This is a genomic window from Agrococcus versicolor, assembly GCF_039531815.1.
In the GTDB taxonomy this organism is placed as follows: domain Bacteria; phylum Actinomycetota; class Actinomycetes; order Actinomycetales; family Microbacteriaceae; genus Agrococcus; species Agrococcus versicolor.
Genome location: NZ_BAAAQT010000006.1, coordinates 202,317 through 244,348, shown reverse-complemented (window position 1 = coordinate 244,348; position 42,032 = coordinate 202,317). Strand labels below are relative to the sequence as shown.

Annotated in this window: 46 protein-coding genes and 1 tRNA gene (1 of these 47 only partly in view); 17 read left to right on the top strand and 30 right to left on the bottom strand. The window is 72.6% G+C overall.

The window, feature by feature from the left end; genetic code table 11:
• Positions 1-11: 11 nt before the first annotated feature.
• The 3 genes from ABD249_RS09485 to ABD249_RS09475 form a co-directional block, all read right to left on the bottom strand.
• A complete protein-coding gene (locus ABD249_RS09485; RefSeq protein ID WP_344342914.1) occupies positions 12-800 on the bottom strand; it encodes an NlpC/P60 family protein in 789 nt (262 codons plus the stop codon).
• A gap of 119 nt (positions 801-919) precedes the next feature.
• Positions 920-1,720, bottom strand: a complete 801-nt coding sequence (locus ABD249_RS09480; protein WP_344342913.1) for a C40 family peptidase — start codon at positions 1,718-1,720, stop codon at positions 920-922.
• 174 nt (positions 1,721-1,894) lie between these two features.
• Positions 1,895-2,572: an iron-dependent transcriptional repressor DtxR gene (locus ABD249_RS09475; protein ID WP_344342911.1), complete on the bottom strand. Its 678-nt coding sequence runs from the start codon at positions 2,570-2,572 to the stop codon at positions 1,895-1,897.
• Between the two features lie 90 nt (positions 2,573-2,662).
• Here ABD249_RS09475 and serC point away from each other — a divergent pair, with 90 nt between their 5' ends.
• Positions 2,663-3,760, top strand: a complete 1,098-nt coding sequence (gene serC, locus ABD249_RS09470; RefSeq protein ID WP_344342910.1) for a phosphoserine transaminase — start codon at positions 2,663-2,665, stop codon at positions 3,758-3,760.
• A 52-nt stretch (positions 3,761-3,812) separates the two neighbouring features.
• On the opposite strand, the gene ABD249_RS09465 is transcribed toward serC, so the two are convergent.
• Both ABD249_RS09465 and ABD249_RS09460 read right to left on the bottom strand, forming a co-directional pair.
• Positions 3,813-4,313, bottom strand: a complete 501-nt coding sequence (locus ABD249_RS09465; RefSeq protein WP_344342908.1) for a DUF3027 domain-containing protein — start codon at positions 4,311-4,313, stop codon at positions 3,813-3,815.
• A 25-nt stretch (positions 4,314-4,338) separates the two neighbouring features.
• Complete coding sequence (locus ABD249_RS09460; protein WP_344342907.1) at positions 4,339-4,722, bottom strand: cold-shock protein; 384 nt, start codon at positions 4,720-4,722, stop codon at positions 4,339-4,341.
• 64 nt (positions 4,723-4,786) lie between these two features.
• Between ABD249_RS09460 and ABD249_RS09455 the strand changes: the two genes are divergently transcribed.
• The 6 genes from ABD249_RS09455 (at position 4,787) to ABD249_RS09430 (ending at position 11,086) form a co-directional block, all read left to right on the top strand.
• Positions 4,787-5,062, top strand: a complete 276-nt coding sequence (locus ABD249_RS09455; RefSeq protein ID WP_344342906.1) for a hypothetical protein — start codon at positions 4,787-4,789, stop codon at positions 5,060-5,062.
• A 1-nt stretch (position 5,063) separates the two neighbouring features.
• A complete protein-coding gene (locus ABD249_RS09450) occupies positions 5,064-6,692 on the top strand; it encodes a helicase-associated domain-containing protein (RefSeq protein WP_344342904.1) in 1,629 nt (542 codons plus the stop codon).
• A 31-nt stretch (positions 6,693-6,723) separates the two neighbouring features.
• Positions 6,724-8,352, top strand: a complete 1,629-nt coding sequence (locus ABD249_RS09445; protein ID WP_344342903.1) for a DNA repair helicase XPB — start codon at positions 6,724-6,726, stop codon at positions 8,350-8,352.
• A 71-nt stretch (positions 8,353-8,423) separates the two neighbouring features.
• Positions 8,424-9,122: a response regulator transcription factor gene (locus ABD249_RS09440; RefSeq protein ID WP_344342901.1), complete on the top strand. Its 699-nt coding sequence runs from the start codon at positions 8,424-8,426 to the stop codon at positions 9,120-9,122.
• A gap of 4 nt (positions 9,123-9,126) precedes the next feature.
• The gene (locus ABD249_RS09435) at positions 9,127-10,752 is read left to right on the top strand and encodes a sensor histidine kinase (RefSeq protein WP_344342900.1); all 1,626 of its coding nucleotides are present in this window, start codon (positions 9,127-9,129) and stop codon (positions 10,750-10,752) included.
• Positions 10,753-10,795: 43 nt separating this feature from the next.
• Entirely contained in the window at positions 10,796-11,086 is a 291-nt protein-coding gene (locus ABD249_RS09430; RefSeq protein ID WP_344342899.1) for a WXG100 family type VII secretion target, read from the top strand.
• Positions 11,087-11,151: 65 nt separating this feature from the next.
• Here ABD249_RS09430 and groL read toward each other — a convergent pair whose 3' ends face one another.
• The 5 genes from groL to ABD249_RS09405 form a co-directional block, all read right to left on the bottom strand.
• Positions 11,152-12,771 carry a chaperonin GroEL gene (gene groL, locus ABD249_RS09425; RefSeq protein ID WP_344342897.1) on the bottom strand — a complete coding sequence of 540 codons (1,620 nt, stop codon included), beginning with the start codon at positions 12,769-12,771 and terminating at the stop codon, positions 11,152-11,154.
• Positions 12,772-12,915: 144 nt separating this feature from the next.
• Positions 12,916-13,962 carry a DUF3048 domain-containing protein gene (locus ABD249_RS09420; RefSeq protein ID WP_344342896.1) on the bottom strand — a complete coding sequence of 349 codons (1,047 nt, stop codon included), beginning with the start codon at positions 13,960-13,962 and terminating at the stop codon, positions 12,916-12,918.
• 30 nt (positions 13,963-13,992) lie between these two features.
• Complete coding sequence (locus ABD249_RS09415; RefSeq protein WP_344342894.1) at positions 13,993-14,205, bottom strand: cold-shock protein; 213 nt, start codon at positions 14,203-14,205, stop codon at positions 13,993-13,995.
• An 88-nt stretch (positions 14,206-14,293) separates the two neighbouring features.
• Positions 14,294-14,806 (bottom strand): LytR C-terminal domain-containing protein, encoded by a 513-nt coding sequence (locus ABD249_RS09410; protein WP_344342892.1) that lies wholly within the window; start codon positions 14,804-14,806, stop codon positions 14,294-14,296.
• Positions 14,803-15,045, bottom strand: a complete 243-nt coding sequence (locus ABD249_RS09405; protein WP_344342891.1) for a DUF3263 domain-containing protein — start codon at positions 15,043-15,045, stop codon at positions 14,803-14,805. The genes ABD249_RS09410 and ABD249_RS09405 overlap by 4 nt, the downstream gene beginning before the upstream one ends.
• A 105-nt stretch (positions 15,046-15,150) precedes the next feature.
• On the opposite strand from ABD249_RS09405, the gene msrB reads away from it, so the two are divergent.
• A complete protein-coding gene (msrB, locus tag ABD249_RS09400; RefSeq protein ID WP_344342889.1) occupies positions 15,151-15,549 on the top strand; it encodes a peptide-methionine (R)-S-oxide reductase MsrB in 399 nt (132 codons plus the stop codon).
• A gap of 1 nt (position 15,550) precedes the next feature.
• Here msrB and ABD249_RS09395 read toward each other — a convergent pair whose 3' ends face one another.
• Positions 15,551-16,480 (bottom strand): DMT family transporter, encoded by a 930-nt coding sequence (locus ABD249_RS09395; RefSeq protein ID WP_344342888.1) that lies wholly within the window; start codon positions 16,478-16,480, stop codon positions 15,551-15,553.
• 34 nt (positions 16,481-16,514) lie between these two features.
• Here ABD249_RS09395 and ABD249_RS09390 point away from each other — a divergent pair.
• Positions 16,515-16,587, top strand: a tRNA-Thr gene (locus ABD249_RS09390).
• 1 nt (position 16,588) lies between these two features.
• Here the strand turns inward: ABD249_RS09390 and ABD249_RS09385 are convergent.
• Positions 16,589-17,554, bottom strand: a complete 966-nt coding sequence (locus ABD249_RS09385; RefSeq protein WP_344342886.1) for a DsbA family protein — start codon at positions 17,552-17,554, stop codon at positions 16,589-16,591.
• Positions 17,554-18,468 (bottom strand): DsbA family protein, encoded by a 915-nt coding sequence (locus ABD249_RS09380; protein WP_344342885.1) that lies wholly within the window; start codon positions 18,466-18,468, stop codon positions 17,554-17,556. The genes ABD249_RS09385 and ABD249_RS09380 overlap by 1 nt, the downstream gene beginning before the upstream one ends.
• A 160-nt stretch (positions 18,469-18,628) precedes the next feature.
• On the opposite strand from ABD249_RS09380, the gene ABD249_RS09375 reads away from it, so the two are divergent.
• Positions 18,629-19,747, top strand: a complete 1,119-nt coding sequence (locus ABD249_RS09375) for an ABC transporter ATP-binding protein (protein WP_344342883.1) — start codon at positions 18,629-18,631, stop codon at positions 19,745-19,747.
• Positions 19,748-19,829: 82 nt separating this feature from the next.
• On the opposite strand, the gene ABD249_RS09370 is transcribed toward ABD249_RS09375, so the two are convergent.
• A complete protein-coding gene (locus ABD249_RS09370) occupies positions 19,830-20,588 on the bottom strand; it encodes a DsbA family protein (RefSeq protein WP_344342881.1) in 759 nt (252 codons plus the stop codon).
• Positions 20,589-20,640: 52 nt separating this feature from the next.
• On the opposite strand from ABD249_RS09370, the gene ABD249_RS09365 reads away from it, so the two are divergent.
• Positions 20,641-21,960, top strand: coding sequence for a DUF4032 domain-containing protein (locus ABD249_RS09365; RefSeq protein ID WP_344342879.1), 1,320 nt, complete (start codon positions 20,641-20,643; stop codon positions 21,958-21,960).
• A gap of 11 nt (positions 21,961-21,971) precedes the next feature.
• On the opposite strand, the gene rlmB is transcribed toward ABD249_RS09365, so the two are convergent.
• Together rlmB and cysS are read right to left on the bottom strand one after the other, a co-directional pair.
• On the bottom strand, positions 21,972-22,961 hold the full coding sequence (rlmB, locus tag ABD249_RS09360) for a 23S rRNA (guanosine(2251)-2'-O)-methyltransferase RlmB (RefSeq protein WP_344342877.1): 990 nt from the start codon (positions 22,959-22,961) through the stop codon (positions 21,972-21,974).
• Entirely contained in the window at positions 22,958-24,373 is a 1,416-nt protein-coding gene (gene cysS / locus ABD249_RS09355; protein ID WP_344342875.1) for a cysteine--tRNA ligase, read from the bottom strand. Before cysS ends, rlmB begins: the two co-directional genes overlap by 4 nt.
• A gap of 121 nt (positions 24,374-24,494) precedes the next feature.
• Between cysS and ABD249_RS09350 the strand changes: the two genes are divergently transcribed.
• Positions 24,495-25,409, top strand: coding sequence for a sugar-binding transcriptional regulator (locus ABD249_RS09350; protein WP_344342873.1), 915 nt, complete (start codon positions 24,495-24,497; stop codon positions 25,407-25,409).
• A gap of 25 nt (positions 25,410-25,434) precedes the next feature.
• On the opposite strand, the gene ABD249_RS09345 is transcribed toward ABD249_RS09350, so the two are convergent.
• Positions 25,435-25,893, bottom strand: a complete 459-nt coding sequence (locus tag ABD249_RS09345) for a PTS sugar transporter subunit IIA (RefSeq protein WP_344342871.1) — start codon at positions 25,891-25,893, stop codon at positions 25,435-25,437.
• 132 nt (positions 25,894-26,025) lie between these two features.
• Between ABD249_RS09345 and ABD249_RS09340 the strand changes: the two genes are divergently transcribed.
• Both ABD249_RS09340 and ABD249_RS09335 read left to right on the top strand, forming a co-directional pair.
• Positions 26,026-26,307, top strand: coding sequence for a PTS sugar transporter subunit IIB (locus ABD249_RS09340; RefSeq protein WP_344342869.1), 282 nt, complete (start codon positions 26,026-26,028; stop codon positions 26,305-26,307).
• A gap of 63 nt (positions 26,308-26,370) precedes the next feature.
• A complete protein-coding gene (locus ABD249_RS09335) occupies positions 26,371-27,828 on the top strand; it encodes a PTS galactitol transporter subunit IIC (RefSeq protein ID WP_344342867.1) in 1,458 nt (485 codons plus the stop codon).
• Between the two features lie 215 nt (positions 27,829-28,043).
• Here ABD249_RS09335 and ABD249_RS09330 read toward each other — a convergent pair whose 3' ends face one another.
• The 10 genes from ABD249_RS09330 to ABD249_RS09285 form a co-directional block, all read right to left on the bottom strand.
• Entirely contained in the window at positions 28,044-29,339 is a 1,296-nt protein-coding gene (locus ABD249_RS09330; protein ID WP_344342865.1) for a dihydrolipoamide acetyltransferase family protein, read from the bottom strand.
• A gap of 1 nt (position 29,340) precedes the next feature.
• Positions 29,341-30,405: an alpha-ketoacid dehydrogenase subunit beta gene (locus tag ABD249_RS09325; RefSeq protein WP_344342863.1), complete on the bottom strand. Its 1,065-nt coding sequence runs from the start codon at positions 30,403-30,405 to the stop codon at positions 29,341-29,343.
• On the bottom strand, positions 30,402-31,394 hold the full coding sequence (locus tag ABD249_RS09320) for a thiamine pyrophosphate-dependent dehydrogenase E1 component subunit alpha (RefSeq protein WP_344342861.1): 993 nt from the start codon (positions 31,392-31,394) through the stop codon (positions 30,402-30,404). The genes ABD249_RS09325 and ABD249_RS09320 overlap by 4 nt, the downstream gene beginning before the upstream one ends.
• Positions 31,394-32,737: an NAD(P)H-dependent oxidoreductase gene (locus tag ABD249_RS09315; RefSeq protein ID WP_344342859.1), complete on the bottom strand. Its 1,344-nt coding sequence runs from the start codon at positions 32,735-32,737 to the stop codon at positions 31,394-31,396. Before ABD249_RS09315 ends, ABD249_RS09320 begins: the two co-directional genes overlap by 1 nt.
• A gap of 141 nt (positions 32,738-32,878) precedes the next feature.
• Positions 32,879-33,265, bottom strand: coding sequence for a transcriptional regulator GutM (locus tag ABD249_RS09310; RefSeq protein WP_344342857.1), 387 nt, complete (start codon positions 33,263-33,265; stop codon positions 32,879-32,881).
• Between the two features lie 2 nt (positions 33,266-33,267).
• Positions 33,268-33,642 carry a PTS glucitol/sorbitol transporter subunit IIA gene (locus ABD249_RS09305; RefSeq protein WP_344342855.1) on the bottom strand — a complete coding sequence of 125 codons (375 nt, stop codon included), beginning with the start codon at positions 33,640-33,642 and terminating at the stop codon, positions 33,268-33,270.
• A gap of 38 nt (positions 33,643-33,680) precedes the next feature.
• Positions 33,681-34,736, bottom strand: a complete 1,056-nt coding sequence (srlE, locus tag ABD249_RS09300) for a PTS glucitol/sorbitol transporter subunit IIB (protein WP_344342853.1) — start codon at positions 34,734-34,736, stop codon at positions 33,681-33,683.
• A gap of 2 nt (positions 34,737-34,738) precedes the next feature.
• Positions 34,739-35,335 carry a PTS glucitol/sorbitol transporter subunit IIC gene (gene srlA / locus ABD249_RS09295; protein WP_344343916.1) on the bottom strand — a complete coding sequence of 199 codons (597 nt, stop codon included), beginning with the start codon at positions 35,333-35,335 and terminating at the stop codon, positions 34,739-34,741.
• A 266-nt stretch (positions 35,336-35,601) separates the two neighbouring features.
• Positions 35,602-36,816, bottom strand: coding sequence for a 2-C-methyl-D-erythritol 4-phosphate cytidylyltransferase (gene ispD, locus ABD249_RS09290; RefSeq protein ID WP_344342851.1), 1,215 nt, complete (start codon positions 36,814-36,816; stop codon positions 35,602-35,604).
• Between the two features lie 105 nt (positions 36,817-36,921).
• Positions 36,922-37,404: a CarD family transcriptional regulator gene (locus ABD249_RS09285; RefSeq protein WP_344342849.1), complete on the bottom strand. Its 483-nt coding sequence runs from the start codon at positions 37,402-37,404 to the stop codon at positions 36,922-36,924.
• A 152-nt stretch (positions 37,405-37,556) separates the two neighbouring features.
• Here ABD249_RS09285 and ABD249_RS09280 point away from each other — a divergent pair, with 152 nt between their 5' ends.
• Entirely contained in the window at positions 37,557-38,048 is a 492-nt protein-coding gene (locus ABD249_RS09280) for a hypothetical protein (protein ID WP_344342847.1), read from the top strand.
• 82 nt (positions 38,049-38,130) lie between these two features.
• Here ABD249_RS09280 and ABD249_RS09275 read toward each other — a convergent pair whose 3' ends face one another.
• Positions 38,131-38,814, bottom strand: coding sequence for a response regulator (locus ABD249_RS09275; RefSeq protein ID WP_344342845.1), 684 nt, complete (start codon positions 38,812-38,814; stop codon positions 38,131-38,133).
• Entirely contained in the window at positions 38,811-39,956 is a 1,146-nt protein-coding gene (locus ABD249_RS09270; RefSeq protein WP_344342843.1) for a sensor histidine kinase, read from the bottom strand. Before ABD249_RS09270 ends, ABD249_RS09275 begins: the two co-directional genes overlap by 4 nt.
• A gap of 134 nt (positions 39,957-40,090) precedes the next feature.
• Here ABD249_RS09270 and phoU point away from each other — a divergent pair, with 134 nt between their 5' ends.
• The gene (phoU, locus tag ABD249_RS09265; protein WP_344342841.1) at positions 40,091-40,762 is read left to right on the top strand and encodes a phosphate signaling complex protein PhoU; all 672 of its coding nucleotides are present in this window, start codon (positions 40,091-40,093) and stop codon (positions 40,760-40,762) included.
• Positions 40,763-40,905: 143 nt separating this feature from the next.
• On the opposite strand, the gene ABD249_RS09260 is transcribed toward phoU, so the two are convergent.
• Complete coding sequence (locus tag ABD249_RS09260; RefSeq protein ID WP_344342839.1) at positions 40,906-41,652, bottom strand: phosphoglyceromutase; 747 nt, start codon at positions 41,650-41,652, stop codon at positions 40,906-40,908.
• Positions 41,653-41,730: 78 nt separating this feature from the next.
• Here ABD249_RS09260 and ABD249_RS09255 point away from each other — a divergent pair, with 78 nt between their 5' ends.
• Positions 41,731-42,032, top strand: the 5' end (the start) of a protein-coding gene (locus ABD249_RS09255; RefSeq protein ID WP_344342837.1) for a class I SAM-dependent methyltransferase. Its footprint extends 535 nt past the window's final position; the window shows 302 of its 837 coding nt (coding positions 1-302); it begins with the start codon at positions 41,731-41,733; the stop codon falls past the right edge of the window.

Sequence of the window (42,032 nt, the reverse complement as noted above, 5' to 3'; positions counted from 1 at the left end):
GCTGCGGAGGGTCAGCCGATGTCGATGAACACCGGGGCCGAGGCACCCGGGATCGAGGCGCCGGCGACGACCGTCTGGTTGCCGTTCCAGCCACCGTGCACGGCCTGGCCGCCACCGATGTAGACGGCGACGTGCGCGGAGCCGAAGCCACCGTTCGAGTAGTAGATGATGTCGCCGGGCGTCGCGGCCGAGGCCGGGATCGTCGGGCCGAGGTTGAAGAGGTTGCCCATGCCCGTGTAGGGGATGCCGACCGCTGCGAGCGAGTCTGCGACGAGCTGCGTGCAGCTCTGGATCTCGCCGACCTGGGCGAGCGCTGCGCTGGCGACGCTGCCGCCGCCGACGCCGACCGATGCCGCCGAGCTCGAGGCTGCTGCGGCTGCCGACGACCCGGAGGTCGTGGTGCCGGACTGCTGCGCGGCGGCCTGCTGGGCGGCCTCCTCCTCGGCTGCCGCCTCCTCGGCGGCGGCCTGCTCGGCGTCGAGCTGCGCCTGCAGGTCGGCCTGGAGCTGCTGGAGCTCGCTGGGCGTCGTCGCGTAGAGGTCCTGGCGCTGCGCCTCCTGCTCGGGCGAGCCGGCCGTCGAGGTCGCGGTGATCGACTGCGTGTCGGCCGCCGTGGCCGCGAAGCCGGGCTCGGGCGTCTCGCCCTGACCCGCGAAGGCGGGCAGCGCGAGCGGCATCACGAGGGCGATGGCGACGCCTGCGACGCCGATGCGGCGGAGGTGGGTGGCGCGGGAGGTGGTCGCCTTGGGCGACTCGTCGGTCATGCCGACGGTCTCGGCGAGCTCGGTGCTTCGGGTCACGAAATCAATCTCCTGTGGTCCTTCGGCATGCGCCGGTACGACAGCATGACCTACCGATGTTACCAATTCGTTACGAAGATGCGCCAGTCGGGCGCGAACATCGGTTCGGATGGGGTGCGTCAGAAGCGCCGGATCTGCGGCGCTCCCATGGCGGCGACCATGCCCGAGTAGCTCGAGTACTTGACGGGCTTGCCCGCCGTGGCCGCGTGGATGATGGTGTCGTCGCCGACGTAGATGGCCGTGTGGCCGTTCCAGATGATGAGGTCGCCCGGCGCCACCTGGGACGCGGGGACGGACGTGCCGTAGCCGAGCTGGCCACGGTCGGAGTGCGGGAGGTAGACGCCCATCTGGCCGTACACCCACTGGGTGAAGCCCGAGCAGTCGAAGCCTGTGGAGGGGCTCGCGCCACCCCACACGTAGGGGACGCCGAGCTGCGACTGCGCGATGCCGACGATCGACCCGCCGCCCGCCGAGGCGACGACGGGGCCCTGGGCCGCCGCGGGCGCTGCCGCGGAGGTGGTCGTGGTGGCGGCGGTCGCGGCGGCGGTGGCGGCCTCCGCTGCGGCAGCCTCCTGCTCGACGCGAGCCTGCTCGGCGGCGGCGGCCTCGGCCTGGGCCTGCGCGAGCTGCTCGGGCGTCGTGGCCGCGAGGCCGTTCGCCGCGATGTCCTCGATGAGGGCCGACTGCTGGACGTCGACCGTCTGCTGCGACTGCGCGAGGATCTCCGCGATCGAGCCGTCGAGCGTCGCCGGCTGGGCCGACGCCGTCTGGAGCGCTGCGGCCGGGAGCGCGACGGTGCCGAAGAGCGCTGCCGCGACGGCGGCGACGCCGATGCGCTTCGCCATCGTCCGACGAGCCCCGGGGGCCGTGCGCTGCGTCGGCTGCGCGACGATCTCGGTGCTGGTCGTGTGCTGCTGCATGCGGTGCGGGTTCCTGCTCGTCGGGCACCCGAGGGTGCGTCGTGCTCCGCCGACCCTACGGCACCGTTGCACGATTGTCATCTTCCGCACGCCGCGCCCTCAGGTTCGGGGTGAAGGCTGGATGGCATCGGTGCGTCCGCTGGCAGCGAACGGCCGCGACCGCCGGCCGACGGCTCAGGCGTCGGCGGCGACGTACACGTGCTGCGCGAGATCCGTCGGCAGCACGACCTCGAGGCCGCCGACCACCGTGAGCGTCCGGACGCGGTCGCCCGCGGCGATCGTCACGCGGGCGCCGGGCAGCAGGCCCGCGTCGCGCAGGCGCTCGAGCACGGCGATCTCGAACTGGATGGGCTCGCCCAGTCGCCGCACGACATGCTCGCCCACGACCTCCGTCGCGCGGCGCACGCCGTCGAGGAAGCCGTCGGCCGGCACCATGCCGAGCTCGCCGAGCCCCGGGATGGGCGTGCCGTACGGCGACTCGGTGGGCCGGTCGAGGATGTCGAGCAGCCTCCGCTCGACCTGCTCGCTCATGACGTGCTCCCACCGGCAGGCCTCGTCGTGCACGAGCGTCCAGTCGAGGCCGATGACGTCGGCGAGGAGGCGCTCGGCGAGACGGTGCTTGCGCAGCACGCGCGTCGCGAGCACGCGCCCCTCCTCCGTGAGCCGCAGGTGCCTGTCCTCGGCGACGACGACGAGCCCGTCGCGCTCCATGCGGGCGACGGTCTGCGACACGGTGGGCCCGGAGTGTCCGATGCGCTCGGAGATGCGCGCGCGCATGGGGACGAAGCCCTCCTCCTCGAGATCGAGGATCGTGCGCAGGTACATCTCGGTCGTGTCGACGAGATCGGTCACGCGCGCACCCCCTCTCCCTCGCGGATGGTCCCCATGCTACTGAGCACGGATGGACGCGGGCGACGTGGCCGACGCTCGTAGACTGACGCGGTGAGCGACCTCCGGATCCCCGCCGACCTCCTGCCCGCCGACGGCCGCTTCGGCTGCGGCCCCGCCAAGATCCGCCCCGCGCAGGTCGAGGCCCTCGCCGCCTCGCGACTGCTCGGCACGAGCCATCGCCAGGCCCCCGTGCGCGGCCTCGTCGGCTCGGTGCGATCGCGCCTGGCCGACCTCCTCGGCGCGCCCGACGGCTACGAGGTCATCCTCGGCAACGGCGGCTCGACCTCCTTCTGGGACGCCGCGGCGTTCGGCCTGATCGAGCGGCGCTCGCACCACCTCGCGTTCGGCGAGTTCGGCGCGAAGTTCGCGAAGGCCGCCGGCGCCCCGTGGCTCGAGGCGCCGAGCGTCGCGAGCGCTCCCGCGGGCTCGCGCCCGCTCCTGGACGACGTCGACGGCGTCGACGTCGTCGCCTACCCGCACAACGAGACGTCGACGGGCGTCATGCACCCCGTGGTGCGCGCCGCGCAGGGCCTCACAGTCGTCGACGCGACGAGCGCGGCGGGCGGGCTGGCCTTCGACGCGAGCGCCTCCGACGTCTACTACCTCGCGCCGCAGAAGAACCTCGGCTCCGACGGCGGCCTGTGGCTCGCGCTCGTCTCCCCCGCCGCCATCGAGCGCATCGAGTCGATCGCGGCGTCCGACCGCTACGTGCCCGAGTCGCTGAGCCTGAAGGCCGCCCTCGACAACTCGCGACTCGAGCAGACGCTCAACACCCCGTCGATCGCGACGCTCGTGCTGCTCGACGAGCAGCTCGGCTGGATGCTCGAGCAGGGCGGCCTCGACGCCATGGCCGCGCGCACGCGGCGATCGTCCGACACGCTCTACGCATGGGCCGAGGCGCGCGACGACGCGCAGCCGTTCGTGAGCGACCCCGAGCACCGCTCGCAGGTGGTCGTGACGATCGACTTCGACGCATCGGTCGACGCGACGGCCGTCACGAAGGCCCTCCGCGCCAACGGCGTGGTCGACACCGAGCCGTACCGCAAGCTCGGCCGCAACCAGATCCGCGTCGCGACCTTCGCGAGCATCGAGCCGTCGGACGTCGAGGCGCTCGTCGCGAGCCTCGACTGGGTGCTCGAGCGCCTCTAGCCCTCGCGGCGCCGAGCGGCGCCCGCATGCACGACCTCGGCGGTCGGACGCGTCAGCGCCTGGCCGCCTCGTCGTCCGCCACGACCGGCTGCCCGTCGACGTCGAGGCCGTCGTCCTCGCCCGCGGCGAGGTCGACCTCGTCGAAGTCGTCGAAGCCGTCGTCCGACTCGTCGGCGTCGTCGTCGTCGTCCGACTCGTCGTCGTCGGAGTCGTCCTCGTCGTCCGAGTCCTCGTCGTCGGCGCCCGCAGCCTCCTTGGCGGCGAGGTAGTCGGCGAGCCGATCGGCCCACGGCACCCACTCGGGCGCCACGAGGGAGTCCGCGCCCGGCAGCAGCGCCACCTCGAGCACCGTGTGGACGCCCGCGTCGTCGGTCGCGAGGGTCACGGTCCACAGCCAGTCGGGATACCCCGGGAGCGTGGAGCGGTGGCGCAGCGCGAGCACGCCCTGCTCGTCGATGGCGTCGACGATCTCCCCGACGGCGCCCGCGGGGGCGATCTCGTCGAGCGCGGCCTCCGCGAGGCGCAGGGCCTCGGCACTCGGCACGGTCGTCATCGCATCCCCTCGGTCGTCATGGTGCTCAGCCCTCCAGGTCGTCGGCCACGCGGCGCAGCACCGTCGCGACCTTGCGGGCCTGCTCGGGGTTCGGCTGGCGGCCGTGGCGCAGGGCCTCGCCCACGCCGTCGAGCAGCTTCACGAGGTCCTCGACGATGACCGCCATGTCCTCGGCCGAGCGTCGGGCCTGCCGCACGGCGGACACCGCAGGCGCCTCCAGCACGCGCAGCGACAGCGCCTGCGCTCCCCGCCGCCCCTCGGCGACGCCGTACTCGACGCGCGCGCCGTTCTTCAGCGTCATGCCCTCGGGCACAGCCGAGGCGTGCACGAAGACCTCGACGCCGTCGTCTCCGGCGATGAAGCCGAAGCCCTTGTCCTCGTCGAAGAACTTGACCTTGCCAGTGGGCACGATGCTCCTTGGTCCGCGTGGGTGATGCAACGTCCAGGCTATCGCCCGCTGCTAGGATCGACGGATGCCCAGCACGCGTGCAGGCGAAGGCCACCCGGATCCGATCGGCGTCGTCGAGCGCGTGCTCGCGACGGCCGCAGCCGTCCTCGTCGGGCTCGCGCTCCTCGGATTCGTCGTCACCCTCGCGCAGATCGGCCTGCGCGAGACCTGGCCCTGGCTCGACGAGGGCCCATGGCCCTACGCGTTCGCCGTGCCCTCGCTCGCGCTGCCGCTCGGCCTCGTGTGCGTCATCGCGCTGCTCGTGATCTCCGCGGTGCGCAAGGGACGCGGACGAGGCTGACGTGCCGAGCACGGTCGACCTCGCGAGCGCGCTGCAGGCTCTGAGCGACGACGCCCTCGACCGCCTGGTCCGGCGCCGCCAGGTGCCGCAGCACGCCGCCTCCTACTTCGACGTCGCCGAGCACCTGCTGCGCGCCGAGTCGATCGCGACGGCCCTCGAGACGCTCGACGTCGACGAGCTCGCCCTCGTCGCGTCCGGCGCGACGACGCAGCGGCTCGACGACCTCGGGCTCGGCGTCGCCGGCACCGCGTTCGACGAGGCCCGCAGGCAGGCCGCGGCTGCGCCGACGCCCGCCGACGAGCCCGCCCCGGCCGACGACGACCCGGACGCCGAGTCCCGCGCGGCCGAGCGCGCCTTCGCGACCGTGCTGCTCGTGGGCGAGATCGTGCGTGCCGCCGCCGTCCAGCCCGTGGGCCTCCTCGCCCGCGGCGCCGTCGCGATGACGGATGCGCGCCGCCTCGCCGAGGCCTTCGCGACCGACGTCGAGTCGGTGCTCCACGCCGTGGCCATCGCGCGCGGCGCGGGCCTCCTCGTCCTCCGCGACGCGACGCTCGTCGCGTCGACGACCGCCGATGCGTGGCTCGCCGCGCCGCTGGCCGAGCGCTGGTCGGCCGCGCGCGACGCCTGGCTCGACGGCCTCGACCGCGCGGAGCGCGCCGCGGCGACGGCGTCGGGCGTGCCGCACGCGCGCCACCCCCTCGCCGGCACGTCCGTGCGCGAGCGCCTCGAGGTCGTGGCGACGCGCGCGACGCTGCTCGGCATCCGCGACGGCGGCGCGACGACGCTCGCCGCACCCGACGGGGCGTCGGTGCTCGCGCGCCACGTGCCCGCGGAGGTCGACCGCGCGTACGTGCAGCCCGACCTCTCGATCGTCGTGCCCGGCCCCCTCGTCCCAGCGCTCGAGCAGCGGCTGCGCGGCGTCGCCGACCTCGAGCAGCGCGGCACCGCCTCGACGTACCGCATGACCCACGCCTCCCTCTCCCGCGGGCTCGCCGCCGGCGAGGACGAGGCGAGCATCCTCGCCCTGCTCGAGTCCCTCTCGCTCACGGGCGTGCCGCAGCCCGTCGCCTACCTCGTGCGCGACGCAGCATCGCGCTTCGGCTCGGTGCGCGTGCTCGAGCTCGCCGAGGGCCCGGAGCGCACGGCCGTCCGAGGCGACGCCGCCGTCGTCGCCGAGCTCGCGGTCGACCACGGCCTCGCCGCGCTGCGGATGCGGCAGGAGGGCCCCGGGCGGCTCATCTCCCGCGCCGAGCCCGCCGCGGTGCTCGGCGCGCTCCGCGCCCGCCGCTACCCTGCGGCCCTCGAGGACGCCGATGGGAGGCTCCTCGCGCCCGTCCGCCATGTCGCCGAGCCGCTCGCCCCCGCTCCGACGCCCCTCGTGCAGCGCCTGCGCGGCTCGGGCTTCGACGTCGGCGGCGAGGAGCGCGCGTGGCTCGAGCGGCGTCTGCAGGTCGCGGCGCGCGAGCGCGTGAGCGTGCAGGTGCGCATCGAGATGGGCGGCGAGGAGCGCGAGCTCGCGCTCCTGCCCCTCGGCGTCGCGAACGGCAGGCTGCGCGCCCGCGACCTCACGAGCGACGTCGAGCGCACGCTGCCCGTCACGGCGATCACCCACCTGACGGGCGTGCCGTGAGCCATGGCCGGCGACGATAGGATCGTCGGTCGTGACTGACGGCCCGCTGATCGTCCAGAGCGACCGCACCGTGCTGCTCGAGGTCGCGCACCCCGCTGCGGCGGATGCGCGGCACGAGCTCGCCGTGTTCGCCGAGCTCGAGCGCGCGCCCGAGCACATCCACACCTACCGCATCACGCGCCTCGGGCTGTGGAACGCCCGGGCCGCCGGCCACTCGGCCGACGAGATGCTCGGCACGCTCGAGCGTCACGCGCGGTTCCCCGTGCCGTCGTCGGTCGCGCTCGACATGCGCGAGACCGTCGGCCGCTACGGCCGGCTCACGATCGACCGGGACGACGAGGGGCTGCGGCTCGTCGGCGACGACCGAGCCGTGCTCGCCGAGGTGCGGCGCTCGCGCCGCATCGCTCCCCTCCTCGCCGAGGACGTGCCCGGCGGCATCCGCGTCGTCGACTGGGCCCGCGGGCAGCTCAAGCAGGAGCTCGTGCGCATCGGCTGGCCCGCCGAGGACCTCGCGGGCTTCACCCCCGGCACGCCGTTCGACATCGACCTCGTCGAGGACGGCTGGGTCATGCGCCCGTACCAGCTCGACGCCGTGCGCCACTTCGTGGACGCGGGCTCCGGCGTCGTCGTCCTGCCGTGCGGCGCGGGCAAGACGCTCGTCGGCGCCGCGGCGATGGCCGCGACCGACACGACGACGCTCATCCTCGTCACGAACACCGTCTCGGCGCGCCAGTGGCGCTCCGAGCTGCTCGCGCGCACGTCGCTCACGGAGGACGACATCGGCGAGTACTCGGGGCAGTCGAAGGAGATCCGCCCCGTCACGATCGCGACCTACCAGATCCTGACGGCCAAGCGCGGGGGCGAGCTCGCCCACCTGCGCGTGCTCGACGCGCTCGACTGGGGCCTCGTCGTGTACGACGAGGTGCACCTGCTGCCCGCGCCCGTCTTCAAGCTGACGGCCGACCTGCAGGCGCGCCGTCGCCTCGGCCTGACGGCGACGCTCGTGCGCGAGGACGGCCGGGAGTCCGACGTCTTCAGCCTGATCGGGCCGAAGCGGTTCGACGTGCCGTGGAAGGAGATCGAGCAGCAGGGCTTCATCGCTCCCGCCGCATGCTTCGAGGTGCGCATCGACCTCACGGAGGACGAGCGCCTCGAGTACGCGGCGAGCGCCGACCGGGAGCGCTACCGCATCGCGGCGTCGAGCCCGGCGAAGGTCACGATCGCCCAGCGCATCCTGCGCAGGCACGCCGGCGAGCAGACGCTCGTCATCGGCCAGTACCTCGACCAGCTCGACGTGCTCGCCGAGGCGCTCGACGCACCCCTCGTCACCGGTCAGACGACGGTCGAGGAGCGCGAGCGCCTCTTCCAGGGCTTCCGCGAGGGCACGATCGGCACGCTCGTCGTGTCGAAGGTCGCGAACTTCTCCGTCGACCTCCCCGACGCCTCGGTCGCGATCCAGGTCTCGGGCTCGTTCGGCTCGCGGCAGGAGGAGGCGCAGCGCCTCGGGCGACTGCTGCGGCCGAAGTCCGGCGGGCGCAGCGCGTCGTTCTACACGCTCGTCGCGCGCGACACGATCGACCAGGACTTCGCCCTCGGCCGACAGCGCTTCCTCGCCGAGCAGGGGTACTCGTACGAGATCCTCGACGCGGCCGACCTCTAGCCCGCCCGACATTCGAACGCTGATCGCATCGCGTCCAGGGATCGATCAGGCTACGGTCAGAGACTGTGAGCATGACTGACGCCGCCCCCAAGATCCTCGTCGTCGACGACGAGCCCCACATCCGCGACCTGCTGACGACGAGCCTGCGCTTCAGCGGCTTCGACGTGCGCTCGGTCGGTGCCGGCGCCGCGGCGATCTCCGCGGTCCTCGAGGACGAGCCCGACCTCATCCTGCTCGACGTCATGCTCCCCGACATCAACGGGTTCGGCGTCACGAAGCGCCTGCGCGCGTCGGGCTTCACCTCCCCCATCCTCTTCCTCACGGCGAAGGACGACACCGACGACAAGGTCACGGGCCTCACGGTCGGCGGCGACGACTACGTGACGAAGCCGTTCTCGCTCGACGAGATCATCGCCCGCATCAAGGCGATCCTCCGCCGCACGCGCGCCGAGGACGACGACGCGACCCTCCGCATCGGCGAGGTCGTCATGAACCAGGACACGCACGAGGTCACGGTCGGCGACGAGGAGATCGAGCTCTCCCCCACCGAGTTCAAGCTCCTGCGCTACCTCATGCTCAACCCCAACCGCGTGCTCTCGAAGACCCAGATCCTCGACCACGTCTGGGAGTACGACTTCAACGGCGACGTGGGCATCGTCGAGTCGTACATCTCGTACCTGCGACGCAAGGTCGACGGCCACACGAGCGAGCCGATGATCATCACCAAGCGCGGATTCGGGTACATGCTCAAGGCCCCGAAGACCGCGTAGTCGCGTGCGGTCGCTGCGCTCGCGCCTCGGCAGCGTCTCGCTCGCAGCCAGGATCACGGTGCTCATCGTCGTCGTGATGACGATCGGCCTGCTCATCGCGGGCGTCGGCACCATGACCGTGGTGCGGCAGTCGTTGCTCGACGGCACCGACCGCGACCTGCAGTACGCGCTCGCCACCTACGACGACCTCGAGCTCGAGGGGCTCCAGGGGCTCGAGTCCGGCGAATGCCAGCTCGACGGCATCCCCGCCACCTACTACCTCGCGGTGCTCGACGCGCGTGGCGAGATCCTCTGCCGCAACAGCCCCGGCGGCGACGGCGCCCCGGGCCTGCCCGACCTCGACGGCATCTCGCTCGCCTTCGTCGCGGGCACGACCGACTCCTTCAGCGTGCCGAGCCACAACGGCGAGAGCACGTGGCGCGTCGACGTGCTGCCGCTCGTGAGCGACGAGCGCGGCGAGCTCTCGACGCTCGTCGTCGCCGTCGGCCTCGATCGCGTCGAGAACACGTGGCGCAGCTTCGTCATCGTCTTCGCGGGCTTCGCGCTGCTCGCCGTGCTGCTCGGCGCGGCCTTCACGCGCGTGCTCGTCGACACGGCGCTGCGGCAGCTGCGCACCGTCGCGCAGGTCGCCGAGCGGTTCGCCGACGGCGACTACGAGACGCGCCTCGCCGGCGGCGACCCGCGCACGGAGGTCGGCAGCCTCCGCCAGTCGCTCAACGGCATGCTCGCGCGCGTGGAGACGGCGCTCGAGGAGCGCGACCGGTCGGTGACCCAGATGCGCCAGTTCGTCGGCGACGCGAGCCACGAGCTGCGCACGCCGCTCGTGTCGGTGCGCGGCTACGCCGAGCTGTACCGCATGGGTGCGATCCAGCGCCCGGAGGACGTGGCGAGCGCCATGGACCGCATCGAGCGCGAGGCGAAGCGCATGGGCTCGCTCGTCGAGGACCTCCTGACCCTCGCCCGACTCGACGAGCGCCGGCCGCTGCAGCTCGGGCCCCTCGACCTCGTGCCGCTCGTGAACGACGCCGTGAGCGACGCGCGCGTCTCGGCGCAGGACCGCACCTTCCAGGCCCTCGCGATCGATCCCGACGCCCAGACGGTCGTCGACGCGCCCTCGGCGCCGGACGAGGTCTTCGCTCCCCCGCCCGTCGCGCCGCCCGCCGTCGTCCTCGCCGACGAGAACTCCATGCGGCAGGTCATCGCCAACCTCGTCGGCAACGCCCTGCGCTACACCGACGAGGGGTCGCCGATCGAGCTCGGCGTCGGCGTCTCGTGGCGCAGGCGCGAGGCGGTCGTGCACGTCGTCGACCACGGCGAGGGCGTGCCGCCGGCGCTGCGTCGCAAGATCTTCCAGCGCTTCTACCGCACCGACACGTCGAGGGCCCGCGAGACGGGCGGGTCGGGCCTCGGGCTCGCGATCGTGCAGGGCATCGTCGCAGCCCACGGCGGTCGCATCGACGTCGTCGAGACCGAGGGCGGCGGCGCGACGTTCCGCATCGCCATCCCGCTCGCGGGCGACGCGGCGCTGCTCGAGCTCACCGAGCGCATCCGTCCCGACCAGCAGGCCACGACGACGAGCGGTCCACAGCGGCTGCGTCGCGACCGCGACCGCACGACGCCCGAGTCCTAGCCTCGCCCCCACCCCGGCTCGACCGGGACAGCGAGGAGGACCGATGAGCAGGTACGTCGTCGACAGCGACGCGATCGATGCGGCACGAGCCGCCGCCCACGCCACGGTGGGGCGCATCCAGACCGACGTGGCGGCGCTGCACGGGCAGCTGCTGGCGCTGCAGGAGAGCTGGAGCGGTGGCGCCTCCGCGGCCTTCCAGACCGCCTCGGGCGACTGGCGGTCGACGCAGCAGCACGTCGAGGAGGGGCTGCGCCAGATCACGCTCGCGCTGCAGACGGCCGGCAGGCAGTACGCCGACGTCGAGATGGCGAACACGCGGCTCTTCGCCGTGTGACGCCCCGAACGAGGAAGGACCCCGAGCCGTGCGGCTCGGGGTCCTTCTCGGTGCTGCCTGGGACTCTAGAAGTCCATGCCACCCGTGGGGTCGCCGGCCGGGGCCGGGTTCCGCTCGGGCTTCTCGGCGACGACGACCTCGGTCGTGAGGAAGAGGCCGGCGATCGACGCGGCGTTCTGCAGCGCGGAGCGCGTGACCTTCACCGGGTCGGCGATGCCGGCGGCGAGCATGTCGACGTACTCGCCGGTCGCGGCGTTGAGGCCGTGACCCGGCTCGAGCGAGCGCACCTTCTCGACCACGACGCCGGGCTCGAGGCCCGCGTTGAGGGCGATCTGCTTGAGCGGCGCGTCGATCGCGACGCGGACGATGTTCGCGCCCGTCGCCTCGTCGCCCGTGAGCTCGAGCTTCGCGAACGCAGCCTTGCCGGCCTGGATGAGCGCGACGCCACCACCGGCGACGATGCCCTCCTCGACGGCGGCCTTCGCGTTGCGGACGGCGTCCTCGATGCGGTGCTTGCGCTCCTTGAGCTCGACCTCGGTCGCGGCACCCGCACGGATGACGGCGACGCCACCGGCGAGCTTCGCGAGGCGCTCCTGCAGCTTCTCGCGGTCGTAGTCCGAGTCGGTCGCCTCGATCTCCGAGCGGATCTGACGGACGCGACCGGCGATGGCCTCGGCCTCGCCGGCACCCTCGACGATCGTGGTCTCGTCCTTCGTGATGACGACCTTGCGCGCACGGCCGAGCTGCGAGAGCTGGACGCCCTCGAGCTTGAGGCCGAGCTCCTCGGAGATGACCTCGCCACCGGTGAGGATGGCGATGTCGGCGAGCTGCGCCTTGCGGCGGTCGCCGAAGCCGGGAGCCTTGACGGCGACCGACTTGAAGATGCCGCGGATCTTGTTCACGACGAGCGTGGCCAGGGCCTCGCCGTCGACGTCCTCGGCGATGATGACGAGCTGCTTGCCCGCCTGGATCACCTGGTCGACGATCGGGAGCAGGTCCTTGATCGCCGAGATCTTCTGGTTGGCGATGAGGACGTAGGCGTCCTCGAACACCGTCTCCTGGCGGTCGGGGTCCGTCACGAAGTACTGCGACAGGAAGCCCTTGTCGAAGCGCATGCCCTCGGTGAGCTCGAGCTCGGTGCCGTAGGTGTTCGACTCCTCGACGGTGACGACGCCCTCCTTGCCGACCTTGTCGATCGCCTCGGCGATGAGCCGGCCGATCTCCGGGTCGGCCGCCGAGATGGACGCCGTGGCGGCGATCTCGTCGGTCGTCTCGATCTCCTTGGCCTGCGCGACGAGCTCTGCGGAGACCGCAGCGGTCGCCTTCTCGATGCCGCGCTTGAGGCTGATGGGGTCGGCGCCGGCCGCGACGTTGCGCAGGCCCTCGCGGACGAGCGCCTGGGCGAGCACCGTCGCGGTGGTCGTGCCGTCTCCGGCGACGTCGTCGGTCTTCTTCGCGACCTCCTTGACCAGCTCCGCGCCGATCTTCTCGAACGGGTCGTCGAGCTCGATCTCCTTCGCGATCGACACACCGTCGTTCGTGATGGTGGGGGCGCCCCACTTCTTCTCGAGCACGACGTTGCGGCCACGGGGACCGAGGGTGACGCGCACGGCGTCGGCGAGCGTGTTGAGACCACGCTCGAGGCCGCGTCGGGCCTCCTCGTCGAATGCGATCATCTTTGCCATTGCTGTCTCGTCCCTCCTGGACACGTCGACACGTCTGCTGGCACTCGACCGTCGCGAGTGCCAGGGTCGAGTCTGGCACTCAGGGCACGAGAGTGCAAGCGAGCGCGACGCCCGCCCGCGGGCGGCGCACGGGTCGCGCGCGGGTCAGGAGACGGTGGCGGAGCCCGTGGTCGGGACGAGCTCGACCCAGCTGTTGCCCTGGGCCAGGACGACGGGCTGGCCCGCGGCGTCGACGACCTGGATGGGGCTCGCGACGTCGGCCTTCGACCACGTCACGGGCACCCAGCTGCAGCCGCTCGCCACGAAGCCGTCGCCCCAGCGACCCTCGAGCATGGTCTGCGGGATGTCGCCGTTCGGCAGCACCTCCACGCGCAGCACCACGACGTTGGCGGCGCTCAGCTGCTGGCCGTTCGCATCGAGGTCGGCGCTGCCCTGCTGGCCGCGCTGCCACCTGCCCGTCGCGGCGTCGCAGCCCCACTGGCGCGACTGCGAGGGCGAGAAGGCCATCGACAGCTGCGCCGCCGGGCCGCCGGCGGCCTGCGACGTCGGCGCGGCCGCGTCGGTGGCGTAGGCGAACTGCGGCTGCGGCGGGGCGATCGAGGCAATGTCCTGCTGCAGCTGCGCCGCCTGCAGCAGCACGTTGTGCGGCGCGGCATGGGCGCCGCCTCGGGAGTAGTAGGCGTCGTGCGTGCCGGCACCGTGGATGACGTTCGCGACGTTCGTCGCCTGCATGGCGGCGACGAAGTGCGGCTGGCCGCCCGAGAACGCGATCATGCCGCCGAACGGCGACGCGATCGCGGGGTCCATCGGGCGGATCGAGCGCACGGGACCGATCTGCTGCGGCATCGTCGAGTGCCAGACGGCGACGTAGCGCGTGAGGCCGCCCTCGACGAGCTCCTCGTAGACGATGTCGGTCGACTCGAGCCCGTACTGCGGACGCGCATCCGGGTGGTTGTCGATCTTCGCCGAGATGCTCGGCAGCTGGATGGGCGCGTCGAGCACGACCCCCGTGAGCGGCGCCGTGACGACCTCGGGCTCGGGCTCGGCCGGGGCCGCGCTCGGCGTGGCGCTCGCGGACGGCGACGGCGAGGGCGTCGCCTCCGGCTCGCCGGCGCACGCCGTCAGCAGGACGCCCGCGACGATGAGGATCGCCGCGCTGCGGGTGGCTCGGGACGCTCGGGATGCACGCATGCGCGCCAGACTAGGCCGTGTCGAGCGGCGCTATCGCCGAGGCTCGCCGGGGACGACCTCACGGGCCTGCGGCCGGTCGCCGTCGCCCACGACGAAGTCGACGCGCTGGCCCTCGGCGAGCACGCGGAAGCCGTCCATCGCGATGTCGCGGTAGTGCACGAAGAGCTCGTCCGCGGTGTCGTCGACGACGACGAACCCGAACCCCTTCTCGCGATCGAACCACTTCACGGTGCCGCTGGGCATCGCGCCCCTCCCTCGTCTCGCCACGTCGTCGTCCCGCGAGACTAGAGGGGCTCCCTGGGGGACGCCCTCAGGACGATGGGGACGCGCCTCAGGGGGAGGCGGAGGGTGCGGGGTCGACGCCCGTGCCGACGATCACCGTGATCGTCGAGCCCGACAGCGGCTGGTCGGTCGCCTCGGCGCCGCCGACGCCGATGGTCTGCGCGACGCCGAGCGCGTACGGCTCGAGCTCGCCTTGGAAGTACACGGTCGTCGTCGCGCGCTGCTCGCTCGCGTCGGCGATCGCCGCGACGGGCCATCCGGCCGCCTGCAGCGCCGCCGCGACCTCGCCGGCCGCCCCGACGCCGGATGCGTCGAGCACCGTGATCGTCGTGCCCTCCGGCAGCGCCGTGGGATCGGTGATCGGCTCGGGGCCGGTCGGCATGCTCGTGTCGACGTCGCTCACGCGCAGCAGCTGCAGGGCGCCGAGCCCGCCGACGACGAGCACGACGCACGCGGCCGCCGCCACGACGACCGTCATCCACCAGCGCCACCAGCCGCGCTCGGGCTCGCGGTGCACGCCGACGCGGCCGAGCCTGGGCGGCTGGTCGAAGCGGTCGGTCACGATGCCTCCCCGCGATCGCGGATGCGCTGGAGCCTGCGGACGAGCAGGGCGTCGTATCGCAGGGCGGCCTCCGTGTCGATGAGCGCGTTGAGCTGCTGGTAGTAGCGGGTCGTGGACCATCCGAATCGCTCGCGGATGGCTCCGGCCTTCGCACCCGCATGCGTGCGCGACGACTGCTCGAAGTCGAGGATCGAGCGCTGCACCGCGGTGAGGGCGTCCGCGTCCTCGGGCTCGGACATGACCCCCGATCATAGCGATCGTCGCTCGCCGCTCGCGCTCGGGCCTTCGCGCACGGCGTACGCGACGACACGTCGCGCAGCCCTGCCGGCGCGTACGATCGAGGCATGAGCGACTTCCAGGCCCCGTCCGACGAGCAGTGGCGCGAGCGCCTGTCTCCGGAGGCGTACCAGGTCCTCCGACAGGCGGGCACCGAGCGTCCGTGGACGGGCGCGCTGCTCGACGAGGAGCGCCACGGCGTCTACTCGTGCGGCGCGTGCGGCCAGGAGCTCTTCAGCGACGAGGTCAAGTTCGACTCCGGATGCGGCTGGCCGAGCTTCTACCAGGCCGACCCGGGCGCCGTGCGCCTCATCGAGGACCGCTCGCTCGGCATGGTGCGCACCGAGGTGCGCTGCTCGAAGTGCGACAGCCACCTGGGCCACCTCTTCGACGACGCGCCCCAGACGCCGACGGGCGACCGCTTCTGCATGAACTCCGTCGCGCTGGACTTCACGCCCAAGGCCTGAGTCAGGCGGCGGCCCTCGGCCGCCTCCGCACGGTCGAGACCGCGACGCCCGCGATCGCGAGCCCCGCCCCGACGTACGAGAGCACCGACACGGGGTGGCCCGCCGTCGGCGCGACGAGGTCGAGCACGAGCGCCATGACGACCTGGCCCGCGATCGACGCGAGCCCGAGGGCGAGCACGCCGATGCGGTGCACGGCGACGGCGGCGATCGCGATGAAGGCGCAGCCGAGCGGACCGCCGAGGTAGAGCCACCACTCGGCGGGCAGCGGCTCGAGCTCGAGGCCGCCGGCGATGCGCACGAGCACCGCGATGCCGAGCGCGAGCGCGCCGACGAGGAAGTTCGACGTCGTCTGCGTGAGCGCCGACCGCGTGTGGTGCTGCACCTGGCCGGCGAACGCCTGCTGCAGCGCGATGAGCATGCCCGCCGCGAACGGCAGCAGCACGAGCAGGGTCGACGATGCGTCGAAGCCGCCGGCGGCGGCGCCGATCGCGACGGCCGCGATCGTCACGAGGGCGCCGAGCACGCGCTGCGCCGTGATGCGCTTCGCCCCGAGCACGCCGACGCCCATGCGGTCGACGAGGATGCCCGAGAGCGTCTGGCCGGCGACGATGCCGACCGTGAAGAGCGCGACGCCGAGCGTCGGCACCGCGAGGCCCTGCGCCGCCACGACGACCGCGCCGAACAGCCCCGTGAGGGCGTACCACCAGCGGAGGCTGCCGTCGCGCAGCGCCGCGACCATCCGGCGCGCACCCGCACGACCCGCGGGGAGCGCGAGCGTGAGCGTGCCGACGAGCGCGAGCCCGACGGAGAACGAGACGAGCGCCGCCGTGACGCCGTCGCCCACGCGCACCGCGAGCTCGCCGTTGATGCGGCTCTGCGCCGCCATCGCCATGCCGCCGAGGAAGGCGGCGACCACCCAGAGGAGACGCACCGACCCAGCCTAGGCGTGGGAGGATGCTGGCTGCGCCTCCTTAGCTCACCAGGTAGAGCATCTCACTTGTAATGAGAAGGCAGCCGGTTCGAGTCCGGCAGGAGGCTCTCAGCCCTCGGCCACGAAGGCGGCGAACGCCGCGGCGTCGCCGACGTCGCCCGCGAAGAGCCGATCGCCGACGTAGATGCTCGGGACGCCGCGCAGCGGCTCGCCGTCCGGCAGCGGATCCTGCAGCGCGCGCTCGGTCGCCTGCCGCGTCCACCACGCGAAGTCACCCTCGGCGACGCAGTCCCCCGCGCCGGCCGACGCCTCGTCGGCGAGCGCGACGACCGCCTCGGCGTCGAGGTCGACGCCCTGCTCGAGCAGCGCCTGGAGCAGCGCCAGGGCCGCGTCGGGATCCGCATCCGCCACGCACGCGACGGCACCGACGCCGAGCGATGCCGCGTAGCCGGACTCGAGGGTGTCGTCGAGCGCGACGGGCCGGTAGACGATCGTCGCGGTGCCGTCCGCCGCCCACGCCGCGAGCTGCTCGCGGTTCGCGGCCTCGAAGCGGCCGCAGTACTCGCACGTGGGGTCGACGACGATCGTGATCGTCGTGCCCTCGGCGGGCACGGGGCCGGGCTCGCCGTCGGCGGCCACCGGGTCCTGCGCCACGACGCCCGTCGCGTCGACGACGAGCGCGTCGGCGAGGTTCGCCGGACCGTCGGCGGGCTCGAGCGCGACGACCTCGCCGCCGAGCGCCGGCTGCAGCTCGACGAGGTCGGGATCCTGCACGAGCCACCTGCCGGAGGCGAGCACCGGCTCGCCGCGCAGCAGCGCCCCCGTGCGCAGCCGCGCCGCCTGCTCGTCGTCCGTCGCCATCGTGAGCACCGTGTCGGTGCCGCACGTCGCGACGGCGGGATCGTCGTCGGTGGCGCGGTACTGCTCGACGAGGTCGTCGCACGCGCCGCCGGCGTCGAGGTACGCGGCCGAGAGCTCGCCGAGCGTCTGCGGCTCAGCCCGCTCGGCCTGCTGCGCGCAGCCCGTCAGGGCGAGCAGCGCCGCGCACCCGGCCACCCAGGTGCGCGCGCGCATCAGCCCTCGCTCGGCGCGGGCGTCGCCTCGCTCGGTGCCGGCGTCTCGGCGGGCTCGCCGGACACCTGGCCGAGCGCAGCCTGCACGAAGGCCGTGAAGGAGGCGCCGTCGCCGGGCTGCCCGCGGTACTGCTCGCCGTCGACGAGGACCGTGGGCGTGCCGGTGATCTCGACGCCGTCCTCGCCCGACGGTCCGGGCTCGAGCTGCGCGTCCTGCGTCGCCCGCTCGACCCATCCCTCGAACTGCACGGACTCGACGCACTCGGTGAACGCCGCGTCGGTCTCGACGCCCGCCTGCTCGGCGAGGTCGACGAGCTCGGCGTCGGTGAGACCCTCGGTGTTCTCGGCCGGCTGGTTCTCGTACATCAGCGTGTTCCACGCGTAGAAGCTGTCGGGCGCCGCCTCCGCGACGCACGCCGCGGCGTTGGCCGAGCGCGTCGAGTACTCCTCGCCGAGCGAGAGGCGGTCGAGGAACGAGACCGGGTGGTACTCGACCGTCGCGACGCCGTCCTCGAGCAGCTGGCCGATGTACTCGCCGTTCGTCGTCTCGAACAGGCCGCAGTACGGGCAGAGGTAGTCCTGGTAGATCACGATCTGCACGACGTCGTCGCGCTCGTCGGTCGCGACCGGTGCGTCGTCGGCGGCGACCGCGGACGACGTCTCGGCGACGAGGCCCTGACCGACGACGATGCCGTCAGAGGCCATGTTCTCCGGGCCGGGCCCGGGCGGGCGGATCGCGTTGACGATCACGAGCGTCACGATGACGACGATCGCCGCGGCACCCAGCAGGATGCCGCCGATCGTCAGGCCCTTCGTGAGCCGTTCGCGGCGCTGTCGCTGCTGCTGCTGGAGGCGCGCGGTCTCGCGCGCCTGCGTGCGGCGCTCGTTCTTGGTGAGTCGTCGATCGTTCGTCATCGGTCCTCGTCGGTGTCGTGAGCCGTGGGACAGGATACGGGGCATTGCTATGAGGAACCGCGCGCCGTGTGCGAGAGTGGCTGGCACACGGGACTGCGAGGTCCCGCTTCCATTCACGAAGGATCGTCCGGCACGTACCTGCCGGTGAAGGAGGACGACGATGGCGTCTGTCACGTTCGACAAGGCAACCCGGCTCTACCCGGGCGGCACCCGCCCCGCGGTCGATGCGATCGACCTGGAGGTGGCCGACGGCGAGTTCCTCGTCCTCGTCGGCCCGTCCGGCTGCGGCAAGTCCACGACGCTGCGCATGCTCGCGGGGCTCGAGGAGGTGAACGACGGTCGCATCCTCATCGGCGACCGCGACGTCACCGACATCCCCCCGAAGGATCGCGACATCGCGATGGTCTTCCAGAACTACGCCCTCTACCCCCACATGACCGTGGCGGAGAACATGGGCTTCGCGCTGAAGATCGCCGGCGTCAACAAGGACGAGCGCGCCGAGCGCGTGCTCGAGGCCGCGAAGCTGCTCGACCTCGAGCCCTACCTCTCGCGCAAGCCGAAGGCCCTCTCGGGTGGTCAGCGCCAGCGCGTCGCCATGGGTCGCGCCATCGTGCGCCAGCCGCAGGTCTTCCTCATGGACGAGCCGCTGTCCAACCTCGACGCGAAGCTGCGCGTGCAGACGCGCACGCAGATCGCGTCGCTGCAGCGCCGCCTGGGCGTCACGACCGTCTACGTCACGCACGACCAGACCGAGGCGCTCACGATGGGCGACCGCATCGCGGTGCTCAAGGACGGCATCCTGCAGCAGGTCGGCACGCCGCGCGACCTGTACGCGAGCCCCGCGAACGTCTTCGTCGCCGGCTTCATCGGCAGCCCCGCCATGAACCTGCTGCAGCTGCCGACGAACGACCAGGGCATCCTGTTCGGCGAGCACGTCGTGCCGATCCCCCGTGAGACGCTCGCGAAGGCGAAGCAGGTCACGGTCGGCATTCGTCCCGAGGACCTCACGATCGCGACGTCGGGCCCCGGCCTGCCGATCCGCGTCGACCTGGTCGAGGAGCTCGGCGCGGACGGCTACCTCTACGGCACGGCGCAGACGGAGACGATCGTCGACGCGTCGGAGCTCGTCGACACCGAGGCCGAGACGCCGACGGAGGGCGTGAGCCTCGTCGCTCGCGTCGACGGCCGCAGCCACCCGCAGATCGGCGACCACATCTTCGTGACGCCGGACCCGGAGCACCTGCACCTGTTCGACGCGGAGACCGGCGAGCGTCTCTGACGCGAGGCACCACGCACGAGGCGGGGCGGGACCACACGGTCCCGCCCCGCCTCGTTCGCGTGCGGCGCTCGGCGCGTCCGGGTCAGCCGCGAGCGGCGTCGACCGCTGCCGCGAACGCCGCCGCGTCGGCCGGGTCGCCGCCGTAGGTCTCGCCGTCGATCAGGATCGTCGGCGTGCCCGTGAGCGGCTCCGACCGGCCGGGCAGCGGCTGCGTCGTGGCCGTCGACGTCGCGACGTCGACGAACCCTCGGTAGGCCACGTCGCGCACGGCGGCGGTCAGGGCATCCGACTGCGCGCCCGCCGACGCGGCGACCGAGAGCAGCTCGTCGTCCGCGAGCCCCGCCGTCTGCTCGGCCGGCTGGTCGGCGAAGAGCGCGCGCAGCACGGCGGGCGTCGCATCGGGGTGCAGGTCGGCGACGGCGGCGACGAGGTTCGCCGCGCGCGTGGAGTACTCGGTGCCGAGCGAGAGCCGGTCGAGGAACGAGATGGGATGCGTCTCGAGCGCGACGTCGCCCGCGGCGACCGCCTCCTCGAGGTAGGCGCCGTTCGCCGCCTCGAACTCGCCGCAGTACGGGCACAGGAGGTCGACGTAGACGACGACGTGGACCCGGTCGCCCACGTCGGCCGTCGGCACGGGTGCGGCCGCGGCCACGGGCGTGAGCAGCACGCCCTCGTCGGTCTCGACGATGCCGTGGCTCGCCATGTTCGCGGGGAAGCCCTCGGTCTGCGCGGCCTCGCCCACGGGGGCGGCGCCGACCGTGGGAGGCGGCGTCGCGACGCAGCCGGCGAGCACGAGGGCTGCGGCGAGGGAGGTGGAGGCGAGGGCGGCGAGACGGCGCATCCGCACCACGATAGGCCACGCATCCCCATGCGCCCTGGCTAGGCTTCGATGCATGAGCGGCAACCTCCGGATCACGTCGGCGCTCATGGACGCGACCCTCCTCGAGATGCCCTGGCACGTCCCCCTCGACGAGTGGCCCGACGACGTCGTCGTGACGCTGCCGAAGGGCATCTCGCGGCACCTCGTGCGCTTCGCGCACCTCTCGGGACGCGTCGTGGCGCTCAAGGAGACAAGCGACGAGATGGCGCGCGGCGAGTACGACATGCTGCGCAGGCTGCAGCGGCTGCAGGTGCCGTGCGTCGAGCCGCTCGCGGTCGTGGCGGGCCGCGTCGACGACGCGGGCGAGCCGCTCGACACCATCCTCGCGACGCGGCACCTGAAGTTCTCGATGCCGTACCGCGCCCTCTACTCCGGCTCGCTCAAGGTCGCGACGGCGCAGCGCCTCGTCGACGCGCTCGCGCTGCTGCTCGTGCGCCTGCACCTCGTGGGCTTCTTCTGGGGCGACGTGTCGCTGTCCAACACCCTCTTCCGGCGCGACGCCGGCGCGTTCGCCGCGTACCTCGTCGACGCGGAGACGGGCAAGCTCTACCCGAGCGGGCTGTCGCGCGGGCAGCGCGAGAACGACCTCGAGATCGCGCGCGTCAACATCGCAGGCGAGCTGCTCGACCTGCAGGCGGGCGGCCGCCTCGACGACGGCCAGGATCCCGTCGACGTCGCGGGGTCGATCGTCGCGCAGTACCGCGAGCTGTGGGCGCAGCTCACCGAGGTCGAGCAGTTCGACCAGGCGGAGCGGTGGCGCATCAACGAGCGCGTCGAGCGGCTCAACGCGCTGGGCTTCGACATCGAGGAGCTGCAGATCCGCACCGACTCCGAGGGCACGAGCGTGCGCATCCAGCCGAAGGTCGTGGACGCCGGCCACCACCACCGGCGCCTGCTGGGCCTCACGGGCCTCGACGCCGAGGAGAACCAGGCGCGTCGCATGCTCAACGACCTCGACCAGTTCGCCGCGTCGCAGCGCCGGCGCGACCCCGACGCCGACGACGAGCAGCTCGCGCACGACTGGCTCGTCACGCGCTTCGAGCCCGTCGTGCAGTCGGTGCCGCGCCACCTGCGCGGCAAGTTCGAGCCGGCGGAGATCTTCCACCAGGTGCTCGAGCACCGCTGGTACGTCGCCGAGCGCGAGTCGCGCAGCGTGCCGCTCGCCGAGGCCGTGCAGTCGTACGTCGTCGACGTGCTCGAGCATCGGCGCGACGAGGCCGCCGTGCTCGGCGTCTCGACGCAGACCATCCCCATCCGCATCGTCGGCCCCGGCGGGCTGCCGATGGGCGACGACGACGACGAGGACGAGGTCGACTGGCGCGACCTCGTCTGACCGCCTGCGCGTCAGGCGGTGCGGCGGCGCGCCACCTCGTAGAGCGTCACCGACGCCGCGATGCCGGCGTTGAGCGACTCGGTCGCCGCCGTGATCGGGATCGAGACGATCGCGTCGCACGTCTCGGCGACGAGGCGCGAGAGGCCCTTGCCCTCGCTGCCGACGACGATCGCGATGGGGCCGTCCGCGAGCTCGAGCTCGTGCAGGCTCATGTCGCCGTCGCCGTCGAGGCCGATGACGAACACGCCCTCGGCCTTGAGGTCCTCGAGCGCGCGCGTGAGGTTCGCCGCGATCGCGACGGGCGTCCGCGCGGCGGCGCCGGCGCTCGTGCGCCACGCGGCGGCCGTGACGCCGACCGAGCGACGCTGCGGCACGATGACGCCGTGCGCCCCGAACGCCGCCGCCGAGCGGATGATGGCGCCGAGGTTGCGCGGGTCGGTCACGCCGTCGAGCGCGACGAGCAGCGCGGGCTGCTTCGCCTTGCGCGCGCGCTCGAGCAGGTCGCTCGGGTGCGCGTACTGGTAGGGCGGCACCTTGATGGCGATGCCCTGGTGCACGGTGTCGGGGCCCGAGAGCCGATCGAGCTCCGGCCGCATGACCTCGAGCACGGGGATGCCGCGCGACGTCGCGAGCTTGAGGATCTCGCGCACGCGCTCGTCGACCTCGATGCGGGCGGCGACGTACAGCGTCGTCGCGGGGATGCGGGTGCGCAGCGCCTCGAGCACGGCGTTGCGACCGGTGACGAGCTCGGAGTCGTCGCTCGCGCTCGTCGGCTTGCGGTGCCGCGGGGGCTGCTGCTGCTGCGTCGGGCGCCCGCTGCGCGCCTGCGCCGCCTCGAGGCGGTCCTTCGCGGCCTTGCGCTGGCCGGCGGGGTGCCAGGCGCGGTCCTCGGCCTTCGGCGTCGGTCCCTTGCCCTCGAGCGAGCGACGGTTCTTGCCGCCGGTGCCCTTCGTGGCGCCCTTCTTGCCTCGGGGGCGCTGCGGCTTGTTGCTGCTGCTCATGCGATGCTCCAGGTGGTGTCGTCCTTGCCGTCCGCGACCGCGATGCCCGACGACGACAGCGCGTCCCGGATGCGGTCGGCGGCGGCGAAGTCTCGTGCGTCGCGCGCGGCGCGACGGTCGGCGATGAGGGTCTCGACGAGTCGGCCGAGCGCGGCCTCCGCCGCACCGCCCTCCGCGACGGCCCATGCGGGGTCGGAGGGGTCGAGGCCCAGGACGCCGAGCATGCCGCGCACCGCGGAGGCGGCGTCGAGCGCCGCCCGCTCGTCGCCGGCGTCGATCGCGGCGTTGCCCGCGCGCACGGCGTCGTGCAGCGCGGCGACGGCCTGCGGCGTCGACAGGTCGTCGTCCATCACGGCCGCGAACGCGGCGGGGACCGCCCCGACGGCGACGTCGCCCAGGCGTCCGGCGCGCTCGAGGAAGCCCTCGATGCGCGCGAACGCGGCCTCGGCCTCCGCGAGCGATCCGTCGGCCAGCACGCCCTCGACCGTGCGGACGTCGATCGCCGAGCGGTAGTGGGGCGTCGCGAGGAAGTAGCGCACGACGATGGGCCGGGCGCTCGCGAGCAGGTCGGCGGCGAAGATCGAGTTGCCGAGCGACTTCGACATCTTCTCGCCGTCGACGTTCACGGTGCCGTTGTGGCTCCACACGCTCGCGAAGGGCAGGCCGGCGGCGCTCGACTGCGCGAGCTCGTTCTCGTGGTGCGGGAAGCGCAGGTCGAGGCCGCCGCCGTGCACGTCGAACGCGTCGCCGAGGTAGCGGCGGGCCATCGCCGAGCACTCGATGTGCCAGCCGGGTCGGCCGGCGCCCCACGGCGACGCCCACGAGGCCGATGCCGGCTCGTCGTCCTTCGACGCCTTCCACAGCGCGAAGTCGCGGCTGTCGCGCTTGCCGCGCGGATCGGCGTCGCCGGCGGGCTCGAGGTCCTCGAGCCGCTGGCGCGTCAGGGCGCCGTACTCGCTCCAGGAGCGCACGTCGAAGTAGACGTCGGCCGAGCCGTCGAGCGCCGGGTAGGCGTGGCCGCGCTCGACGAGCGTCTGGATGAGCTCCTGCATCTGCGGGATCGACGCGGTCGCGCGCGGCTCGTACGTCGGCGGCAGGATGCCGATCGCGCGGTACGCGGCCGTGAACTCGAGCTCGACGCGGTAGGCGAGCGCGAACCACGACTCGTGCCCCGTCGCGTTCGCGAGCACCTTGTCGTCGATGTCGGTGACGTTGCGCACGAGCGTCGTCCGCAGACCGCGGTGCTCGAGCCAGCGACGCCAGACGTCGTAGGCGAGCGCGCTGCGAAGGTGGCCGACGTGGGGGCTCGACTGCACCGTGGGACCGCACACGTAGAACGAGACCTCGCCCTCGCGCACGGGCGCGAGGTCGACGATGCGCTGCGCGCGCGAGTCGTGGATGCGGATGGTCACCGGGAAAGCCTATGCGGCCCGCTGACCGGATGACGCCTGGGTGCTGCGTCGGGACGTAGGATCGGCGGACACCCGACGACGAGGGAGTCCGATGCCGTCCGCCCGCTCGCAGGAGACGCTCGTGCGCGCAGCGACCCTGTACTACGTCGACGGGCTGTCGCAGGCCGAGGTGGCCGAGGCGATCGGCGTCTCGCGATCGAACGTCTCCCGGGTGCTCGCCGAGGCGCGCAAGGCCGGCATCGTCACGATCACGATCACGGATCCCTTCGGTCGCGCCACCGACCTCGAGCAGCTGCTGCAGCAGCGCTTCGGGCTGCGCGAGGTGCGCGTCGCACGCGGAGCCGACGACGAGCTCGGCCGCGTCGGCCTGCTCGGCGCCGAGTGGCTCGAGCGCGAGGCGCCCCACGAGGGCGCCATCGCCCTGTCGTGGGGTGCGAGCGTGCAGGCCGTCGTCGACGCCGTGGAGCCCGGTCGCTCGCGGCCTCGGCTCGAGGTGCTGCCGCTCGTCGGCGGGCTGTCGATCGTCGACTCCGCGCAGGACGGCAACGTGCTCGTGCGCTCGCTCGCGACGCGGCTGGGCGCCGGGCACCGCCGCCTGTACGCCCCCGCCGTCGTCGAGTCCGCGTCGCTGCGCGACGGGCTGCTGCGGGAGTCGACCATCGGATCCGTGCTCGAGGCCGCCGCACGGGCGCAGATCGCGATCGTCGGCATCGGCGTCGTCGGGTCCGGCGCCTCCGCGGCGATCGTCGAGTCGACGAACCTCTCCGACGAGGAGCGCGCCGAGTTCGAGGCGAGCGGCGCCATCGGCGACTGCTGCACGCGCTTCTTCGACGCCTCCGGCACCTACGTCGACTCCCCCGTCGACCGCCGCGTCGTCGCGATCGAGCTCGACGCGCTGCGCGGCATCGAGTCGGTCGTGGCCGTCGCCGTGGGCGCGCAGAAGGCGCGTGCCGTGCGTGCGGCGCTCTCGCGCGACCTCGTCGACGTGCTCATCGTCGACGAGCCGCTCGCGACGGCGCTGCTCGCCGAGGCGTAGGCGGCGGCGGCGTCGCCCGGCTCGGCTAGGCGTCGAGCAGCGCGTCGAACGCCGCGGCGAGCCGCTCGGGGGTCTCCGCCGCCCGCAGCGTCGTCTCCCAGCCGTCGCGCTGCACGATGTCGACGAGGGTCGTCAGCACCTCGACCTGCGCGTGCGCCTCGGTGACGAGCAGCGCGACGACGACGTCGACGTCGATCCGGTCGTCGGCCGTGCCCATGACGCCGAACGAGACCGGCCGAGCCAGCGTCGCGACGGCGAAGCCCGCCTCGCGCACGTGGGTCGGGTCGGCGTGCGGGATCGCGACGGCCACCGCGGTCGGCAGACCGGTCGGGTACGCGAGCTCGCGTCGCACGAGCGCGTCGGGGAACGTCGGCTCCGCGTGGCCCGCCTCGACCGCGAGCGCGGCGATGCGCCGCAGCGCGTCCTCGGCGTCGGCCGCCTCCAGGCGCACGGCGCACGCCGTCGGCAGCGCCTGCATCGTCATGTCACCCATCGGCCGACCTCTCGCTCACGGATGACCCCATCTTGCGGCACAGATGTGCGCGCCGCACGCACGATCGCGAGATCGGTGCCAAGATCATGCCATCCGTCCCGGACGATGCGAAGGAGCATCCCCATGAGCACCAAGCGCATCCTCGTCATCTGCGGCACCGGCGTCGCGACCTCCACCGTGGTCGTGCAGAAGGTCCGAGCATTCTGCGAGTCGGAGGGCATCCAGGCGACGATCTCGCAGGGCGCCGTCGCCGACCTCCTCACCGGCACCCCGAACGCCGACCTCATCGTCGCGACCACCCAGGTGCCCGACAGCGTGCAGATCCCCGTCGTCGCGGGTCTGCCGTTCCTCACCGGCATCGGCGTCGACGGCGTGCACCAGCAGCTGCGCGCCCACCTCGCCTAGCCCGCATCGCCGCGGCCTCGGCCGCACCCCTCCCCTGTCACCGTAGGAGCGAAGGAGCTTCTCATGGACGCGTTCACCGACATCCTCAGCGAGGTGAGCGGCTACCTCAGCACGCTCGGCGCCTCGATCACCCTGCCGTTCCTCATCGCGATCTTCGGCCTCATCCTCGGGCAGAAGGTGCCGCAGGCCATCCGCGCCGGTCTGCTCATCGGCGTCGGCTTCATCGGCATCAACCTCGTCATCGGCCTCATGGGCACGCAGGTCGGACCCGCCGCGACCGGCATCGCCGAGAGCCTCGGCGTCAACCTCACGACGATCGACGTCGGCTGGCCGTCGTCGGCGGCCATCGCCTTCGGCTCGACGGTCGGCGCGATCATCATCCCGCTCGGCCTCGTCGTCAACATCGTGCTGCTCGCCACGGGCCTCACGCGCACGTTCAACATCGACCTGTGGAACTTCTGGCACACCGCGCTCGTGGGCGCGCTCGTGGCAGCGGTGACCGAGTCGTTCTGGCTGGGCATCGCCGCCGCAGCCGTGCACATGACGGTCGTGCTCGCGCTCGCCGACCTCTCGGCCCCGTGGATCCAGAAGTACTTCGGCTTCCCCGACATCTCCTTCCCCCACGGCACCTCGGTGCCGTACATCGCCTTCGCGGCGCCGCTCAACTGGCTCTTCGACCGCATCCCGGGCTTCAACCGCCTGCACGCCGATCCCACGACGATCCAGAAGCGCTTCGGCGTCTTCGGCGAGGCGATGATCCTCGGCTTCGTCCTCGGCATCCTGCTCGGCATCCTCGGCTTCGGCTTCGACGACCCGCGCGGCGACTCGATCGCCATCCTCACGCTCGCCGTGAGCCTCGCGGCCGTCATGGTGCTGCTGCCGCGCATGGTGTCGCTGCTCATGGAGGGCCTCATCCCCATCTCGGAGTCGGCGAAGACCTTCGTCGAGCGCCGCTTCCCGGGGCGCAAGTTCTACATCGGCCTCGACGCCGCCATCGCGGTCGGCCAGCCGGCCGTGCTCGCGACGTCGCTCGTGCTCGTGCCCGTCACGGTCGTCGTCGCCGTCGCCCTCGCGCCGCTCGGCAACACGGTGCTGCCGCTCGTCGACCTCGCGACCATCCCGTTCATCGTCGCGATCATGGTGCCGATCTTCCGCGGCAACATCGTGCGGTCGGTCATCGGCGGCGCGATCGTCATCGGCATCGGCCTGTTCATCGCCACGGCGACGGCGGGCTCGTTCACGCAGATCGCCCAGTCGGCCGGCTTCGAGCTGCCCGACGGCGCGACGCGCATCTCGTCGCTCGTCGACGGCGCCAACCCGCTCACGGGCCTCTTCTTCGGCGCGTCGCAGATGGGCGGCTGGACGATCGGCGTCCTCGCGGTGCTCGCGCTCGGGTTCGCCTTCGCGGTCTCGCGCGTCGAGCGTCGCCGCGACGTCGCGCGCAAGGCCGCGGCCGAGGCGGAGCTGGAGGCGACGCAGCGCGAGCGCGCCTCCGAGCCGCCGCAGCCCGCCGAGGCGTAGCCCGCCGAGGCTGCAGCGCGAGGCGCGAGGCGCTTCGCAGGCGGGGGTGCGAGGGGGATGCTCCCTCCGCACCCCCGGATCGCCTGCGACGCGCCACGCGCGACGCACGACAGACGGCACGACGAAGGGGCCCACCGCTCGGTGGGCCCCTTCGTCGTGCTGCGGGCGTCGTGCTGCGGGCGCCGGCGTCGTGCTGCGTGCGCCGGCGCCGCGCGTCAGCCCAGCAGGGCCGGGTTCGCCGTGAGCTCGCGCATGCGCTGCAGCACGCGTGCCGCATCGGCGCCGTCCGCGACGCGGTGGTCGAGCGTGAGCCCCACGGTGCACTGCAGGCGCGGCCCGAACGAGCCGTCGGGGTGCACGAGCAGGCGCTGCGCGATCGAGCCGGTCGAGAGCGCGGACGACTGCGGCGGGGTCAGGAGCGCGTTGAAGCGCTCGATGCCGAAGCCGCCGAGGTTCGACAGCACGCTCGTGCCGCCCTGCAGGCGGTCGGCGGGAAGGGTGCCCGCACGCGTCTGCTCGACCGTCTCGCCGATGGCCGCCGCGAGTGCCGCGAGCGTGCCGCGGTGCGGGTCGACGAACACGGGCGCGATGAGGCCGTTCGGGCTGTCGACCGCGAGCGCGATGCCCACGTGCACGTTGGCGACGGGACCGTCGTCCGTCCACGTCTGGTTCACGGGCGCCGACTCGGCGAGCGCCTGCGCCTGGATGCGCATGAGGATCGCCGTCCAGCTCGCGCCGCCGAGGTCCGTCTTGCGCACGGCGTCGAGCCTCGACAGGTCGAGGTCGACGTAGGCGGTGAACTGCGGCACGAGCGCCGAGGCGTCCATGACCCGAGCGACCGCCATGCGCGTGCGACGACGGCGCGCCGCCGCGGGGTCGCTCGGCGACCGCGGACGGCTCGGCGCCTGCGCGGCAGGAGCCGCGGCCGGTGCCGGCGCGGATCCGCCGGCAGGGGGTGCTGCCGGCACCGGCGCGACGGGGGGCTGCGGCGGCGCTGTCGCGAACGCCGCCGCAGGCTGGGGCGCCGACGCCTGCTCGACGTCGGCGACGGTGATCGCACCCCAGCGGCCCGTGCCCTGCACGGTGCCGAGGGCGACCCCGGAGGACTGCGCGAGCGTGCGGGCCGCCGGCACGGCGGCGGGCCAGTCGGCCGCACCGCCCGCGGGGGCCTCGGGGGTGCTCGCGGGCTCGGCGACGGCATCCGGCACCGGCGCCGCCTCGACGGCGTCGCCCGAGGGCGCGTCGAAGAGGCCGCCGAGCAGGTCGTCGCTGTCGGAGGCGATGTACGCGATGGGGTCGCCGACGGCGACGACGTCGTCGGGCTCCGCGACGATGCGCGCGAGCACGCCGTCGTAGGGGCTCTCGACCTCCATGTCGACCTTGTCGGTCGTCACCTCCGCCACGGCCTCGCCGCTCTTCACGGCGTCGCCCGGCTGCTTGAGCCAGACGACCATGGTGCCCTCCTCCATGGTCATCGACATCTTGGGCATCGTCAGCGCGAGCTCGGGCATGTCACCACTCCCGCACGAGGGCGGTCGCGGCCGCCACGATGTCGTCGACCTGGGGCACCACGGCGCGCTCGAGCTTCGGCGCGTACGGGATGGGGACGTCGAGGCCCGACAGGCGGCGGATGGGTGCGCGCAGGTGCACGAACGCCTCCGACTCGGCGATGATCGCCGAGACCTCGCTCATGAAGCCGAGCGTCTGCACGGCCTCCTGCACGAGCAGGGCGCGGCCGGTGCGGATGACCTCGGCGAGGATCGTCTCCGAGTCGAGCGGCGTCAGCGTGACCGGGTCGACGACCGTCGCCTCGATGCCCTGCGCCGCGAGCAGCTCGGCGGCCTCGAGCGAGCGCTGCACCTCGACGCCGGTGGCGACGATCGTGACGTCGCCGCCCGTGCGCCGCACGGCGGCCTTGCCGATCGGCGTGCGCACGTCGCCCGTGCGCACCTCGAACGTCTGCTTGTAGAGCAACTTGTGCTCGATGATCATGACGGGGTTCGGGTCGTCGAGCGCGGCGAGCAGCAGGCCCTTCGCGTCGTCGCCCGAGGCGGGCATGACGACCTTGAGGCCCGGGATGTGGGCGAACCACGACTCGAGCGACTGCGAGTGCTGCGCCGCGGCGCCCGTGCCCGAGCCGCCGGGCGCGCGGATGACGAGCGGCACGCTCGCCTCGCCGCCGAGCATGAAGTGGATCTTCGCTGCCTGGTTGGCGATCTGGTCCATCGCCTGCGCCGTGAAGTCCGAGAACTGGATCTCGACGATGGGCTTCATGCCCGTCATGGCGGCGCCGACGCCGAGGCCGACGATGCCGAGCTCCGAGATCGTCGTGTCGCGGATGCGGTCGGTGCCGAGGTCGTCGACGAGCGTGCCCGTGACGCCGAAGGCGCCGCCGTAGCGGCCGACGTCCTCGCCCATCATGAAGACGGACGGGTCGCCCTCGATCGCGATGCGCAGCGCGTCGCGGATCGCCTCGGCGTAGGTCATCTCGGTCGTCTCGGCGCCCGGGCGCGCGCCGAGGCCCACGGGGTGCTCGGTGCCGGCGCCCGCGTCGACGCGCTGGTCCTGCATGGTCATCGCATGGCTCCCTGGGTGGTCGCGAACACGGCGTCGAGGAGTCCCTCGGGCGTCGCGTCGGGCGCGGCGGCGGCACGCTGCACGGCGGCGCGCAGGTCGTCGCGGACCTCGTCGCGCACCCGCTGCACGTCCTCCTCCGTGAGCGTCCCGGCCTCGGTCACCGTGCGCTCGAAGCGCGCGATGGGGTCGTTCGACTCGCGCCACGACTCGATCTCGTCGCGCGTGCGGTAGAGGTTCTTGTCGCTCTTCGAGTGCCCGCGCCAGCGGTACGTCTCGGCGACGATGAACGTGGGGCCCTCGCCGGCGCGCGCGCGAGCGACGGCGGTCTCGACGGCGTCGTGCACCGCCTGGACGTCGTTGCCGTCGACCGTGACGCCCGGGATGCCGTAGCCGTTCGCACGGTCCGACAGCCGCTCGAGCGGGAAGGCCTTCGCCGACGACATCGACATGCCGTAGAGGTTGTTCTCGCAGAGGAAGACGACGGGCAGCTTCCACATCGCGGCGAGGACGACGCCCTCGTGCCAGGCGCCCTCGCCCATCGCGCCGTCGCCGTGGAAGCAGACGGCGACCTGGTCGGTGCCGCGCATCTGGGCGCTGAGGCCCGCACCCGCCGCGATCGGCACGCCGCCGGCGACGATGCCGTTGGCGCCGAGGTTGTTCGTCGCGGCGTCGGCGATGTGCATCGAGCCGCCGCGCCCGCGGCAGTAGCCGGTCTCCTTCGCGAGGAGCTCGGCCATCATGCGCTCGAGGTCGGCGCCCTTGGCGATGCAGTGGCCGTGGCCGCGGTGCGTCGACGTGATGTAGTCGTCGCGACGCAGCGCGAGGCACGCACCCGTGGGCACGGCCTCCTGGCCGATCGACAGGTGCATGGTGCCGTGCATCATGCCGCGGCCGTAGAGGTCCTCGACGGCCTCCTCGAAGCGCCGGATGCGCCACAGCGTGCCGAGCGCCTCGATGGCGAGCTCGCGGTCGTGGACGATGTCGACCATCAGCGGGCTCCGGCGCCGGCGAGCGCGCCGAGGTCGATCGGGGCGGATCCACCGTCGAGCACGCCGGCGGCGAGCAGGGCGTCCTGCAGCTTGCGCAGCAGCACGATCGTGCGGCTCTCGTCGAGCGTGACGTCGTCGTACGTGATCGCGGTGCCCTTCGCGACGTCGCGCACGAGCGTCGCCGCGCTCGCGAGGCCGATGGGCAGCTCGCGGTTGGCGCGGGCCTCCGCAGCCGGCACGGCGTCGCCGTAGACGTGCTCGCCGCCGATGCCGTCGATGCGCTCGCCCGCGACGAGGTCGCGCTTCGCCATCGCCGAGACGTCGGCCTTCCAGGCGCGCGGTGCGAGCGAGGGCTCGCCGTCGATCATGACCTCGCCGATCGACAGCACGGCCTCGATGGAGGCGAGGTGGTACGGACGGTAGAACGAGAAGTACGGGCCGACGCCCATCTTCAGGTACGAGAGCTCCTCGTGGACGACGGGGTGCGTCGCCTTGCCGATGACGAAGACGCCGGGGGCGACGTCGCCCGTGGCGTAGTCGACGACGCCGCTCGCCTCGAGGATGCCGCCGTCCTCGATGGGCTTGAAGACGTCCTGCAGGGTCTTGACGCTCGCCTCGGGGCCGTGCATCGAGCGACGCGTGAGCTCGAGGCCCGTCGCGTTGGCGAGGTCGGCCATCTCGATCATCGTCTTCGTGCCGTCGACGAACGAGCAGAGCATGCGCGGGTTCATGCCCTTGCGCTCCGCCTCCTCCGCGAGGCTCGTGGGGGTGGCGTCCTGGTGCAGCGGGTTGTTCTTGCCCTTGCCCGCCATGACGACCTCGAGGCCGATGTCCTCGACGAACTCGACGAGCTTGAGGCACTCGACGGGCTCGTCGCCGCGGCACACCGTGTAGATCGCGCCGGACTGCTTGGCGACGGCCTGCAGCAGCAGGCCCACCGTCACGTCGGCCTCGACGGTCATGAGCGCGACGTGCTTGCCAGCGAGGAGCGAGGCGAGGGCCACCTTGGCGGCGACCTCGGGGACGCCCGAGACCTCGATGACCATGTCGACGGGGAGTCGCGTCAGCGCGAGCCCGTCGTCGAGCACGACGTGGCCGCCGGCCTCGATCGCGGCCGCGAGCGCGGCCTCGTCGCCGCGGGTGACGTCGTCGATGCCCGCCTTGCGCAGGGCGTCCTCGGCGCGCTCGATGGCGACGTCGGCGACGGCGACGACGTCGACGCCCTTCTGCCGCGCGATCTGCGCGATGAATCCGGTGCCCATCTGGCCTGCGCCGACGAGTCCCACGCGGACGGGGCGCCCGAGGCGCTGCTCCCGCTCCACGAGCCGCTTCGTGTATCCCATTTGGTCTCGACCCTTCTCGGTCCGATTCGCAGCGAGTGCACATTCGTGCATGTCGTCGCGCACATTGTTGCTTTGAGCATAGCGGGTCGATGCCGGCCCGCGGGGGACGCCCGTGCAGCGCACGGGTGGTGCGTCAGCGCCTCAGCGCTTCTTCCGCAGCGTGCGGTACTGGGCGATCGCCGACTCGACGGCCTCGCCCAGGTGCTTGTCCTTCGCGCGATCGCGCGCGGACGACAGGGATCCGAGCAGCTCGGGACGAGGGCGGAAGCGAGCGAACACGCTCGCTCCCACCATCGCCTCGGCCGCCTCGATGCGCGACGACGACGAGTCGACGACGAGCAGCACCACGGCGCCGCGGAGCCAGCCCTTGCCGCGTCCGGAGACGAGGAAGGACTCGCGGGCTCCCTGGTGCTCGGCGACCATGCGTCGCGTCGCCCGCTGGTACGAGAAGTGCTGGAAGAGGCTCAGGCCGATGCCGAGCAGCAGCACGACCAGCAGGACGATGCCGAAGCGGCCGTCCAGCTCCATCGTCAGGCCCTGCGCTCGATCGCCACGCGATCGCCGTCGACGACGGCACCGAGCTGCCCGTCGACGAAGACGGCGCCGGGCAGGAGCGCCTGGTCGTCCGCCGGGTCGCAGTACAGGACGATGTGACCGAGCTCGCGGAGGTTCGAGCCCGCGAGCTCGCCCGCCGCCCGCACCGTGAGCTCGGTCGCGCCGAGCACGACGACGTCGCCGGGCTGCGGGGCGAGGTCCACGTCGGCGGCACCGCCCGAGTGGACGATGCTCACCTCCGCGAGGGCATCCGGGCACGGCTCCCCGAAGAGGATGACCACCCCCGCGTCGATCATGTCCTGGGCATCCGCCCCGATCCTCGTCACCGTCGCCTCGTACAGCGTCGTCATCGCGCTCGACATCCCTTCGTCTCTCCTTCGTCGTCCGACTAGACCAGCAGGAAGCTGACGAAGTACGCCAGCACCACGGCCAGTGGCGACGTGACCATTCTCGAGAACAGCACCGCCGGCACGCCGATCGACACGGTCTCGGGCTTCGCCTCGCCGAGCGCGAGGCCCACGGGCACGAAGTCGCAGCCGACCTGGCCGTTGATCGCGAACAGCGCGGGCAGCGCGTACGCGACCGGCAGGGCGCCGATGCCGATCTGCGCGCCCATGAGCACGCCGACGACCTGCGCGATCGCGGCACCGGGGCCGAGGATCGGGGACAGGAACGGCAGGCCCGTGATGACGCCGAGCAGGATGAGGCCGAGCGGGTTCGACGCGAGGGGCGTGACGCCCTGCGCGATGAGGTCCGACAGCCCCGTGTAGGTGACGAAGCCGATGAGCAGGCTCACGTACGCCATGAACGGGATGATCGTCTGCAGCACGAGGGTCAGCGCCTGGCGACCCGACGACAGCAGCGTGTTGATGATGCCGCCGATGACGCCGCCGAACGACGTCGCGATCCGCGAGAAGACGCCGATGAAGCCGCCCTGCTGGTTCGCGTTCGCCTCGGCCTTCGCCGCGGCGATGCGGTCGGCGCCGACGCGGCTCGCCTTCGGGTCGGCCGTGAGGTCGAGCGCGTTGGTGGCCTGCGCGGGCGCGGCCGAGGCCGACACCTCCGCACCCTCGCCTGCGAGGGTCACCTGCTCGACGCCCACGGCCGAGACGAACACGTCCGGCGTGATGAACTGCGCGAGCGGGCCCGAGGGCTCGCCTGCGTAGACGTCGACGGTCAGCATGCGCTTCTTGGGGTAGACGCCGATGCGGGCGGTGCCGCCGCAGTTGATGACCACCGCTGCGACGCGGTCGTCCGGGATGCTCGTCGTGAAGCCGTCGACGGCCTCCGCACCCGTGAGCTCGGCGAGCCGGGCCGCCACGGGGTGGATGCCGCCGCCGGTCACCGAGAGGATGACGTTCTTCTGCTCGTCGGGGGCGACGACGAAGCCGGGGCCCCATCCGCCGCTGCCCGCGGAGACGCGGGCGCTCTGGTAGTCGCTCATGGTCAGGCCGCCTTCTTGGCCAGGCGAGTCGCACGTGCCTCGGCGAACTCGCGGTCGTAGCCGTCGAACACCTCGGTGAGGCCCTGTCGACGGATGAGGAAGCGCGTGATCGCCTCGGTGATGAAGCCGCGGAAGAAGATCACGACGATGCCCGTGAGGAAGTAGAGGATCGCGAGGACCGGGTACTTCTCGGGCTCGGCCTGCAGGACGCCTGCCGAGATGCCTGCCCACACGAACAGCTCGCCGCCGTTGGCGTGCGGGAAGAACGTGGTGACGGGGTGCACGAACGAGACGGCCGAGTCGTAGAAGGCGGGCTTCTGCCGCTCGGGCAGGTAGACGCCGAACGAGTAGCACATCGGGTTCGTGAGGAGGATCACCGCGAGGATCGGCATGAGCGTGTAGCGGGTGATCGCATACCGCGCGGAGAACTGCACCGCTCGCGTCATGCGCGCCTCGCCGACCCAGGTCGTGATGGCGTACATGAGCGTGAGCAGCACGATGAGCGTCGGGAGGATGCCCGTCACCAGGCCGACGAAGGCCTCTCCTGATGCCTGGAAGAGCCCGATGAAGTGGGTGGCGATCCAGGTCAGCACCTGCATCACGGGGTTGTCGCTAGCCGGCACGGGCGGCGCATCTGCTGCCGCCAGTCTGCCGAGGGACGCTGCTTCGAGCATCGGCCCACCTTTCCGCCGATGCTGCTGTGCATCGGCGACCAGGTCGTCGAGAGGCTCGACGACACGTCGTTGTGTATGGTTTGCACGTTCGTGCAGATGTTGCTTCACGAACGTGCTGCGCATGTCTACCACGCCGCAACCGGGTCGACAACACCGCCTCCCCGACACGCCGCGATCGGGGCACGGCCGCGTCAGTCGAGGTGCGGACCGGCGGGCTGCGACGTCGCGGCGCGCACGAGCGCCGTCGCGATGGCCGCCACGCCCTCGCCGCGGCCGGTGAAGCCGAGCGCGTCGGACGTCGTGCCCGCGACGCTCACCGAGGCGCCGAGCACGGCCGACAGGTGCGCCTCGGCCTCGCGCCGACGCGACGCGATGCGCGGACGCTCCCCCACGACCTGCACCGAGACGTTGACGAGCTCGTAGCCCTCGTCGCGCACGAGTCGCAGCGCCTGCGCGAGGAAGACGTCGCCGTGCGCGCCCTCCAGCCGAGGGTCGGCCGTGCCGAAGACCTCGCCGACGTCGCCGAGCCGCACGGCCGAGAGCATGGCGTCGCAGATGGCGTGCGCGACGACGTCGCCGTCGGAGTGGCCCGCGAGCCCCGGCTCGCCCGGCCAGCGCAGCCCCGCGAGCCACAGCTCGGCGTCGGGATGGAAGGCGTGGACGTCGGTGCCGGTGCCGATGCGGATCGTCGCCGACGGATCGCGCTGCAGCATCTCCTCCGTGCGGCGCAGCTCCCACGTCGTCGTGATCTTCGATGCGAGCTGGTCGCCCGCGATCACGCGCACGGGGTGGCCGATGTCGCTCACGAGCGCCGCGTCGTCCGTGTGGTCGCTCGTCGCGCGCGCATGCCCCTCCTCGAGCCACGCGCGCGGGAAGCCCTGCGGCGTCTGCACCGCGGTGAGCTGCGAGCGGTCGAGGGTCTCGGCGACGCGGTCGTCGGGCCCGAGCCGCTTGACGGTGTCGGACACGGGCAGACCCGTGATGACGCCCTCGCCCGTGCGCTCGACCTCGGCGGCGACGGAGTCGAAGATGACCGCGGGCGTCATGGGCCGTGCGGCGTCGTGCACGAGCACCGTCGCGACGGTCGGCGCGAGATGGCCGAGCGCGATGCGCACCGACTCCTGGCGCGAGGCGCCGCCGACGACGATCGACGACCGCTCGACGTCGAGGCCGGCGACGCCGCGCACGAGCTCGCGGGCGATCGCCTCGTGGCTCGGCGGCACGGCGACGACGACCTGCGGATGGCTGCGCATGCCGGCGAGCGACTCGAGCGCGTGCGCGAGGATCGGCCGACCCGCGAGATGCACGAAGGCCTTGGGCTCGCCGCGCCCGAGCCGGAGGCCCTCGCCGGCCGCGAGGAGGATGACCGCGACGGTCGGTTCGGGCGCACTCGACGGGTCGGTCACGCAGACGACTCTACGAGGCCGGGGAGGAACGGACGCCCATGCGCCCGCCAGGCGCGCCTCGCCGGACGCGCGCGCCCGAGGGCAGCGCGCGCCGGACGTGGCGCGTCAGGACGCGAGCACCTCGTCGAGGACGTTGCTCGCAGCCTCCTCGTCGGTCTTCTCCGCGAGCGCGAGCTCGGAGACGAGGATCTGCCGCGCCTTCGCGAGCATGCGCTTCTCGCCGGCGGAGAGGCCGCGGTCCTGGTCGCGACGCCACAGGTCGCGGACGACCTCGCTCACCTTGATGACGTCGCCGGAGGCGAGCTTCTCGAGGTTCGCCTTGTAGCGGCGGCTCCAGTTCGTGGGCTCCTCGGTGAAGGGGGCCTTGAGGACCTCGAACACCTTGTCGAGCCCCTCCCTGCCGATGACGTCGCGCACGCCGACGAGCCCCACGTTGTCCGCGGGCACCTCGATCGTGAGGTCGCCCTGGGTGACGTTGAGCTTGAGGTAGACCTTCTCCTCGCCCTTGATCTTGCGCTTCTTCACCTCGGTGATGGTGGCAGCACCATGATGGGGATAGACGACGGTCTCGCCGACCTCGAAGTTCATAGGATTTGGCTCCTCGATTGCACAGACTCTTGATTCTACCACCCGTCGCTGGCATGATCCCCGCCACGTCGGCAGGAGCGGCTCGGACGGGCATCGGGGCCCCGCTAGACTCGTGCTCGTCGATCGTGCGTGGAATCGAAGGAGCAGCACCCGTGAAGTCCCGTCTCGCCGCCGTCGCGGCCGCACTGGTCGCGACCGCGACGCTCGCAGGCTGCAACTTCACCACCCCGCAGGCGACCCAGTACCAGTACGACGCCGCGGACGGCGTCTCGGGCGCGACGGGCCCCGTCGACATCCGCAACGCCGTGCTCGTCGCCGACGACGACCTCTCGAGCCTCGCCGTGACCTTCGTGAACTCCGGCCCCGCCACGACGCTCGTCGTCACGGTCGGCACCGAGGAGCAGGAGATCGACCTCGACGAGGGCGTCACGGCGTTCGGCTTCCCCGAGCAGCAGCTCGTCTTCACGAGCCCCCTCACCGTCGGCTCCCTCGAGGACGTCGTCTTCTCGGCCGACGCCGCCGAGCGCGCCGCCCTGTCGGTCCCCGTCTTCTCGATCGAGACCGCCAACTGGTCGAGCTACGGCCCCGTCGCACCCGAGGAGTCCGAGCCCGAGCCCTCGGTCGTCGAGACCCCCGCGCCGTAGCGGCGCCCACGCACCACGCTCGAGGGGGCGGCATCCATCACGGATGCCGCCCCCTCGGCCGTGCGGGATCGTGCAGCGGGCCTCAGCCCTCGAAGCGGTAGCCGAGCCCGCGCACCGTGAGCAGCTGCTGCGGCTCGGACGGGTCGAGCTCGATCTTCGAGCGCAGGCGCTTCACGTGCACGTCGAGCGTCTTCGTGTCGCCGAAGTAGTCGCTCCCCCACACGCGATCGATGAGCTGGCCGCGCGTGAGCACGCGGCCGGCGTTGCGCATGAGGTACTCGAGCAGCTCGAACTCCTTGAGCGGCATCGACACCGACTGCCCGGCGACGCTCACGGTGTGACGATCGGCGTCGAGTCGCACGCGCCCCGCCTCGACGATCGCGTCGCCGTCGTCCTCCTCCGCCTCGACGCGGCGGCGCAGCACGGCGCGGATGCGGGCGAGCAGCTCGCGCGTCGAGTACGGCTTCGTGACGTAGTCGTCGGCGCCGAGCTCGAGCCCGACGACGACGTCGACCTCCGAGTCCTTCGCCGTGAGCATGATGATCGGCACGTTCGAGCGCGTGCGGATCGTGCGGCACACCTCGGTGCCGGCCATGCCGGGCAGCATGAGGTCGAGCAGCACGAGGTCGGCGCCCTCGGCGTCGAACGACTCGACGGCGTCGAGGCCGTCGGAGACGTGGTGCACCTCGTAGCCCTCGCGTCCGAGGAGGTAGGCGAGGGGCTCGGCGAGCGCGATCTCGTCTTCGACGAGGAGGATGCGGGTCATGCGGCTCCCTGAGCCTCGGGCTGCGCGACGGGCAGGCGCAGCGTGAACGTGGATCCCTGGCCGGGCTTCGACCAGAGCTGCACCTCGCCGCCGTGGCTCACGGCGATGTGCTTCGTGATGGACAGGCCGAGGCCCGTGCCGCCCGTGACGCGCGAGCGCGCCGGGTCGACGCGGTAGAAGCGCTCGAACACGCGGTCGGCGTCCGCAGGTGCGATGCCGACGCCCTTGTCGGTCACGCTCACCTCGACGAGGTCGCCGTTCAGTCGCGCGCCGACGCCGACATGCGAGCCCTCCGGCGAGTACTGCACGGCGTTCGCGACGAGGTTGTGCAGCGCCATGACGAGCATCGACTCGTCGCCGAGCACCGTCGCGGCGTCGACGACGCGCGTCGAGATGCGGATGCGCTTGGCCTCGGCGGCGACGCGCACCGCGTCGATCGCGCGATCGACGACCGCGTCGACCTGGACGCGCTCGGGGTCGTCGAGCGGGTCGTCGTCCTGCACGCGCGAGAGGTCGATGAGCTCCTGCGTCAGCGCGCCGAGCCGCGCCGCCTCGACCATGAGGCGGTTCGCGAACGCGCGCACGCGCTCGGGCTCGTCGGCGGCGGCGTCGATGGCGTCGGCGAGCAGCGTCACGGCGCCGATGGGGGTCTTCAGCTCGTGGCTCACGTTCGCCACGAAGTCGCGGCGGACGCCCTCGAGCCGGATCTCGTCGGTGCGGTCGTCGGCGAGCAGCAGGATGAAGCGGGCGCCGATGGGTGCCGCGCGCGCCGAGAGGTGCCGCAGCTGCGCGTCGTCGAAGCGGCTCCTGCGCAGCTCGACCATGCGCTCCTCCGCCTGCCCCGACGTCCGCGCCGCCTGCACGAGCTCGGCGAGCTCGGCGTTCGCGAGCCCGCGGTCGGCGACGAGGCCCAGCGCGATCGCGGCCGGGGATGCGCGCAGCACGGTGTTGGACGCGTCGACCACGACGCCCGCGGACTCGAGCGCGCCCACCACGTCGGCGATGCCGTCGGGGATCGCCTCGCTCGCGAGCTGCAGCGCGCGCTGGCCGCGCGAGGCGGCGACGCCGCCGAGGTGCACGACGAGCGCTCCGAGGCTGAACCCGAACGCGAGCGCGAGCAGCACGATCCAGGTCGCATCCACGTCGCTCACGATACCGCCGCGCCATCGTGCACCCCTCGCGGTTCTCGGGCTGTTCAGCAAGGGGGCACGCGCTGTTCACCTCCGTCTGCGATGCTCGGCAGGTATGCCCATGCGGGGTTTCTAGAGGAGTGTCGATGCGCGAGGTCTTCAAGCAGGAGATGGCCGAGGTCCAGGACCGTCTGGTCGAGATCGCCGAGGACGTGGTGCGCTCGATCACGCGCGCCACCGAGGCGTTCGGCGACTCGAACGTGCAGCTCGCCGAGCAGGTGATCGCATCCGACGCCGCCATCGACGACAAGGCGAACGCGCTCGACGAGCTCGTCATCGACATCATCGCGCGTCAGGGCCCCGTCGCCCGCGACCTGCGGATCGTGATCTCGGCGCTGCGGATCTCCGCGTCGCTCGAGCGCATGGGCGACCTCGCGCGCCACATCGCGATGCTCACGCGCTACCGCTTCCCCGCCAACGTGGTGCCCGACTCGCTCGCACCCACGTTCGCCGCCATGGGCGCCGCCGACGTCGAGATCGCGAACATGCTCGTCGAGCTCCTGCGCACGCAGGACGTATCGATCGCCGAGCAGATCGCCGGCTCCGACGTCAAGGTCGACGCCCTGCACAAGTCGGTGTTCGAGCAGGTGCTCGGCTCGGAGTGGGAGGGTGCGGCGCACGCGACGGTCGACGCGACGCTCGCGAGCCGCTACCACGAGCGCTTCGCCGACCACGCCGTCGGCATCGGCAAGAAGATGGCCTACCTCGCCACGGGCGACTGGCAGGCCGAGCTGCAAGAGGTCATCGTCTCCGACTGACGCCTCCCCTGCGACGACGAGGCCCCCGGCATGCGCCGGGGGCCTCGTTCGCGTGCCGCGTCGACTGGTCGCGATCTGCGCCGGCCGGTCACGATCTGCGCCGACCGGTCAGCGCAGGGCGACCGGCCGGCGGCGCGCTCGGCTCAGGCCTTGCCCTGGCTCGCGACCGCCGCGGCACCCGCGGCAGCCGCCTCGGGGTCGAGGTACTGGCCGGGGCCCGTCGCCTGCAGGTCGGCGTCGAGACGGTAGACGAGCGGGATGCCCGTGGGGATGTTGAGGCTCGCGATGTCGTCGTCCGAGATGCCCTCGAGGTGCTTGACGAGCGCGCGCAGCGAGTTGCCGTGCGCCGCGATGAGCACGGTGCGGCCCGCACGGATGTCGTCGCTGATCGGCCCCTCCCAGTACGGCAGGAAGCGGTCGATGACGTCCTTGAGGCACTCGGTCGCGGGCACGTCGCCGTCGATGCCGTCGTAGCGCGGGTCGCCGACCTGCGAGTACGCGTTGTCGGCGGAGATCTCCGGCGGCGGCACGTCGAACGAGCGACGCCAGAGCATGAACTGCTCCTCGCCGTACTCCTCGAGCGTCTGCGCCTTGTCCTTGCCCTGCAGGTCGCCGTAGTGGCGCTCGTTGAGGCGCCACGAGCGGTGCACGGGGATCCAGGCGCGATCGGCGGCGTCGAGGGCGAGGTTCGCCGTCTGGATCGCGCGCGTCAGCAGCGAGGTGTGCACGACGTCGGGGAGGATGCCCTCCTCGGCGAGCAGCTCGCCGCCGCGGGCGGCCTCCTGCCTGCCCTTGTCGGTGAGTCGCACGTCGACCCATCCGGTGAACAGGTTCTTCTCGTTCCAGTCCGACTGGCCGTGGCGCAGCAGGATCAGCGTGTGCTCGGTCATGCCGCCAGCCTACCCGCGAGGCACCTCGCGCGACGCTGCGGCATCGGGCGCGTGCGTGCGGGCTGCCACGATGGATGCATGGCTCCGATCGGGCGCATCACGCGCGGCACGACGGGCGTGAACCGCCTGCGCCGCGTCGACCGCTGGATCGCCGACCTGCCCGCCGCGCGCGTGCCCGGCGCGCTCGTCGTCGACCTCGGCTACGGCGCGAGCGCCACGACGACGCTCGAGCTGCACGAGCGGCTCGCACGCCGCAGCCCGCTCGTCGAGGTCGTGGGCCTCGAGATCGACCCCGAGCGCGTCGCCCTCGCGACGCGCGAGCTGCACGACGCCCTCGCTGCCGGACCGCAGCGGCACGGCCGCGCCCTCGCGGACGAGGT

Bases quoted from the DNA above. Each gene is read 5' to 3' on its own strand.
- ABD249_RS09480 (WP_344342913.1), bottom strand. From the start codon at position 1,720: ATGCAGCAGCACACGACCAGCACCGAGATCGTCGCGCAGCCGACGCAG.
- ABD249_RS09465 (WP_344342908.1), bottom strand. From the start codon at position 4,313: ATGACGACCGTGCCGAGTGCCGAGGCCCTGCGCCTCGCGGAGGCCGCG.
- ABD249_RS09455 (WP_344342906.1), top strand. From the start codon at position 4,787: ATGCCCAGCACGCGTGCAGGCGAAGGCCACCCGGATCCGATCGGCGTC.
- ABD249_RS09440 (WP_344342901.1), top strand. From the start codon at position 8,424: ATGACTGACGCCGCCCCCAAGATCCTCGTCGTCGACGACGAGCCCCAC.
- ABD249_RS09430 (WP_344342899.1), top strand. From the start codon at position 10,796: ATGAGCAGGTACGTCGTCGACAGCGACGCGATCGATGCGGCACGAGCC.
- groL (WP_344342897.1), bottom strand. From the start codon at position 12,771: ATGGCAAAGATGATCGCATTCGACGAGGAGGCCCGACGCGGCCTCGAG.
- ABD249_RS09420 (WP_344342896.1), bottom strand. From the start codon at position 13,962: ATGCGTGCATCCCGAGCGTCCCGAGCCACCCGCAGCGCGGCGATCCTC.
- ABD249_RS09415 (WP_344342894.1), bottom strand. From the start codon at position 14,205: ATGCCCAGCGGCACCGTGAAGTGGTTCGATCGCGAGAAGGGGTTCGGG.
- ABD249_RS09405 (WP_344342891.1), bottom strand. From the start codon at position 15,045: ATGTCCGAGCCCGAGGACGCGGACGCCCTCACCGCGGTGCAGCGCTCG.
- msrB (WP_344342889.1), top strand. From the start codon at position 15,151: ATGAGCGACTTCCAGGCCCCGTCCGACGAGCAGTGGCGCGAGCGCCTG.
- ABD249_RS09385 (WP_344342886.1), bottom strand. From the start codon at position 17,554: ATGCGCGCGCGCACCTGGGTGGCCGGGTGCGCGGCGCTGCTCGCCCTG.
- ABD249_RS09380 (WP_344342885.1), bottom strand. From the start codon at position 18,468: ATGACGAACGATCGACGACTCACCAAGAACGAGCGCCGCACGCAGGCG.
- ABD249_RS09375 (WP_344342883.1), top strand. From the start codon at position 18,629: ATGGCGTCTGTCACGTTCGACAAGGCAACCCGGCTCTACCCGGGCGGC.
- ABD249_RS09370 (WP_344342881.1), bottom strand. From the start codon at position 20,588: ATGCGCCGTCTCGCCGCCCTCGCCTCCACCTCCCTCGCCGCAGCCCTC.
- ABD249_RS09365 (WP_344342879.1), top strand. From the start codon at position 20,641: ATGAGCGGCAACCTCCGGATCACGTCGGCGCTCATGGACGCGACCCTC.
- rlmB (WP_344342877.1), bottom strand. From the start codon at position 22,961: ATGAGCAGCAGCAACAAGCCGCAGCGCCCCCGAGGCAAGAAGGGCGCC.
- ABD249_RS09345 (WP_344342871.1), bottom strand. From the start codon at position 25,893: ATGACGATGCAGGCGCTGCCGACGGCGTGCGCCGTGCGCCTGGAGGCG.
- ABD249_RS09340 (WP_344342869.1), top strand. From the start codon at position 26,026: ATGAGCACCAAGCGCATCCTCGTCATCTGCGGCACCGGCGTCGCGACC.
- ABD249_RS09335 (WP_344342867.1), top strand. From the start codon at position 26,371: ATGGACGCGTTCACCGACATCCTCAGCGAGGTGAGCGGCTACCTCAGC.
- ABD249_RS09330 (WP_344342865.1), bottom strand. From the start codon at position 29,339: ATGCCCGAGCTCGCGCTGACGATGCCCAAGATGTCGATGACCATGGAG.
- ABD249_RS09325 (WP_344342863.1), bottom strand. From the start codon at position 30,405: ATGACCATGCAGGACCAGCGCGTCGACGCGGGCGCCGGCACCGAGCAC.
- ABD249_RS09320 (WP_344342861.1), bottom strand. From the start codon at position 31,394: ATGGTCGACATCGTCCACGACCGCGAGCTCGCCATCGAGGCGCTCGGC.
- ABD249_RS09315 (WP_344342859.1), bottom strand. From the start codon at position 32,737: ATGGGATACACGAAGCGGCTCGTGGAGCGGGAGCAGCGCCTCGGGCGC.
- ABD249_RS09310 (WP_344342857.1), bottom strand. From the start codon at position 33,265: ATGGAGCTGGACGGCCGCTTCGGCATCGTCCTGCTGGTCGTGCTGCTG.
- ABD249_RS09305 (WP_344342855.1), bottom strand. From the start codon at position 33,642: ATGACGACGCTGTACGAGGCGACGGTGACGAGGATCGGGGCGGATGCC.
- srlE (WP_344342853.1), bottom strand. From the start codon at position 34,736: ATGAGCGACTACCAGAGCGCCCGCGTCTCCGCGGGCAGCGGCGGATGG.
- srlA (WP_344343916.1), bottom strand. From the start codon at position 35,335: ATGCAGGTGCTGACCTGGATCGCCACCCACTTCATCGGGCTCTTCCAG.
- ABD249_RS09285 (WP_344342849.1), bottom strand. From the start codon at position 37,404: ATGAACTTCGAGGTCGGCGAGACCGTCGTCTATCCCCATCATGGTGCT.
- ABD249_RS09275 (WP_344342845.1), bottom strand. From the start codon at position 38,814: ATGACCCGCATCCTCCTCGTCGAAGACGAGATCGCGCTCGCCGAGCCC.
- phoU (WP_344342841.1), top strand. From the start codon at position 40,091: ATGCGCGAGGTCTTCAAGCAGGAGATGGCCGAGGTCCAGGACCGTCTG.
- ABD249_RS09260 (WP_344342839.1), bottom strand. From the start codon at position 41,652: ATGACCGAGCACACGCTGATCCTGCTGCGCCACGGCCAGTCGGACTGG.